General features: G+C 71.2%; 49 protein-coding genes and 1 pseudogene. 20 read left to right on the forward strand and 30 right to left on the reverse strand.

Annotated features, from left to right (window positions below):
• The first annotated feature begins 20 nt into the window (after positions 1 to 20).
• The 5 genes from E1292_RS17655 to E1292_RS17675 all read left to right on the forward strand — a co-directional run bounded on the left by E1292_RS17655 (position 21) and on the right by E1292_RS17675 (position 8098).
• Positions 21 to 4112 carry a non-ribosomal peptide synthetase gene (locus E1292_RS17655; RefSeq protein WP_132596302.1) on the forward strand — a complete coding sequence of 1364 codons (4092 nt, stop codon included), beginning with the start codon at positions 21 to 23 and terminating at the stop codon, positions 4110 to 4112.
• 2 nt (positions 4113 to 4114) lie between these two features.
• Positions 4115 to 4882 carry an AzlC family ABC transporter permease gene (locus E1292_RS17660; protein WP_165974600.1) on the forward strand — a complete coding sequence of 256 codons (768 nt, stop codon included), beginning with the start codon at positions 4115 to 4117 and terminating at the stop codon, positions 4880 to 4882.
• Positions 4879 to 5199: an AzlD domain-containing protein gene (locus tag E1292_RS17665; RefSeq protein WP_165974601.1), complete on the forward strand. Its 321-nt coding sequence runs from the start codon at positions 4879 to 4881 to the stop codon at positions 5197 to 5199. Before E1292_RS17660 ends, E1292_RS17665 begins: the two co-directional genes overlap by 4 nt.
• Before the next feature lie 225 nt (positions 5200 to 5424).
• A complete protein-coding gene (locus tag E1292_RS17670) occupies positions 5425 to 6933 on the forward strand; it encodes an AbgT family transporter (RefSeq protein ID WP_181958247.1) in 1509 nt (502 codons plus the stop codon).
• A 25-nt stretch (positions 6934 to 6958) separates the two neighbouring features.
• Positions 6959 to 8098 carry a M20 family metallopeptidase gene (locus tag E1292_RS17675; protein ID WP_342775669.1) on the forward strand — a complete coding sequence of 380 codons (1140 nt, stop codon included), beginning with the start codon at positions 6959 to 6961 and terminating at the stop codon, positions 8096 to 8098.
• Positions 8099 to 8127: 29 nt separating this feature from the next.
• On the opposite strand, the gene E1292_RS17680 is transcribed toward E1292_RS17675, so the two are convergent.
• The 17 genes from E1292_RS17680 to E1292_RS17760 form a co-directional block, all read right to left on the reverse strand.
• The gene (locus tag E1292_RS17680; protein ID WP_220446904.1) at positions 8128 to 8970 is read right to left on the reverse strand and encodes an FHA domain-containing protein; all 843 of its coding nucleotides are present in this window, start codon (positions 8968 to 8970) and stop codon (positions 8128 to 8130) included.
• A 41-nt stretch (positions 8971 to 9011) separates the two neighbouring features.
• Positions 9012 to 10994, reverse strand: coding sequence for a serine/threonine protein kinase (locus E1292_RS17685; protein ID WP_132596305.1), 1983 nt, complete (start codon positions 10992 to 10994; stop codon positions 9012 to 9014).
• Positions 10995 to 11057: 63 nt separating this feature from the next.
• Positions 11058 to 13076, reverse strand: coding sequence for a serine/threonine protein kinase (locus tag E1292_RS17690; protein ID WP_132596306.1), 2019 nt, complete (start codon positions 13074 to 13076; stop codon positions 11058 to 11060).
• 74 nt (positions 13077 to 13150) lie between these two features.
• Entirely contained in the window at positions 13151 to 14314 is a 1164-nt protein-coding gene (locus E1292_RS17695; protein WP_132596307.1) for an MFS transporter, read from the reverse strand.
• The gene (locus E1292_RS17700) at positions 14311 to 15360 is read right to left on the reverse strand and encodes a 4-oxalomesaconate tautomerase (RefSeq protein WP_246090176.1); all 1050 of its coding nucleotides are present in this window, start codon (positions 15358 to 15360) and stop codon (positions 14311 to 14313) included. The genes E1292_RS17695 and E1292_RS17700 overlap by 4 nt, the downstream gene beginning before the upstream one ends.
• Positions 15357 to 15998 carry a GntR family transcriptional regulator gene (locus tag E1292_RS17705; RefSeq protein WP_181958245.1) on the reverse strand — a complete coding sequence of 214 codons (642 nt, stop codon included), beginning with the start codon at positions 15996 to 15998 and terminating at the stop codon, positions 15357 to 15359. Before E1292_RS17705 ends, E1292_RS17700 begins: the two co-directional genes overlap by 4 nt.
• Positions 15999 to 16086: 88 nt before the next feature.
• Positions 16087 to 17184 (reverse strand): ABC transporter substrate-binding protein, encoded by a 1098-nt coding sequence (locus tag E1292_RS17710; RefSeq protein WP_132596310.1) that lies wholly within the window; start codon positions 17182 to 17184, stop codon positions 16087 to 16089.
• A 23-nt stretch (positions 17185 to 17207) separates the two neighbouring features.
• Positions 17208 to 18962, reverse strand: coding sequence for an ABC transporter permease (locus tag E1292_RS17715; RefSeq protein WP_132596311.1), 1755 nt, complete (start codon positions 18960 to 18962; stop codon positions 17208 to 17210).
• Positions 18962 to 20041 (reverse strand): ABC transporter ATP-binding protein, encoded by a 1080-nt coding sequence (locus E1292_RS17720; RefSeq protein WP_132596312.1) that lies wholly within the window; start codon positions 20039 to 20041, stop codon positions 18962 to 18964. Before E1292_RS17720 ends, E1292_RS17715 begins: the two co-directional genes overlap by 1 nt.
• Complete coding sequence (locus E1292_RS17725; RefSeq protein WP_132596313.1) at positions 20038 to 20676, reverse strand: RraA family protein; 639 nt, start codon at positions 20674 to 20676, stop codon at positions 20038 to 20040. Before E1292_RS17725 ends, E1292_RS17720 begins: the two co-directional genes overlap by 4 nt.
• The gene (locus E1292_RS17730) at positions 20673 to 21389 is read right to left on the reverse strand and encodes a PIG-L deacetylase family protein (protein ID WP_132596314.1); all 717 of its coding nucleotides are present in this window, start codon (positions 21387 to 21389) and stop codon (positions 20673 to 20675) included. The genes E1292_RS17725 and E1292_RS17730 overlap by 4 nt, the downstream gene beginning before the upstream one ends.
• A 39-nt stretch (positions 21390 to 21428) precedes the next feature.
• Positions 21429 to 22190: an NAD(P)-dependent oxidoreductase gene (locus E1292_RS17735; RefSeq protein ID WP_220446905.1), complete on the reverse strand. Its 762-nt coding sequence runs from the start codon at positions 22188 to 22190 to the stop codon at positions 21429 to 21431.
• A 173-nt stretch (positions 22191 to 22363) separates the two neighbouring features.
• Complete coding sequence (locus E1292_RS17740; RefSeq protein WP_132596315.1) at positions 22364 to 23374, reverse strand: ABC transporter substrate-binding protein; 1011 nt, start codon at positions 23372 to 23374, stop codon at positions 22364 to 22366.
• A 31-nt stretch (positions 23375 to 23405) separates the two neighbouring features.
• Positions 23406 to 24248, reverse strand: a complete 843-nt coding sequence (locus E1292_RS17745) for an ABC transporter permease (RefSeq protein ID WP_132596316.1) — start codon at positions 24246 to 24248, stop codon at positions 23406 to 23408.
• Positions 24245 to 25012, reverse strand: coding sequence for an ABC transporter ATP-binding protein (locus E1292_RS17750; protein ID WP_132596317.1), 768 nt, complete (start codon positions 25010 to 25012; stop codon positions 24245 to 24247). Before E1292_RS17750 ends, E1292_RS17745 begins: the two co-directional genes overlap by 4 nt.
• Positions 25009 to 25932, reverse strand: a complete 924-nt coding sequence (locus E1292_RS17755) for a DUF6282 family protein (protein WP_132596318.1) — start codon at positions 25930 to 25932, stop codon at positions 25009 to 25011. The genes E1292_RS17750 and E1292_RS17755 overlap by 4 nt, the downstream gene beginning before the upstream one ends.
• Positions 25933 to 26016: 84 nt before the next feature.
• Complete coding sequence (locus E1292_RS17760) at positions 26017 to 26520, reverse strand: GntR family transcriptional regulator (protein ID WP_132596319.1); 504 nt, start codon at positions 26518 to 26520, stop codon at positions 26017 to 26019.
• Positions 26521 to 26701: 181 nt separating this feature from the next.
• Between E1292_RS17760 and E1292_RS17765 the strand changes: the two genes are divergently transcribed.
• The 6 genes from E1292_RS17765 to E1292_RS17790 all read left to right on the forward strand — a co-directional run bounded on the left by E1292_RS17765 (position 26702) and on the right by E1292_RS17790 (position 33487).
• A complete protein-coding gene (locus E1292_RS17765; protein WP_132596320.1) occupies positions 26702 to 27487 on the forward strand; it encodes a sulfite exporter TauE/SafE family protein in 786 nt (261 codons plus the stop codon).
• 216 nt (positions 27488 to 27703) lie between these two features.
• Positions 27704 to 29794 carry a PQQ-dependent sugar dehydrogenase gene (locus E1292_RS17770; RefSeq protein WP_132596321.1) on the forward strand — a complete coding sequence of 697 codons (2091 nt, stop codon included), beginning with the start codon at positions 27704 to 27706 and terminating at the stop codon, positions 29792 to 29794.
• A gap of 9 nt (positions 29795 to 29803) precedes the next feature.
• Positions 29804 to 30700 (forward strand): sugar phosphate isomerase/epimerase family protein, encoded by an 897-nt coding sequence (locus E1292_RS17775; RefSeq protein ID WP_132596322.1) that lies wholly within the window; start codon positions 29804 to 29806, stop codon positions 30698 to 30700.
• A gap of 146 nt (positions 30701 to 30846) precedes the next feature.
• Positions 30847 to 32376, forward strand: coding sequence for an alpha/beta fold hydrolase (locus E1292_RS17780; protein WP_246090177.1), 1530 nt, complete (start codon positions 30847 to 30849; stop codon positions 32374 to 32376).
• A 194-nt stretch (positions 32377 to 32570) separates the two neighbouring features.
• The gene (locus E1292_RS54960) at positions 32571 to 32699 is read left to right on the forward strand and encodes a hypothetical protein (protein WP_281284044.1); all 129 of its coding nucleotides are present in this window, start codon (positions 32571 to 32573) and stop codon (positions 32697 to 32699) included.
• Positions 32700 to 32815: 116 nt separating this feature from the next.
• On the forward strand, positions 32816 to 33487 hold the full coding sequence (locus E1292_RS17790) for a C39 family peptidase (RefSeq protein ID WP_165974602.1): 672 nt from the start codon (positions 32816 to 32818) through the stop codon (positions 33485 to 33487).
• A 41-nt stretch (positions 33488 to 33528) separates the two neighbouring features.
• Here E1292_RS17790 and E1292_RS17795 read toward each other — a convergent pair whose 3' ends face one another.
• The 7 genes from E1292_RS17795 to E1292_RS17825 form a co-directional block, all read right to left on the reverse strand.
• Positions 33529 to 34386, reverse strand: coding sequence for an SPFH domain-containing protein (locus E1292_RS17795; protein ID WP_132596325.1), 858 nt, complete (start codon positions 34384 to 34386; stop codon positions 33529 to 33531).
• Between the two features lie 90 nt (positions 34387 to 34476).
• Positions 34477 to 35409 (reverse strand): succinylglutamate desuccinylase/aspartoacylase family protein, encoded by a 933-nt coding sequence (locus E1292_RS17800; RefSeq protein ID WP_132596326.1) that lies wholly within the window; start codon positions 35407 to 35409, stop codon positions 34477 to 34479.
• On the reverse strand, positions 35406 to 37112 hold the full coding sequence (locus E1292_RS17805) for an ABC transporter permease subunit (protein ID WP_132596327.1): 1707 nt from the start codon (positions 37110 to 37112) through the stop codon (positions 35406 to 35408). Before E1292_RS17805 ends, E1292_RS17800 begins: the two co-directional genes overlap by 4 nt.
• Before the next feature lie 13 nt (positions 37113 to 37125).
• On the reverse strand, positions 37126 to 38223 hold the full coding sequence (locus tag E1292_RS17810) for an ABC transporter substrate-binding protein (protein WP_132596328.1): 1098 nt from the start codon (positions 38221 to 38223) through the stop codon (positions 37126 to 37128).
• A gap of 15 nt (positions 38224 to 38238) precedes the next feature.
• A complete protein-coding gene (locus E1292_RS17815; protein WP_132596329.1) occupies positions 38239 to 39294 on the reverse strand; it encodes an ABC transporter ATP-binding protein in 1056 nt (351 codons plus the stop codon).
• Positions 39291 to 40598: an aspartate aminotransferase family protein gene (locus tag E1292_RS17820; protein WP_165974603.1), complete on the reverse strand. Its 1308-nt coding sequence runs from the start codon at positions 40596 to 40598 to the stop codon at positions 39291 to 39293. The genes E1292_RS17815 and E1292_RS17820 overlap by 4 nt, the downstream gene beginning before the upstream one ends.
• Complete coding sequence (locus E1292_RS17825; RefSeq protein ID WP_132596331.1) at positions 40595 to 41374, reverse strand: IclR family transcriptional regulator; 780 nt, start codon at positions 41372 to 41374, stop codon at positions 40595 to 40597. The genes E1292_RS17820 and E1292_RS17825 overlap by 4 nt, the downstream gene beginning before the upstream one ends.
• A 488-nt stretch (positions 41375 to 41862) precedes the next feature.
• Here E1292_RS17825 and E1292_RS17830 point away from each other — a divergent pair, with 488 nt between their 5' ends.
• Genes E1292_RS17830 through E1292_RS17845 form a run of 4 tightly spaced genes read left to right on the forward strand, consistent with a single transcriptional unit; the run spans position 41863 to position 45739 of the window.
• Positions 41863 to 44409, forward strand: a complete 2547-nt coding sequence (locus tag E1292_RS17830; RefSeq protein WP_132596332.1) for a sensor histidine kinase — start codon at positions 41863 to 41865, stop codon at positions 44407 to 44409.
• The gene (locus tag E1292_RS17835; protein ID WP_132596333.1) at positions 44390 to 44815 is read left to right on the forward strand and encodes a roadblock/LC7 domain-containing protein; all 426 of its coding nucleotides are present in this window, start codon (positions 44390 to 44392) and stop codon (positions 44813 to 44815) included. The genes E1292_RS17830 and E1292_RS17835 overlap by 20 nt, the downstream gene beginning before the upstream one ends.
• Positions 44812 to 45162 (forward strand): DUF742 domain-containing protein, encoded by a 351-nt coding sequence (locus E1292_RS17840; protein WP_220446906.1) that lies wholly within the window; start codon positions 44812 to 44814, stop codon positions 45160 to 45162. Before E1292_RS17835 ends, E1292_RS17840 begins: the two co-directional genes overlap by 4 nt.
• Positions 45143 to 45739, forward strand: a complete 597-nt coding sequence (locus E1292_RS17845) for a GTP-binding protein (protein WP_132596335.1) — start codon at positions 45143 to 45145, stop codon at positions 45737 to 45739. The genes E1292_RS17840 and E1292_RS17845 overlap by 20 nt, the downstream gene beginning before the upstream one ends.
• Before the next feature lie 17 nt (positions 45740 to 45756).
• Here E1292_RS17845 and E1292_RS17850 read toward each other — a convergent pair whose 3' ends face one another.
• Complete coding sequence (locus E1292_RS17850) at positions 45757 to 47085, reverse strand: alpha/beta hydrolase family protein (RefSeq protein ID WP_132596336.1); 1329 nt, start codon at positions 47083 to 47085, stop codon at positions 45757 to 45759.
• Positions 47086 to 47238: 153 nt separating this feature from the next.
• Between E1292_RS17850 and E1292_RS17855 the strand changes: the two genes are divergently transcribed.
• Positions 47239 to 47508: a GlsB/YeaQ/YmgE family stress response membrane protein gene (locus E1292_RS17855; RefSeq protein WP_132596337.1), complete on the forward strand. Its 270-nt coding sequence runs from the start codon at positions 47239 to 47241 to the stop codon at positions 47506 to 47508.
• A 246-nt stretch (positions 47509 to 47754) separates the two neighbouring features.
• Here E1292_RS17855 and wrbA read toward each other — a convergent pair whose 3' ends face one another.
• The 3 genes from wrbA to E1292_RS17870 all read right to left on the reverse strand — a co-directional run bounded on the left by wrbA (position 47755) and on the right by E1292_RS17870 (position 50460).
• Entirely contained in the window at positions 47755 to 48363 is a 609-nt protein-coding gene (gene wrbA, locus E1292_RS17860) for an NAD(P)H:quinone oxidoreductase (protein WP_132596338.1), read from the reverse strand.
• Positions 48364 to 48373: 10 nt separating this feature from the next.
• Positions 48374 to 49726, reverse strand: coding sequence for an MFS transporter (locus E1292_RS17865; RefSeq protein WP_132596339.1), 1353 nt, complete (start codon positions 49724 to 49726; stop codon positions 48374 to 48376).
• A 125-nt stretch (positions 49727 to 49851) separates the two neighbouring features.
• On the reverse strand, positions 49852 to 50460 hold the full coding sequence (locus tag E1292_RS17870; protein WP_132596340.1) for a TetR/AcrR family transcriptional regulator: 609 nt from the start codon (positions 50458 to 50460) through the stop codon (positions 49852 to 49854).
• Between the two features lie 116 nt (positions 50461 to 50576).
• Between E1292_RS17870 and E1292_RS17875 the strand changes: the two genes are divergently transcribed.
• Positions 50577 to 51416 carry an alpha/beta fold hydrolase gene (locus E1292_RS17875; protein WP_132596341.1) on the forward strand — a complete coding sequence of 280 codons (840 nt, stop codon included), beginning with the start codon at positions 50577 to 50579 and terminating at the stop codon, positions 51414 to 51416.
• Positions 51417 to 51536: 120 nt separating this feature from the next.
• Positions 51537 to 52808, forward strand: coding sequence for a sensor histidine kinase (locus E1292_RS17880; protein WP_132596342.1), 1272 nt, complete (start codon positions 51537 to 51539; stop codon positions 52806 to 52808).
• A 10-nt stretch (positions 52809 to 52818) separates the two neighbouring features.
• Here E1292_RS17880 and E1292_RS17885 read toward each other — a convergent pair whose 3' ends face one another.
• Complete coding sequence (locus E1292_RS17885; protein ID WP_165974604.1) at positions 52819 to 54495, reverse strand: glycosyltransferase family 2 protein; 1677 nt, start codon at positions 54493 to 54495, stop codon at positions 52819 to 52821.
• Positions 54496 to 54745: 250 nt separating this feature from the next.
• Between E1292_RS17885 and E1292_RS17890 the strand changes: the two genes are divergently transcribed.
• Both E1292_RS17890 and E1292_RS17895 read left to right on the forward strand, forming a co-directional pair.
• Positions 54746 to 55147 carry a hypothetical protein gene (locus E1292_RS17890; protein ID WP_132596343.1) on the forward strand — a complete coding sequence of 134 codons (402 nt, stop codon included), beginning with the start codon at positions 54746 to 54748 and terminating at the stop codon, positions 55145 to 55147.
• A 111-nt stretch (positions 55148 to 55258) separates the two neighbouring features.
• Positions 55259 to 55459, forward strand: a complete 201-nt coding sequence (locus E1292_RS17895; protein WP_132596344.1) for a DUF5708 family protein — start codon at positions 55259 to 55261, stop codon at positions 55457 to 55459.
• A gap of 20 nt (positions 55460 to 55479) precedes the next feature.
• Here the strand turns inward: E1292_RS17895 and E1292_RS56130 are convergent.
• Positions 55480 to 55582: pseudogene (locus E1292_RS56130) on the reverse strand (IS982 family transposase); the annotation flags it as partial.

The following is a 55582-nucleotide window of genomic DNA, read 5'->3' on the forward strand; positions in this document are numbered from 1 at the left end:
GTGGGGCGGCGGGTGGGGAGGTGGCGACCCTGGACATGACGGACGAGGCCGCGTACGCCCGGGACACGAGCCCGCCGCCCGTTCTCGGGGACGCCGGCGATCTGGCGTACGTCATCTACACGTCCGGGTCGACCGGCGAGCCGAAGGGCGTGCAGATCGAGCACCGCGCGGCCGTCAACCGGATCGCCTGGATGCAGCGGGCGTACCCGGTCGACGCCGCCGACGTGATCATGCAGAAGACTCCCACGTCGTTCGACGTCTCGGTGTGGGAGCTGTTCTGGGGCGTGCTCGCGGGCGCCGCCGTGTGCCTGCCGGCGCCCGGCGCGGAACGCGACCCCGAGGCGCTGGTCGCGGCCGTCCGGCGGCACGGCGTCACCACGATGCATTTCGTGCCGCCGATGCTCGGCGCGTTCCTCGACTTCGTGTCCGGTGCGCAGGAGGGCCCGGACCCGCTGCGCCAGGTGTTCGCCAGCGGCGAGGCGCTGGCGCCGCACCACGTGCGGCGCTTCCGCCAAGTGATCCCGTCGGCCCGGCTGGTGAACCTGTACGGCCCCACCGAGGCCACCGTGGACGTCACCCATTACGCGTGCCGGGGCGACGAGACCCGGGTGCCGATCGGCTGGCCGGTCGCCAACACCCGCGTCCACGTGCTCGACGCCGGGCTGCGCCCGCAGCCGGTCGGCGTGCCGGGCGAGCTGTGCATCGCCGGGGTCCAGCTGGCCAGGGGTTACCTGGGCAGGCCCGAGCTGACCTCCGAGCGGTTCACCGCCGCGCCGCACGCGGGCGAGGAGCGCGTCTACCGCACGGGGGACCGGGCGGTGCGGCTGTCCGACGGCTCCATCGAGTTCCTGGGCCGGATGGACCACCAGCTCAAGGTGCGCGGGCACCGCGTCGAGCCGGGCGAGATCGAGGAGCGGCTGCGGCGGCACCCGTCGGTGCGGGACGCCGTCGTCGTGGCCCGCGAGCCCGACGGCCTGCGCGGTTACGTGCTGTCGGCCGCGCCGATCCCGGAGGACGAGCTCAAGGAGCACCTGCGGCAGGCGCTGCCCGAGTACATGGTGCCCGCCCGGCTGGTCACTCTGGAGCGCTGGCCGCTCACGCCGAACGGCAAACTGGACCGCCGCGCGCTGCCCGAGCCCGCCGGGGGCACCGCGTACGAGGCGCCGCGCACGCCGAGGGAGGCCGGCCTGGCCCGCGTCTGGGCCGAGGTGCTGGGCATCGAGCGGGTCGGCGTGCACGACAACTTCTTCGCGCTCGGCGGCGACTCGATCCGCTTCGTCACCGTGCTGGCCAGGGCCCGCGCCCTCGGTCTCGACTTCACGTTCCGGCAGCTCTTCGAGAACCCGACCGTTGCCCGGCTGGCCGAGGTCGCCGCCGAGAACGCGGGCGACGAAGGCGGCGAGGGCGGCGAGGGCCGGGCGCTGCGGCCGTTCGAGCTGCTCAAGCCGGAGGACCGCGCCAAGATCCCGGGCGGGATCGTGGACGCGTACCCGATGACGCAGCTGCAGGCCGGGCTCGTCTTCCAGAGCGAGCTGTCGCACGGCACCGTCGAATACCACGACATCATCAGCTACACGATCCAGGGCGCGTTCGACGCCGAGCGGTTCGAGCAGGCGGTGCGGATCCTCGCCGCCCGCCACCCGATCTTCCGCACCAGCTACCAGCTCACCGGCTACACCGAGTACCTCCAGCTCGTGCACGAGGACGCGCCGAGCCCGCTGTCGATCGCCGACCTGCGCGGCATGGCCGAACCGGAGCAGGACGCGTGGTACCGCGACTGGGTGGAGCGGGAGAAGGCGCACCGCTTCGTGTGGGCCGAGCCCGGCCTGGTGCGGCTGCACGTGCACGTGCTGGCCGACGACCTGTTCAGGTACACGCTCAGCCAGCACAACTCGGCGCTCGACGGCTGGAGCATCACGCTGGTGCACACCACGCTGTTCGACCTGTACCACCGGCTCGTGGAGGGCCGGCCCCTGCCGGACGCCCCGGCCGGCAACCACGTGCGCGACTACGTGGCGCTGGAGCGGCGCTCGCTCGCGGACGCCGGGCACCGCGCGCACTGGGCGGATGTGCTGGCCGGCGGGGCCTTCACCGAGCTGCCGAGGACCAGGGACTCGGCCGCGCCGGACGTGTTCCCCGTGGTGTTCCACGAGGTGGAACTGCCGGCCGGGTTGTCGGACCGGATCGTGGCGCTGGCCTCGAAGTTGTCGGTGCCGGTAAAGAACGTCGCGCTGGCCGCGCACGTGAAGGTGCTCTCGCTGATCAGCGGCGAGCGCGACGTCATCACGGGGTACGAGCACAGCGGCCGCCCGGAGACGGAGGGCGCCACCGAGGCGATCGGGTTGTTCCTCAACACCGTGCCGTTCCGCGCCCGCATGGAGGCCGGCTCCTGGGCCGACCTCGTGCGCCAGGTCTACCGGTCGGAGGTGGAGCTGCTGCCGGCCCGGCGCTACCCGATGGCGCAGATGAAGCACGACCTGGAAACCCAGGACCCGCTGTTCGAGACGGCCTTCAACTTCACCCATTTCTACCTGCTCAGGCAGCTGGCGGAGCGTGACGGGTTCGCGCTGCTCGACGTTCGGGCCAACTCGGAGACCGAGTTCGTGCTGCGCGCCGAGTTCTCCCGGCACTTCGTCACCGACGAGGTACGCCTGAGCCTGCACTACCACGCCCATCTCTTCGAACCCTGGCAGGTGGCCAGGATGGGCGCGTACTACCGGGCGGCGTTCGAGGCGATGACCGCCGATCCCGACGCCCCGCACCATCTCGCCGACCTGCTGCCGGGCGAGGAGAGCGCGGCGCTGGCCGCGGCCGAGGAGTCGGAGGACCTGCCCCCGGAGGTGGCGGGACTCCTCCCCCGCCCCGCCCGCCTGCGGATCGCCGACGGGCACGGCCTGCGCGTGCCGTTCGCCACTCCCGGCAGGGCCGTGCTCGTCGCGGCCGGCGACGAGAGCGTCACGGTGGACACCGGGCTGCACGGCCGCCGCCTGAACGGCCGCGTGGAGCTCATAACCGAGCCGGAGCGCAGGTCCTTCCGCCGCTCCGGCGGCCGGAGCGCCGCCCGCTCGGGCGGCCGTCCGGCGGGCGCCGTGCAGCAGCGCGTCGCGAAGGCCTGGGCCACGGTGCTCGACGTGCCGGCGGAGTCCATCACGCTCGACAGCAACTTCTTCGAGCTGGGCGGCGGCTCGCTGTCGGCGATGCGGGTGGTCATGGAGATGGGCGGCCTGGTGACGCTCACCGACCTGATGCGCAACTCCACGCTCGGGCCGCTGTGCGCGGTGGCCGAGGCCAACCTCGAAGCGGAGGCCGGGCTCGACGCGGAGCCCCGCCCCCGGCGCCTGCTCAGGCCCCTGACGGACGACCCGGACCGGGCGGCGTGCGCGCTGGTCTGCTTCCCGTACGCCGGTGGCGACGCCGCCAACTTCGAGCCGCTGGCCGCCGCGCTCGCCGAGGAGCGCGACCCGGAGGAGGGCGGCATCGCCGTCTACGGCGTCGACCTGCCGGGCCACGACGCGGGGCGGCCCGGCGAGGCGTTCGTGTCCGTGCGGGAGGCGGCCCGGCTGGTGGCGGACGAGATCCGCGCCACCGTCGGCGTTCCCGTGCTGCTGTGGGGCCACTGCGTCGGCTCGGCGATCGCGGTCGAGACGGCACGCCTGATGGAGGCGGCCGGCGCCCCGCCGCGGCACGTCGTCGTGGCCGGCAAGCTGCTGCACGACGCCGGCACCACCCGCGAGTCCATCCGGCAGGCGGAGGCGATGGGCGACGACGAGGTCGTGGCCTGGCTGGCCGGCGTCACGGGGCTCGCCGGGCTCGACGCGCTCGACCCAGGCCAGGCCGCCTTCGTGGCGGGCGTGTTCCGGCACGACTCCCGCGCCGCCAACACGTACCTGCTCGAACAGGACGGTACGGCCCCGCTCGGCGTGCCCCTGACCGCCGTGTACGCCGCCGACGACCCGCTCACCCCCGGGTACGCCCGGCGCCACGCGGAGTGGGCGCGCTTCGCGAGCACGACCCGGCTGGCCGAGATCGGCCCGGCCGGCCACTACTTCTGCCGCACGGCACCGGACGCCGTGGCCGCCCTGGTGCGCACGCTATGGAAGGAAGAGCTCTGAGCATGTCCGCCACCGACCCACCACCCGGGGCGCCGCCGCCCACCCCGCGCCAGGTGTTCCTGGCGGGGGCCAGGAGCACGATGCCCTTCCTCGCCTCCGCCATCCCGATGGGCATCGCGGGAGGTGTGCTGGGGCTGTCGAGCGGGCTGTCGGAGTTCGCCACTCTGGGGCTGGCGATGGCGGTGAACTCCGGCACCGCGCAGTTCGTCGGGTTCGCCTTGATCGCCGACGGCGCGAGCTGGCCCGCGATCATCCTGACCACGCTCATCCTGGGCCTGCGGATGTTGTTGTACAGCACGATCCTCATCCCGTACGTCAAGGAGGTCCCGCAGCGCTGGCGGATCGTGCTCGGTTTCGGGCTGATCGACGAGGTGTTCTTCGTGGCGATCGACCGCCTGCGCAACGGCAGGCTCACCCACCACAAGCACCTGTTCTTCCTCGGGGCGTCGGGGCTCCTGTACGTCACCTGGATGACGTGCACGGTGATCGGCATGTCGCTCGGGTCGGCCGTGCCCGACGTGGAGAAGCTCGGTCTCGACTTCCCGGTGACCGCCATGTTCATCGCCATGCTCGCGATCGGGCTGACGAACTGGCGGGTCGCGGCGGCCATCGGCTCGGCCGGAGTGACGGTGATGCTGGCGCAGGGCCTGCCGTACAACCTCGGGGTGGTGCTGGCCGCGATCGTCGGCGCCGTGGTCGGCGCGGGATGCGAGCTGGCGACGCGGAGGAACCAGCCGAAGGCGAGCGAGCAGAAGGAGAACGTGGCATGAGCATGCTGTTGCTGATCATCGGCATGGGGTTGTGCAGCTTCCTGCCCCGCTACCTGCCGCTGGCGGTCCTGGCCGGCCGGGAGCTGCCCGCGGTGGTGGAGACCCTGCTGAAGTACACGCCGCCGGCGGTGCTGGCCGCGCTGGTGTTCCCGGCCGTTCTCACGCCGTCAGGAAAGGGCATCGAGCTGACGCTGGCCAATCCCTATGTGATCGGCGGCGTGGTCACCTTCGCGGCGGGCATGGTCTCGAAAAGGTTTCTGCTCTCCACGTCGATCGGGATCGCCGCTTTCTATATGAGCAGGTGGCTGATCGGTTGAAAGATGAACCGCCTTTACTGAACAATCGTTCACTTCCTTTTTTGGAACGTTGCACACCAGTGTGACATGGCACAATGCCATTGACATTCACCGCGACTAATTGTCTCTGATAGAGTCGCGAAGGCGATTCGGTACGGACGCTTACCGCTTGCGCATCCGATGCGTGTGCGGTTAATATCTGACTTCATGTCCACCCCCCTGACCGTGGAAAAAGACTCGCGCCTGATGAGCGCGACCTTGCGCGTTCTGAATGGCATTGAGCGCGCCGGAAACAAACTCCCCCATCCGTTCTGGCTGTTCATCTTCCTGAGCGCCTTCCTCATGGCGCTCAGCTGGTTGCTGGCGACCTTGAACGTCTCGGCGGTCAACCCCGCCGACAACAAGACGGTCGTCGCCCAGAACCTCCTGTCCGCCGAGGGCGTCGCGGTGATGCTCGGCGACGCCATCGACAACTTCGCCACCTTCCCCGCGCTGGGCACGGTGCTCGCCGTCATGCTCGGCGTCGCGGTGGCCGACAAGTCGGGGCTGCTGGCCGCGGTGCTCAGGCGAGGCATCTCCCGCGTGCCCGCGCGATGGGTGACCTTCGCGCTCGCCTTCACCGGCATGATCTCCCACGCTGCCGCCGACTCGGCGTACATCGTGCTGATCCCGCTGGGCGGCCTGGCCTTCTACGCGGTGGGCCGCAACCCGATCATCGGCGTGATCGTGGCGTACGTCTCGGTCGCGGCCGGCTTCGACGCCAGCCCCGTGGTCACCCCGACCGACGTCATCCTGGGCGGCATCACCACCGAGGCCGCGCACACCATCGACCCGAGCGTCACCGTCACGCCGCTCGCCAACTACTTCTTCTCGCTCGCCTCGTCGTTCGTGCTCGCCGCCATCATCACGCTGGTGACGGAGACCCTGCTCACCAAGCGGGCCAAGAGCATGCCGATCGACGACGACGCCGACGTCGGCGACCTGGGCGACCTCAAGCTGTCCGACGTGGAGCGGCGCGGCCTGCGCTGGTCCGGCATCTCGCTGCTGGTGATCGTCGCGCTGGTCGCGCTGGCCATCGTCCCGTCCGGCTCGCCGCTGCGCGACGAGAACGGCGACCTCGACTTCGGCCCGCTGCTCGGTGCGATCGCCCTGCTGATCGGCGTCGCCTTCTGCGTCGTCGGCATCGTCTACGGGCGCATCGTCGGCACCATCAAGACGAGCAGCGACGTGCCCGAGTTCATGGCGCACGGCATGAAGGAGATGGCCCCGGTCATCGTGCTGTTCTTCGCCATCTCGCAGTTCCTGGCCTACTTCAAGTGGACCAACATCGGCACGATCGTCGCGATCAAGGGCGCCGACCTGCTCAAGGCGGCCGGCATCACCGGGCCCGTGGTGTTCATCGGCATCCTGCTCATCGTCACGATCATCAACCTGCTGATCACCAGCGGCTCCGCCCAGTGGGCGCTGGTCGGCCCGGTGTTCGTGCCGATGCTGATGCTCCTCGACATCCCGGCGGAGACCACCCAGGCGCTCTACCGCATCGCCGACTCCTGCACCAACGCGCTGTCGCCGATGAGCCCCTACTTCGTGCTGGTGCTCGGGTTCGTCCAGCGCTACCGCAAGTCGGCCGGCATCGGCACCCTGATGGCCCTCGTGCTGCCCTTGTGCCTGGTCATGCTCGTCACCTGGACGCTGATGTTCCTGGCGTGGTGGGCCCTCGGCATCCCCCTCGGACCGGGCGTACCCGTCCGGTAATTCCCTCTAGATTAAGGATCCTTCAGTGACACCGGCTCCCATGTGGACCCACCAGGCCCTTCCCGCCATGCTCGCCGACCTGCGCAGGCTCGTCGAGCTGGAGAGCCCGAGCGACGACAAGACACTGCTCGACCGGGCACTCGACGAGATCGGCGACTGGGCCGCCGACCGCATCGGGAAGCCGGACCTGCTCCAACGTCACGACGGCGGCCGCCACGGCGACGTGCTGGAGCTGACCTACCACGGCACGGCCCCCGGCTTCGTCCTGCTGGTCGGCCACTACGACACCGTCTGGCCGGCCGGCACCCTCGCCGGCTGGCCATGGCGGGTCAGCGACGGCGTCATCAGCGCGCCCGGCGTCTTCGACATGAAGACCGGCCTGGTCCAGGCGGTGTGGGCGGTGCGCGGGCTGCGCGAGCTCGGCCTCCCGCACCCCTCGGTCCGGCTGCTGTTCAACGGCGACGAGGAGATCGGCAGCCCGGCCTCCCGCGAGCGGATCGAGGGAGCCAGCGAGGGCGCGCTGGCCACCCTGGTCTTCGAGGGCGCGATCGACGGGGCGGTGAAGACCTCCCGCAAGGGGGTGGGCATCTTCCAGGTCACCGCCACCGGCATCGAGGCACACGCCGGGCTCGACCCCACGGCCGGCGCCAGCGCCGTGCACGCGCTGGCCGCGCTGATCCTCGACATCGCCGCACTGGGCGCTCCCGAGCGCGGCACCACGGTCAACGTCGGCGTCGTCAACGGCGGCACCGGCACCAACGTCACCGCCGGGCGCGCCACGTGCGGCATCGACGTACGCGTCTCCCACCCCGACGAGATGGACCGCGTGGACGCCGCACTCGCCGCGCTGCGCTCGCCCGACCCGCGCGTGTCCATCGCGCTGACCGGCGGCTGGAACCGGCCTCCGATGACCCCCAACCCGGCCTCGGAAGACCTGTTCGCCAGGGCCTGCAAAGCCGCCATCGAGCAGGGCCTCGACCTGCGCGAGGCGGGGGTCGGCGGCGCCAGCGACGCCAACTTCGTCTCCGCGCTCGGCCGCCCCGTGCTCGACGGGCTCGGCCCCGTGGGGGCGGGCTCCCACTCCCGCGGCGAGCACGCCATCGTCGAGTACATCCCGGAGCGCACCGCCCTCACCATGGGTATCATCACCGGCTACGCCGGCTAGGCGGACCGGGCCATGGACACCCGCACCGGCTAGGCGGGCGGAGCCCCCGTCGTGTCCGGCCCGTCCAGCAGGACGAGGTCGGACGGGCCGATCGTGGAGGTGGCCAGCAGCTCCATGATCAGGTTGTGGTTGAGCGTGTTGCCCAGCGGTGGCGGGATCTCCTCCTCCAGGAGCCCCGGCACCTTCGGGCTGAGCCGCTTGCGCGTCTGGGTGACGATGTGGGCGGCGCGCTTGGCCGTCCAGCCCTGACCGGGGAGGATGCGGTTGAGCTCGTCGGCGACCTGAGCCCAGGTCAGCGGCTGCGGCCAGGGCTCGGGCCGCAGATAGCGCTGGCCGAGGCAGACCAGCACCAGGCGCTCGACCGTGCTCAGCCTCCACCCGGGCGGGTTGCGGGTGTCGGCGTCATGGCGGTTGTCCTGGCCGGGATCGGCCCTCCCCATCACGATCCGCACCTCGAGCAAGTGTTCCTGCTCGGGAGCGACGATGAACAGCGGCGTGTGCGCCACCGGCAACCTCGTCCGGTGGCCGGTGAGCACCAGCCGCGCGCCCGGCAGGCGGATGGGCAGCCTGCCGAGGTTGTACAACATCCAGGCGGAGTCCTCGCGGGTGATGTATCCGTGCCGCCGGCTGACGTGCGGATCGTTCGGGCCGACGCAGACGTGGACGTCCGGCTCGCAACGCCCGAACACCACATCGAACTCGGCATCCGGCGCGACGCGCATCCCTCCGTTGCTGCCCCGGACGAACAGCGTGCCCGGCTGCGCCGGGGGAAGCCCTTCGGCGAAGTTCCCGAGTTCCTTCGGCAGGATGTCCACTTTGCTCTGCGGCCTGCGCACCGTCCACGCCATGTCGTCGATCCTCTCTCCATGCACCGGATCACGCTAGCCGCCGCCCTGCGGGAGGGGTCCCCGGCTCAGCCGGTTCTGGACGGGTTGACCGTGTAGTGCACGATCACGCTCGGGCCTGACCGCACCTCGATGAGCTCGCGCACCAGCTTGCCCGCGAAGTCCACGACCCGGAGCTCGATCATGCTCGCGTTGTCCCGCTCCCAGCAGTACAGATGCGTCTCGTCGTACCAGCCGAGCACCGTGTCGCAGTCGGAGGAGAACGCGCGGACCTGTTTGCCGGTGGCGGACTCCCAGAGGCAGTGGTCGCCGTCGTGGCCGCTCGGGCAGTCGGTCACGAACGTGGCGCCGGAAGGAGAGAAGATCTGCGCGTCGTCGAACGGCGGCGCCCCGACGTCCCGCACGTCGCGTATGCGCTTGCCGGAGACGTCGAAGAAGCGTAACCCCTTGTCGTCGCCGTAGACGCTGACCACGCTCCGCTCGTCGTGGCCCCAGACGAACTCGTGGTCCTCGATCGCCTCGTCGGCCACGTCGATCACGCTGACCGCGCTCCTCGCGAGGTCGGTCTGGTCCACGGTGAGGACGGCGAAGCCCACGGTCAGCCATTCCTCCTCGCCCTTGCCGTTCTCGACCTCCTTGGTGACGTTGAGCAGGATCTTCGAGCTGTCCTTCGACCAGGCCTGGATGGAGCCGCTCATCGGCTTGCGCACGGTCTTGACCCGGAAACTGGAGCCGGCCTCCCGGTTGGTGATGAGGACCGAGCTGTAGTCGTCATCGGTGTAGAGCTTGGGCCGCTCCGCGAGATACCGGCCGTTGGGCGAGACCAGAGACTTCGCGTTGGCGGGATACTTCTCGAACGTGCCCTGCAGCGACTGCCTGGCGTAGTCGACGTAGGTGTCGGTCTTCTTGTCGTAGACCTCGTACGCCGTGAGCCTGATCGGGTCGGACGGGCTCTCGTAGAGCGTCATCCGGTCGCCGGGCGGCTCGGTCTCGACGGGTTCCGGCGTGCTCGTGTCCTGTGGCGGCGCCGAGGTCACGGCCGCGGGCCGGGCGGCGAGCGGGTCGGGCTCGTAGACGGCCTTGCCCACGGCCACCCCGGCCGCCCCCGACACCACGACGAGCGCGGTGACGGCGGCGGCCACGCCGGCGACGGGCCGGCGCGCGTGTTCCGGACGCTTCAAGGGCTGACCGTCTTCCCGCGGCGGTTCCCAGGTGACCTCCCTGAACGGGTCGCCTGCGCCCGGCGGCTTCCGCAGCAGCCGCATGATCACCTGCTGGGCCGTCGGACGCTCCGCCGGGTCCTTGGCCAGGCACCGCTCGACCACCTCGCGCAGGGGCCCGTCGAGCACGCCCAGGTCGGGCGGATCCCTGAGCACCCGGTCCGTCACCGCGTGGGGCCCGTCATGGCCGAACGGCGCCCGCCCGCAGGACGCGAAGACGATCGTGGCGGCCCAGGAGAACATGTCCGTGGCCGGCCCCACCGGCCGGCCCAGGACCTGCTCGGGGCTCATGTACGCGGGAGTGCCGATCTGCGTGCTGCTGGTCATCTGCACCGGGTCCAGCGTGCGCGCGATGCCGAAGTCGATCACGCGCGGCCCGTCGCCGGCCATGATCACGTTGCCCGGCTTGAAGTCACGGTGCACGACCTTGCCCTCGTGGATGGCGACCAGCGCGGCGGCGGTGCCGATGGCCAGCCGATCCAGCGCGGGGCCGGTGCGCGGGCCCTCGTCCCGCACGATCCGCTCCAGGGAGGGGCCTTCGACGTACTGGCTGACGATGTACGGCCGGTCGTGCGCGACGCCCGTGCTGAGCACGACCGCGGTGCAGAAGGGCGCTACCTGCTGGGCGACCTGCGCCTCGCGCAGGAAACGCTGGACGCTCTCCTCGTCGTCCGCCTGGTCGCTGCGCAACCATTTGATGGCCACATGCGCACCCATGGGTGTCCTGGCCAGGTAGACAACGCCCTGTCCGCCCTCACCCAGCCTGCCGAGAAGCTCCAGGCCACCCAGTTCGGGGGGATCGCCGGGCACAAGCGGTGCAAAGGATGGCATGGCGTCATTGTGTCTCGACGCTGCGTATCCCCGGCAACCTTACTCCTGAGTAAGTTGGCCCTGTCATGAGGAGGGGTTCGCCGCGTACCGGGGGGAGAGATCCAGGTCCTTAGGGACGTCCAGCAACCTGCGCACCAGCTTGCCGTCCAGGGTCACGACCTGGATCTCGTCGTTGGCGCCGTTGTCCTGCTCCCAGCAGAAGAGATGGTCCTCGTCGAACCAGCCGAGCACCTTGTCGCAGTCGGAGGAGAACGTACGGGCCCGCTTGCCGGTCGCGGTGTCCCAGAGGCAGTGGTCGCCGTCGGCCTCCCCGTTACGGCAGTCGGTCACGAAGGTCCTGCCCGAGGGCGAGAACTGGAGCTCGGCGCCGGCCTCCAGCGCCCCCACGCCGGGCACGTCGCGAGCGGGTCGGCCGGAGGCGTCGTAGAAGCGCAGCCCGTTGATCTTCTTGTGGAAGTAGATCACGCCCTCCCCCCGGGCGTCCCACCCGAACTCGTCGTCTCCGAGCGTGGCGTCGTGCACGTCGACCACGTTCACCTCGCTCCGGGCCAGGTCGGCCCGGTCCACGTCGACGATGGCGAAGCCCGTGGTGGCCCGGCCCTTCTCGCCCTTCGCGTCCTTGGCCGGCTTCGTCACGTTGAGCAGGATCTTCGAGCTGTCCCTCGACCAGGCTGTGATGGTGCTCTCCAGCGGATCGCGCACGGTCTTGACCCGGAAGCTGACCCCTGTCTCGCCGTTGGTGATGAGCACGGAGTCATAGCCGTCCGAGGTGTAGTCCGTCTGCCTGACCGCGTGATAGCGGCCGTCGGGTGAGACCAGCGAGTCGAGGATGCCGGCGTACTTCTCGAACGTGCCCCGCCGCACCTTCCTGGCGTAATAGACGTCCTCGTCGGTCTTCTCGTTGTTGACGCTGTACGACATCAGCCTGATCGGGTCGGCGGGCCGCTCGAAGAGCTCGGCCCCGCCGGGCAGATCGGTGTCGGCGGGCGTGGCCGTGGGGCCCGGCGCCGGGGTCGTCGCCTTCGACGGCGCGGGCGCCGACGCCGAGGGCGTGGCCGGCTGGGCCGCGCTGCCGGTCGGCGTCATCAGCCGGGCCGCCGCGATCCCGGCCGCCGTGAGGAGCAGGGCCGACACCACGGCCGCGCCGACGACGACGGTCTTGCGACGCAGCGCCCGCGCGGGCCGCTTGGGGACGGACGGCGGGGCGGCCGCCGGCGGGGTGGCGGGCGTCGCCGCCGGCCCGCCGCCCTCCTCGACGGGGTCGGCCTCGGGCCCCGACCTCCGCAGCAGCCGCATCATGACGTCCTTGGCCGTCGGCCGCCGCGCCGGGTCCTTGGCCAGGCACTGCTCGACCACCTCACGCAGCGGCCCTTCGAGCGCGCCCAGGTCGGGCTGCTCGTGGAGCACCCGCTGCATCACCGTGTGCGTGCCGTCGGCGCCGAACGGCGCCCGCCCGCAGGACGCGAAGACCATCGAGGCGGCCCAGGAGAACATGTCGGCCGCCGGCCCGACCGCGGTGCCCCGGATCTGCTCGGGGCTCATGTACGCGGGAGTGCCGATCTGCGTGCTGCTGGTCATCTGCACCGGGTCCAGCGTGCGCGCGATGCCGAAGTCGATCACGCGCGGCCCGTCGGAGGCCATGATGACGTTGCCCGGCTTGAAGTCGCGGTGCACGACCTGGCCCTCGTGGATGGCGGCCAGCGCCGTGGCCGTGCCGATGGCCAGCCGGTCGAGCGCGGGGCCCCTGCGGGGACCTTCCTGGCGCACGACCCGGTCCAGCGAGGGCCCTTCGACGTATTCGCTCATGATGTACGGCCGGCCGTGCTCGACGCCCGTGCTGAGCACGTCGGCGGTGCAGAACGACGCCACCCGCTGGGCGACCTGCGCCTCGCGCAGGAACCGATCGACGCTCTCCTCGTCGCCTGACTGGTCCGGGCGCAGCCATTTGACGGCCACGTACGCTTCCATCGGCGTCCTGGCCAGGTAGACGACACCTTGTCCGCCCTCGCCCAGCCTGCCGAGAAGGTCGAGGCCGCCCAGACGCTCCGGGTCGCCGGGGACCAGCGGCATGAAGGATGGCATGCGGTAATTGTGTCCCTACGCAGGGGATCAGCAGAACCTTACGTGGGACAATGTTCCCGAATCGCCTGACGATCTCAGTCGTCGGGCACCGCCGTGGCCGACCACGCCGCGACCCCCAGGGCCGCCCCGGTCAGCAGCAGCACGCCCGAGACGCCACTCACCGCGGCGGCTGCCCCGGACGCCGCCGGGATCAGGGTCTGGGCCAGGCGGTTGCCCGCGATCCGCAGGGACAGCACCGTCCCCTGGGTGCCGGACGGAGTCAGCCGGGTGACCCACACCATCGTCATCGGCTGGCCGAGACCCGAGGCGAAGCCGTACACGGCGGTGAGGCCGATGAGGACGCCGACGGGCATGGGAAGGGGCAGGCCGCACAGCGCGAGCGCCGACACCGCGCAGGCCGCCACGGTGAGCTTCCTGCGCCCGAGCATCCGCACCAGGGAACCCAGGTTGATGCGCGACGCCATCGTCATGAGCGAGCGGGCGGCGAGCATCGCGGTCACCCAGCCGGGCGCGATGCCCCTGCTGTGCGCGAGGGCGGGCAGGTACGCCAGCGTCACGTCGATCGACGCCAGGATCAGCCCGCTGACCAGCAGCGCCCGGTACATGCCCGGGATGGCGAGCAGCCGCCGCGCCGGCCAGCGGCTCCCGGAGGTGGGCTCCGGCGTGGCGCGGTGATGGCTGCCGAACCCGAACGAGGCGGCCAGGGTCACCAGGCTCGCCAGCCCGCACGCGGCGGCGATCGGCTCCAGCGGCGGCGAGAGGGTGCCGGGCGCGGGCGGCATCAGCAGGAGCAGCGGGCCCACGCCCTGCCCCAGGGACGTGATGAACGTGTAGACCCCGAAGACGGTGTCCATGCCGCGCCGCCGCGCCTGGCCGGTCACCGCCGACTGCTCGGCGACCATCGAGAAGATGATGCCGATGCCGAGCAGGGCGGTGGCGGCGATCAGCAGCGCGAGGTGCTCGGAGGCGACGAGGGCGATCGCCGAGGCGCCGGTCAGTGCGGCCCCGCCGATCACCATGCTCGGCCGCTCCCCCACCCGGTCGACGAGGCGGCCCGTGGCCACCGCCAGGATCAGCGGGGGGAGCGCGAACATCACCGCGAGCACGGCCAGCCACACCGACCCGTACCCCAGCTCGATCACCGCGTACGACAGCGACGGCCGCAGCCCGTAGCTGATGACCTGGACGAGGATCGCGTGGACCACGAGCAGGGGCCAGAAGGCCCGGCCCGCGGTCACCGCGGGTAGGCGATGCCGTCGATGAGCCTGCGCGCGGTGCGCACCACTCCGGTCCTGGTCACGTCGTGCCCGTCGAGCTCGACCTCGACGTCAAGGTAGCCCGTCGGGTGTTCCACCCGCACCCGCGGGCCGGCGGAGAGCTCGGCGACGCCGTCGACCGCGCTGCCCGGCAGCCGCAGCGCCGCCGCGACGCTGGCCGCGCCCAGCACGCCGATCGAGGTGTGGCACCGGTGCGGGATGAAGGTCCTGGTGCCGCACGCGCCGCCGGCCCGCGGCGGGGAGACCATGGTGAGTTTGGGCACCGTGGTGTCGCTGACGTCACCCAGCCCCATGCGGCGGCCCGCCTCCAGGCGCAGCGCCTCCAGGCGGCGGCGGAGCGACGCGTCGTTCTCCAGTTCCTCGGGGCTCTCCACGCCGGTGACGCCCAGCTGGGCCGCGGGCATCACCACGACCGGCATGCCGTTGTCCACGCAGGTGACGCTGACGCCGTCGATGACCTCGCTGACCTGTCCTGTGGGCAGCAGCGAGCCGCAGGTCGAGCCGGCCGTGCCCTGGAAGTCGAGGACGACGGGCGCGGCCGTGCCGGGCACCCCGGCGATCTCGACGTCGCCGTCGTAGGTGACCTCGCCGCCGGGCGTGCGCACGGTCGCGGCCACGGCGCCCCCCGTGTTCGCCATGGCGATGTGTACGGACGTGGTGTCCTGCCCCGCCGCGACCAGGCCGCGCTCGATGGCGAACGGCCCCACGCCCGCGAGGATGTTGCCGCAGTTCTGCTGGTCCGACACCAGCGCCTGGTCGACGAAGACCTGGAGGAACAGGTAGTCGACCGAGCCGTCGTCCCCGGGGGACACCACGGCCACCTTGCTGGTGAGCGGATGGGCGCCGCCCAGGCCGTCGATCTGCCGGTGGTCCGGCGAGCCCATGATCCGCAGCAGCAGCTCGTCGCGCTCCTCACGGTCGCCAGGCAGGTCGTCCGCGAGGAAGTACAGCCCTTTCGACGTGCCCCCGCGCATGATCATGCAGGGGATGCCGGAACGTCCGGTCACCATGGGTCTCCGTTCTCCGTGGCGGGCCGGGTCTTCTCCAGGGCCTCGATGACGCTGCGCAGGTGAGCGCGCATGGCGGCCTCCGCCCGGCTCTCGTCGCGGGCACAGATGGCCTCGATGATCTCCAGGTGCTGCGGCAGCGACACGGCCGCGCGGCCCGACTGGAGCGCGAGCCGCACCTGGTAGCGCGTCAGGTTGCCGCGGATGCGTTCGATGATCTCGCCGGCCGCCGACTGGTCGCTGATCGTCCTGATGAACGCGTGCAGCTCCTTGTTGCAGTTGGAGTATTCGATGAGGTCGCCGGACGCCTCGTACTGCCGCATCCGCTCCCCGATGGAGCGCAGCTGGGCGGCCTGGCCGTCGGTGACCCTGACGGCCGCCTTGGCCGCGCAGAGCCCCTCGACGACCATGCGGATCTCGGTGAACTCGATGGCCTCCGCGAGAGTGATCGCCCGGACCCGCGCGCCCCGGTTCGGGATCCGCTCCACCAGGCCCTCGCTCACCAGGTCGGCGAGCGCGTTGCGCACGTGCGACCTGGAGGCGCCGAGCTGGGCGCAGAGATCCGCCTCGATGAGCCGCTGATTCGGCGCCAGGTCCCCCGCGAAGATGGCTTCACGAATCCGGTCCACTACTTTCATTGGTCGGACGTCCCCGATCCTGACTCATGTGATCATTTCGCTCGGCGGGACGGCCCGCCGGGACTGCCGGAGGATGGCCACCGGCTCGTCAGCCGGTGTAGCCGAAGATCTGCCGCCACCGCTTCGCGTCCTCCTCGACGTGCTCCAGCGCGGTCTCGGCGTCGATCCGGTAGAGCCAGCCGGAGTCGGCGGCGGGGAAGGTCGTGTCGCCGACCTTCGGGGTGCCGACATCAGCGCGCACCGGATAGTCGCCCTGCTGCACGGCGATCTTCTGGGCGTCCTTGGACAGCAGCCAGGAGGCGAAGACCTTGGCGGCGTTCGGTGACGGCGCCTGCGCGCCCACGCCCACGTAGAACGGGTAGCCGGCCGCGCCCTCCTCCGGGACGGCGATCGTGAGCGGCGCCCCGTCGGCGATGGCCCCGACCCCCGTCGCCACCGGCATCGTCGCCACGGACACCTCGCCGCGCGTCAGCGCGTCGGTCTGCCCCGCGGACGAGTCGAAGATCCGCGGCTTGTTGGCGGCGTACTTCTTCAGGTAGCCGTCGCCGATCTTGTCGAACTGGAACCGGGTGAGCGCGGCGGTGCTGCCGCCGGCTCCGACCTGGACGATCCCGAGCTTGCCCCGCCACTTCGGGTCCAGCAGGTCCGCCCAGTTCTTCGGCTCCTGGCCCTTGGGGACGACGGCGTTGTTGAACGCGAACGAGTAGACCCGGTCGAAGGAGGAGAAGTAGAGCCCGTCGTCCTTGATCGCGTCGCCCGCCGCGGTCTTCACCCCGTCCTGCAGCGGGGTCTTCTGGAACGTTCCCGCCTTGGCGAGGGCGACGATGATGTCCTCCCCCGAGATGCGGATCACGTCGGCGCCGAGCTTCTTGGCGCCGACCTCCGAGAGCACGCGCTCGGAGAGCTTGTTCGGGGCCAGCCGGATGGTCTCGACCTCGATCCCGGTCGCCTCCGTGAAGGCGTCGGTGACGGCTTTCTCCGAGTGCTCGCTGCCGCCGGTGTAGAAGACCAGGGAGCCTTCTTCCTTGGCGGCCGAGAACAGCTGCTCGTCGGCGATCAGCTCGCCGCCGACCTCCAGCTTCGCGGCCTCGCTGGCGCCGCCGCCGGACCCGCCGCATCCGGCCAGCGCCAGGACCGCGGCGACGGCTGTCGCGAGAGCTTGACGACCCGTACGGCCAGCTTTCATGACGTCTCCCTACGATGTTTGAGCTATCTCTGCTCGCTGGCGCCGAAGCGCCTGGACAAGATGGAGAGGGCGAGGATCACCAGGCAGTAGAGCAGGCTCGTGGCGGCCGCCCGCTGCAGGATCCCGTTGTCGAAGTCGTCGAAGATCACGATCGACAACAACCGCGTGTCCGAGGTGAAGAGGAACAGCGGCACCGTCAGCTCGCGCATCGACAACATCAGCAGCAGCAGGAAGGTCGAGGTGAGACCGACCCGCAGCAGCGGCGCCGTGATCGAGGCGATCGCCCGGGTGCGGGAGGCACCGTGCATCACGGCCGAGTCCTCCAGGTCGCGGTCGACCTGGCCGATCGACGAGGCGACCCCGCGGAACCCCTGCGGCATCTGCGCCGCGACGAACGCGATCACCATGACGGCGAGCGTCCCGTACACCGGGATCGGCATGATCAGCCAGGTCCACAGCAGGCCCAGGCCGAGCACGATCGCCGGGATCGCCAGCGGCAGCATGGACACGTACTCCAGCGGCTGGCGGCCCGGCAGCTTGGTGCGCTGCACGACGTACGCCACCGCGAACGCCAGCAGGGTGCCGAGCAGCGCCGCCGCGACCGACACCACGACGCTGTTGACCGTGGCCCGCTGGGCGATGCTGGAGTCCAGCACGTCCGCGAAGGCCTCGACGGTGAACGCGTCCGGCTTGCCGAACGACCCGAGCACCGTGCCGATGTACGGCGAGTCGTGCAGGGCGACGAACGCCAGCGCGAGCACCGGGAGCACGGTGGACAGGACGAAATAGCCGAGACCGGCCAGCAGCGCGGGCAGCCGCCAGCCGCCGAGGTCGATCTGGCGCGGCTTCATGCCCTTGCCGGAGACGGTGGTGAAGGTGCGCCTGGCCAGCATCCGCCGTTGCAGCGCGGTGACCACCAGCACGACCGCCACCAGGGCGATCGCCACCGCGGCCGCCTCGTTGCCGCGCGACGGCGTCGAGTTCATCAGCCGGTAGATGTACGTGGGCAGCGTCTCCACGCCGGCGGCCCCGCCGATGATCTGCGACACAGGGAAGTTCTCGATGGTGAGCACGAAGATCAGCACGGCCGCGCCGAGGAACGCCGGGGTGACCAGCGGCAGGGTGACCCGGCGCAGCACCTGGCCGAACGGCGCGCCGTGCACGTTGGCGGCCTCCTCCAGGTCGGGGTTCATCAGGCTCAGCGCCCCGTGGATGAGCAGGAACGCGTACGGCGCGTAGTAGAGCGCGAGCACCACGATCAGGCCGGCGATGTTGTTGACGTCGACGAACGGGGGCAGCCCCAGATCGCGCAGCGTGATGTTGGCCAGCCCGGCGTTCTCGCTGCCCAGCACCGACCACGCCAGCGCGCCCACGTAGGACGGCAGCAACATCGGCAGCAGGCCCACCAGGTAGAGGAACCCGCGCCAGTACACGTTGGTGCGAGCGGTGACGAAGGCCAGGAAACCGCCGATGAGCAGGGCCAGCGCGGAGGCGCCGATGCCCACGGCGAGCGAGTTGAGCGCGGCCTTGAGCGAGCCGGCGCTCGTCACGTCGACGAAGTTGTCGAGGGTCAGCCCGCTCAGGTCGAAGTTGCCGGGCCGTGGAGTGTCCGACGCGAACGCCGACAACACGACCAGGGCCACGGGCGCGAGGATCAGCAGGGCGAGCACCGCGAACAACACGGCCGGCAGCGTGATCTCCCGCAGCAGGCGGCGGGCGCGTCCCCGCAGCCCTGCCGGCCGGTTCCGTACGGGCTTCCCCACGGTCTGTGACGTCATCACGCGGCCACTTCCGCGGGCAGCACCCGCATCGCGCGGGCCGGCAGCGACACGGTGACCGCGTCGTTCATGCCGAACAGCGGCCCGGCGGACTTCATCTGGACGGCGTCCAGCTCCAGCCCGTCGCCGACCCGGACGCGGTAGGCGACGGTGGAGCCCTGGAACGCGAAGCTGACGATCGTCCCCGGCAGCGCGTTGACGTCCCCGGCCCCGCCCGCGGCGAGCAGGACGTCCTCGGCCCGGACGCAGAGCCGCAGGGTCTCGGCCGCCTCGTACGGCTCGACCTTCAGCTTCTGCCCGGTGGCCGTCAGCTGGACGCACGTGGCGTCCTCCGGGGTGACGGGGATGACGTTGTCGACCCCGAGGAACTCGGCGATGGAGGCGCTCTTCGGGTTGGCGTAGATCTCGTGCGGCTCGCCGATCTGCACGATCCGCCCCGACTGCATGAGGGCGATCCGGTCAGCCAGGGCCAGCGCCTCGTCCTGGTCGTGCGTGACGTACAGCGAGGTCAGTCTGAGCCGCAGCTGCAGCTCGCGCAGCTCCATCCGGAGCCGGTGGCGCAGCCGGGCGTCGAGGTTGGACAGCGGCTCGTCGAGCAGCAGCACCGACGGCTGCATGGCGAGGCTGCGGGCCAGGGCGACCCGCTGCATCTGGCCGCCGGACAGCAGGCTGGCCCCCCGCTCGGCGAGGTGGTCGAGGCCGACGAGTTCGAGCGTCTCGTGGACGGCCTCGCCGATCTCCGCCTTCTTCCTGCCCTTCATCTTGAGGGGGAAGGCCACGTTCTCGAAGACGGTCATGTGCGGCCAGATGGCGTACGACTGGAACACCATGCCGACGTTGCGCTTGTTGGGCGCGCGGTTGATGCCCCTGCCGCTGTCGAAGACCGTCTGGTCGCCGATGGTGATGACGGCCGACGCCGGCGTCTCCAGGCCCGCGATGCAGCGCATGGTGCTGGTCTTCCCGCAGCCCGACTGGCCGAGGAGGACCAGGGACTCCCCCTCGTTCACCGTCAGGTCGAGGTCGGACACGGCGACCGCGTCGCCGTACTTCAGGGTGAGCCCGTGGACGTCGACCTTCATGGCGAGTCCCTCTCGTCGGCCGCGCGGAAGCCGTGCAGGTCATAGGAGAGGCCGCCCGCGAGGTACTGCTCGCGCGCCCTGGCCTCCTTCGCCTCGCGGGCTCGGCCGGCCGCCACCACGTCGTCGATCCGCTCGGCGGCGACGACGGCCACGCCGTCCCCGTCCATGAGCACGGCGTCTCCGGGGCGGATCAGCGTGCCGCCGACGACGGCGGGCCGGTCGATCGCGCCGCGGTGCGCCTTGGCCGCGCCGCGCACCCGGATCCACCGGGCCCAGATCGGCAGGCCGAGCTCGCGCAGCGTGTCCGCGTCGCGCACCGAGGCGTTGATCAGCAGGCCCGCCGCGCCCTGGGCCTTGAACTGGGTGGCGAGCAGGTCGCCGACCACCGCCACGGGCACCGGGTTGTCCAGCGTCAGCACGACGACGTCGCCGGGACGGGTGCGGGCGGCGGCCTCGTGCACGGCGCGGTTGTCGGCCGGGCCGCACACCGCGATCCGCGCGGGGCCCGCGACGGCGGTGCCGGGGATCAGCTGGATGAAGTCCTCGTCGACCAGGCCCTGGCGGCCGGAAGCCTCGTACACGGTCGCCACGCCGAGGCGGGCAAGCTCGTCGAAGGCGCTTCTTCGCCCGCTCACAGCGCCCCCACCACGTTCGGGACGATCCGCTGGAACGCCTCGGCGTGCCGGATCGCCTTGTCGCCGGTGACCTTGCGGGCGTGGTTGGCCCGGTGCCCGGCGCGCTCGGTGTAGTACTGCTTCAGGTACGCCTGCGCGCTCATCGCGTCCATGGCCTTGACCTTCGCCTCGAACACCTCGGTGATGTCCACGAACACCGTGGGGACGAACCCGCACAGGTCCGGCTGGTGGGGCTCGAACACCAGGAACTCCGACGGCGGCGCGGTGCGGAACCCGGCCTCGACGACCGCGCCGGAGGTGAGCAGCCGGGCCTGCGAGACCACCTGGTAGGCCACGGGGTGGTCGGGGTTGAACGGGTCCTTCTCCGGGTGGGTGAGGACGACGTGGGGGGCGTAGTCGCGCATCAGCTCGGCGAGCCTGTCGATGGCCTGGCCGCCCGCGCGCAGCGGGTAGTCGCCCAGGTCGAAGCACTCGTAGCTCGCGCCCACCGCCTGCGCCGCCTCGGTGGCCTCGGCGTGCCGTACGCGCTTGACGTTCTCGACGGTCTGGCCGGGCTCCTTCCACAACTCGCCGGACTCGCCGCGCTCCCCGTACGAGAGCGTCACCACCCGGGCTTCGCCGCCGGCCAGGGTGTGCTTGGCGATGGCGCCCGCGGCGCGCCAGACGAAGTCCGCGCTGTGCGCTCCGACGACCAGCATTCTTCGTACGGCCATGTCTTGGGTTGCCCTTTCGTCGTGGTGGAGGGGGACCGGTCAGTCCAGCAGCGAGGCGAGCCAGGTGCGGGAGGCTTCCATGACCCAGGAGGGCCGGCCGAGCTCCGCGAGATAGCCGGCGGCGTCCTCGACCTCGTGCACCCGCCGGGCGGCGTGCACCTTGCTGCCCTCGATCAGCCGGTCGATCAGCTGGTCGACGTCGCCGGAGAGCTCGGCCACGATCTGCGCCCGCAGCCATTCCTGCTCGCCCGCGGCGACGGCGGCCGTCTCGCACTCGAGCATCAGCGCGGCCATGCCCTTCATGAAGACGCTGCGCAGCAGCTTCCTGGCGGCGGCCGCGCCCGCTCCGCCGGGAATGCTCTCCACGGGCACGGCGGCGGGCCGCACGAGGTCGGCGAACGTGTCGGCGCCGGTGCCGCTGGCCATCAGCGGGGTGCGCGCGCCCTGCCGGGGCACGGGCGCCAGCACCGCGACGTCGGCGAACCGGACGTCCTGGGCCGCGGCCAGCTCCGCCAGCGTGCGCTTCAGAGCGGGAGAACCGGTGTTGAGGTCGGCGTAGATAGCATGTTTCGGACAACCAGGAAGAGCCTGCCGGGCGACCGATTCCGCGGCCCGGGCGCCCACGAGGCTGATGACGAGGTCGGCGCCGGCCACGGCCTCCGCCACGGAGGACACCTGCTCCACGTCGTCGCCGGCCTGCGCGTACGGGTCGAAGCCTCGCACGCCGAGGCCGGCGGCACGCAGGTCACGTGCGTAGATCCGCCCGGCCTCGCCCAGTCCCAACATCGCGATCTTTGTCACGCCGGCTCCCGACCATCCTGTCGATGAAACAGTAGCCAGAATTGTTGACAATCTGATTGCCAATGTCAACCCTATTTCGGTCGAATGACCGGCAGATTTCCGGACCACCGTCGCGGGCATGCCGCCGAGCCGGGGCCCGGCTCACGGGCCCCGGCATCGCGGGACGGCGGCCGTCAGGACCCGGCGATCCTGAGGTCCTCCGGGACGATCTCCTCGTACGACGGGAAGTGGTCGATCAGGCCGGTCTCGCGGTGGAACGCGACGGCGGTGTCGTAGGAGGCCCGGGCGAAACCGATCACCTCCGGGATCTCCTCCTTGACGATCGCGGAGAGCGCCGCGAGCGCCTCGGGATCGGTGCCCTTGAGATACTCGGCCAGCAGCGGCTCGACCTGCGCGGGCTGCTCATGGATCAGGCGCTGCGCCCGGCCGACGGCCCGCTGGAAGGCCGCGACCTCCTTTCCCTTCTCCTCCAAGGCCGCCTGCGTCGTGAACACGACACCATGGGCCACGTCCGACAGCTGCGGCACGTCACCGCGGGCCGGCGAGATGTAGTTCCTGCCGATCCCCGCCGCCTCCGCCTGCTGGGCGATGGGCTGGAAGAAGGCCAGCGCGTCCACCCGGCCCGCCTTCAGCGCGCCGAGGGCGGCCGAGGTGACGCCGCCCAGGTTGACGAGCTCCGCGTCGGTGTCCGTGCGCAGGCCGACGCGGGCGAACAGGTACGTGACCAGCGCCTCGGTGCCGCTGCCAGGCCCGGTGATGCCGATCTTCTTGCCGCGCAGGGCGCGGATCCGGTCGTCCAGCGGCTCCGACCCCGCCGGCCAGCCGGGCTTCTCGCTCACCACGATGTCGACGTAGTACTTGTCGACCAGGTTGGCCGCCAGGCGGGTGCTCTTGTCGACGCCCGACAGGTTGAGCGCGTCGGTCATCACCCCGGCGCCCAGATCGATGCTGCCCGACTTGAGGGCGGCGGCGACCTTCGCCCCCGTGCCAAGCCGCGGGCGCTCGCCGAGGGTGACGCCCTCCTCCTGGAAATAGCCGTTCTTCTCCGCGACGAACAGCGGGAAGAACGCGACCGAGTTGCTGATCTGGCCGACGTTCAGCACGTTCGCCGGGGCGGTGGAGCCGCGCTCGGCGCAGCCGGTAACCGCCACCACCAGGGCGACCAGCGCCGCCACCGCCGTCACCGACCGGCGCGGTGTCCTGTCGTCCGAGTGGTCATGTGCGGGCCTCCAACGGCTTCCATCTGCCGACCCACCGGTCGAACAGCCCCACGACGAGGTTGAGCAGCGCGGCGATCACGCTCAGCACCACGAGGGTGGCGAACACCCCGGCCGTGTCGAAGTTCGCCGCCGCGTCATTGATCAGGTAGCCCAGCCCCCGGTTGGAGGCCACCAGTTCCCCGATCACGGCGCCGATCAGCGCGTACGGCACCGCGACCTTCAGCCCGGTGAGCATGCCGGTCATCGACGACGGCAGGATCACCTTCATCGCGATGTCGCGCTTGGTGCCGCCCATCAGGCGCACGGCGTCGATCAGCCCGCGATCGACCTCGCGGACGCCCGCCGCCGTGTTCAGGAACACCAGGAAGAACACCGTGGCCGCGGCCAGCAGCACCTTCATGTTCGTGCCGATGCCGAACCAGACGATGAACAGCGGGGCGAGCGCGACCTTCGGGATCGAGTACAGCGCCATGATGAAGGGGTCGAGCACGCGGTACACCCGGGGCGCGGAGGCGAGCAGGAACCCCGCGAGCGCGCCCGCGGCCGAGCCCAGCACGAAGCCGAGCACGATCTCCTCCAAGGTCACCCAGGTGTTCGCCCACAGGACGCCGTCCCGGTGCCATTCGAGCAGCCGGGCCCAGATCGCGCTCGGCCTGCTGGTGAAGGTGATGTCGAACCACCGCTCGGCGGACCACTCCCAGACCGACAGCAGCACCGCGACCAGCGCCAGGCGGGTGAGCGCCACGGTGACCGTGCCGCCGCGCCGGTCCCACCAGGTGCGCTCGATCGGCACGGTCTCGGCCGCCGGCGCCGCGGTGTCCGGGGGTGCGCTGCTCATGACCGGGCCCCCTCTGCCAGTGCGGCCGTCATCTCCTTGTGCAGGGCGACGAACCCGGGATCGACGCGCATCTCGTCGGCGGCGCGCGGCCGGGGAATGTCGGTCTTCCGGTCGAGCACCACGCGGCCGAGCCGTCCGAGCACCACGACCCGGTCGCCCAGCAGCAGGGCCTCCTCGATGTCGTGCGTCACGAAGACCACCGTCTGCCCGCTGCCCTCCCACAACCGCAGCAGCTCCGCCTGCAGGTCGGTGCGCAGTTGCGCGTCGAGCGCGCCGAACGGCTCGTCGAGCAGCAGCGTCTCCGGGTCTCCGACCAGCATCCTGGCCAGGCTGACCCGGCGCCGCATGCCGCCGGACAGCTCGCGCGGGTAATGCCGTTCGAAACCCTGGAGCCCGACCCGTTCGACGAGCTCGGCGGCGCGTTCGCGGCGGCGCGGCGCGGGCACCCCCTTGATCTCCATGGGCATCTCGATGTTGCGCCGCACGTCCCGCCACGGCATGAGCGTGTCGCTCTGGGTGAGGTAGCCGATCTCGGGACGCGGCCGCAGGATCGGCTCGCCCCGGTAGGTGACCGTCCCCGAGGAGGGCGGGATGAGACCGGCGAGGAGGTTGAGCATCGTCGACTTGCCGCACCCGCTGCGTCCCAGGACGGTGACGAAGCCCGCCTCCTCGATCCCGAGCGTTAAGTCGCGCAGCGCCACGATGCCCACGTCGTCCTTGACGAACTGCTTGGACAGCGACTCCAGCCGCAGGATCGCGCTCATGTGCCGGCCCCGGCCAGCCATCGGGAGTTGCGCACCGCCATGGTGCGTACGTCCTCCTCGGTGAAGCCCTCCGCGAGCAGCCGGTCGGCGAGCAGCGCCAAGCCGTCCTCCACCGGAGGGTTGAACGGCTGGCCGAGGTCGCTGGAGAGCACGGAATGGCGGGGCCCGGCCGCGGCGATGCCGGCCAGCCACGCCTCCCAGGTGACCTTGCCGGTGTATGGGGTGGTGAAGCAGCGTTCGAGCAGCGCGCCCCTGCCGGCCAGCCGTCGCTGCACGTCAAGGGCCACCCGCTGCGACGTGAACTCCGGGTGCGTGATGACGATGCGGCGTACGCCCTCCGCGACGGCCGCGTCCACCACCGCCTCGATCTCCGCCGCGCTGAGATGGCCGGTGGCCAGGGTCATGTCGTGCCTGGCGATCACCCGTAACACCTGCCGGGCGCGGTCGAGCACGGCGCCGTCCGCGGCCACGACGTCGACCGGGTCGGCCGCCATGCCCTCGGCTCGAAGCTCCTCCTGCAGCCGCGCCCACATCGGTGGCCTGGCACCCGCGGGGTCGGCGGCGGTGCACGCGCGCTGGTTGGCGCTGTCCACGGTGGGTAACCAGACGACCTGGGCGCCGCCGCGCGCGGCCACCTCGACCGCGATCGGATTCAGGCCGCCGACCGATCCGTTCATGGTGATCGCCCCGACCGCGCCGAATCCGGGGACGGCGGCGCGCACCACCGCGGCGCGCTCGGTCGTGGGGACGTAGTGAGATTTCAGGACGTAACCGGCGAGGCCCACCTCGGCGAACCGTGGAGCGAGGGCCAGGTCGTCGATGCGCCGCGGCATCACGTCGGGCGCTACATGGATGTGGATGTCGTACGCGCCGGCGACGATCTCGCGGGCGCGGCGGGAAGGTGTCGGGTGCTCGGCCACAACCGCCTCTTACTGTCGACCCGATGCTGCCGTGATTGTTAACAATCTGTGCGACAAACGTCAAGAGGCGGGCGGGCGTGGCACCTACCGCAGCAGCACCCCCGACGGCTGCGGGTTCGTCGCCTTCAGGGCCTCGATCACGCTGGTGAGGTGGCGGCGAACCGCCTGTTCGGCCGCCTGGGCGTCGCCGGCGCAGATCGCCTCGATGATCGCCAGATGCTCCGGCAAGGAGACGGCGGGGCGGCCGGGCTGGAGCGCCAGCCGGAACTGGTGGCGCACGCCCTGCGCGCGCAGCCGCTCCAGGACCCGCTCCGCGGCGCCCTGGCCGCTGAGGTCGCGGATCCGCTGGTGCAGCAGCTGGTTGGCCTCGGAGTAGCCGAGCACGTCGCCCATGGCCACGGCAGCCTCCATCCGGGCGCCGATCCCGCGCAGCTCCGCCGCGTCGGCGGCGGTCGCCCGCTCTGCCGCCTTGGCCGCGCACAGGCCCTCGACCACCATCCGCACCTCGGAGATCTCGATCGCCTCCTCCAGGGAGACGGTCCGGACCCGCGCGCCACGGTTCTGCACGCGCTCCACGAGCCCCACCATCGCCCATCCGCTGAGATGTCAGCGATATTGTCACCAATCGTGCCCAAAAGGGTAACGGCTGACCGGGCAAGGGAAGTATGGCCTTTCCGGTGGACGGGAGCCGCGGCCACCTTTCGCCCGGTGTCGAAACGATCGCGGCCTAGCGTGCTCTCGTGAGATCCCCGCGCCACCGCGACGCCCCATGACACCTGGAGAGATGCTGGCCGTCTTCACGGCCGGCACGGCCGCCGGGGCCGTCAACACCGTCGTCGGGTCCGGCACTCTGATCACCTTTCCCGTGCTGCTCGCCACCGGCCTGCCACCGGTCACCGCCACGGTCTCCAACGCGCTCGGCATGATCCCTGGCTCCATCAGCGGCGCCGTCGGCTACCGTCGCGAGCTGCGCGGCCAGCGCCCGCGCGTCCTCAGGCTGAGCACCGGGGCCGTGCTCGGCGGGCTGGCCGGCGCCACGCTGCTGCTGGTGCTGCCGGCCGCGGCGTTCGAGCTCATCGTGCCCGCCCTGGTGGGCCTCGCGCTCGTCCTGATCGTGCTCCAGCCCCGCATCAGCGAGCACGTACGGCGCCGCCGCCGGAGCACGGCCGGCACGGACGGGGGCGTCCCGCTCCTCACCGGCCTGACGCTCGCCAGCGTCTACGGCGGCTACTTCTCCGCCGCCCAGGGCATCGTCTACATGGCCCTGATGGGGGTGCTCCTCGACGAGACCCAGCAGCGGCTCAACGCCGTCAAGAACGTGCTCGTCGCCCTGGTCAACGCCGCCGCCGCGATCCTGTTCACGTTCGTCGCGGACGTCGACTGGACGGCCGCCGGGCTGGTCGCGGCCGGGTCCACCCTCGGCGGCCAGATCGGGGCCGCCGTGGGCCGCCGCTTCAGCCCGGCCACGCTGCGCCTGCTCATCGTGGCGGTCGGCGGCTTCGCCATCGTCCACCTGATGGCCGGTCCCGCCCTCGGCACTTCGCCGCTGCGCTGAGTCGCCGGCGAGGCCGGCACGGGGCATCGCCAGGCCCTCCGAGAGCAGCGCGGCGGCCGCCCGCAGAGCACGTCGTTCCGCTGGAAGCACTTAGTGCGATCGGAGGCGAAAGTGCTCCAGCCAACGAAATATGGGCCTCCTTGGTCGGCGGAAGCCGGGTTACATTCACGGTGCTTTGCCCTCTCTTATCCCCCCGAGCAGACCGAAGGGAGAGGCATGGGAACGAGAACCGTGATCGCGGCCATCACTGCTGCGGCGATCCTCATGCCGGCCGCCGCCGCGAACGCCGCCGGCGGCGCGGCCCCGCCGCCCGACGACCAGTTCCAGAAGGTGACGCTGAACGACCATCCGGGCGAGCCCATGGACCTGGCGGTGTTACCGGACTCGCGGGTGCTGCACACCACCAGGAAGGGCGAGGTCTGGCTGCACGACCCTGAGACCGGCCTCAACACCCTGGCCGCGCGGCTCGACGTCTACCAGCACGACGAGGAGGGGCTGCAGAGCATCGCCCTCAGCCCCGGCTTCGGCCAGGGGTCGAAGAAGGACGACTGGGTCTACCTCTACTACTCCCCGCCGCTCGACACCCCCGTCGACGACCCGGCCACCCCGGACGTCAACGAGGGCGACGCCCCGCTCACCGGCACGCCGGACGACTTCGCGCCCTTCAAGGGGCTGATCCGGCTGTCCCGCTTCCGCCTCACCGGCGACACGATCGACCTCCGCACCGAGCAGCGCGTCCTCGACGTGCCGGTGGACCGCGGCATCTGCTGCCATGTCGGCGGCGACATCGTGTTCGACGCCCAGGGCAACCTCTATCTGTCGACCGGCGACGACACCAACCCGTTCTCCTCCGACGGCTTCACCCCGATCGACGAGCGGCCCGACCGCAACCCCGCCTTCGACGCCCAGCGCAGCGCCGGCAACACCAACGACCTGCGGGGCAAGATCCTGCGCGTCAAGGTCCGCGCGGACGGCTCCTACACGATCCCGCGCGGCAACCTCTTCAGGCCCGGCACGCCGGGCACCCGGCCGGAGATCTACGCGATGGGCCTGCGCAACCCCTTCAGGATCGAGCTCAACCGCTCGACCGGTGAGCTCTATGTGGGCGACTACTCCCCCGACGAGCAGGAGGCCGACCCCCAGCGCGGCCCGGCGGGCACGGGCAAGTGGACGGCGATCCGCAGGGCCGGCAACTACGGCTGGCCGTACTGCGCGACGGCGCGGCTCCCGTACGTCGACTACGACTTCGCGACCGGCGCGTCCGGCGCGGCGTTCGACTGCGCCGCGCCCGTGAACGAGTCGCCGCACAACACCGGCAGGCGCGAACTGCCGCCGGTCGTGCAGCCGCAGGTGTGGTACTCGTACGGCCCCTCGGCGGAGTTCCCGCAGCTGGGCACCGGCGGCATCGGCCCGATGGCCGGCCCGGCCTACGACTACGATCCGCGTGACACGCGCGGCCGCACGGCGGTGGGCTGGCCGAAGTACTACGACGGCGTCCCGCTGTTCTACGAGTGGACCCGCGACTACGTGAAGGCCTTCCACCGTGACGGGCGCATCGAGGACGTGCTGCCGTCGCTGGTGTTCGACAATCCGATGGACATGGAGTTCGGCCCCGACGGCGCCCTCTACGTGCTGGAGTACGGCGACGGCTACTTCCAGGAGAACGAGGACGCCCAGCTGGCGCGCTACGACTACATCGGCAACACCGGCAACCACACGCCCGTCCCCGCGGCCACGGCGTCGGTGACGGCGGGCCACGCGCCGCTCGCCGTCGCCTTCACCGCCGACGGCACCACCGACGCCGACGGCGACCGGCTCAGCTACGCGTGGGACTTCGACGCCGACGGGCGGGTCGACTCCCGCCGCCCCGAGGGGTCTTTCACGTACGAGGAGAACGGCCTGTACCAGGCCACGCTCCGGGTCACCGACCGTCACGGCAGGTCGGCGGCGACGTCGGTGCGGATCGTGGTGGGCAACGCCACGCCGGTCGTGGAGCTGGTCAGGCCCGTGGACGGTGACCCGTTCAGGTTCGGCGACGTGGTCGAGTTCGAGGTGCGGGTCACCGACGACCAGGAAGTCGACTGCGCCGACGTGACCGTGGACTACATCCTCGGCCACGACGACCACGGCCACCCGCAGACGACGGCCCGGGGCTGCACCGGCTCCATCCAGACCACCGAGCCGAGCGGGCACGACCCGGAGACCGACGAGCTGACCGGCGTCTTCGTCGCCACCTACACCGACCCGGGCGGCGACCTGCCGCCGCTGACGGGCACCGACCGGGTCGTGCTCCAGCCCACGCGATAGGAGATCCCCATGTGTTACGGCTACGGCCCCAGCAGGCGCTCGCTGCTCGCGGCGGGACTCGGGCTCGGGACGGCGGCCATCGCCGGCGCCGCCGCGCCCGCCGCCGCCACGCCGCCCCACCACCACCGCAGGCGCCGCATCCCGCCGGGCCAGATCAGCATGCAGCTCTGGACGGTACGCGACGACCTCGCCCAGGACTACGACGCCACCCTCACCTACCTGGCCGAGATCGGTTACCCCAAGGTCGAGCTGGCGCTCGGCTACTTCGGCCGTACGGCCAAGCAGCTGCGGGAGTTCCTCGACGGGCTCGGCATCCGCTCCACCTCCAGCCACGACGACATCAGCGCCGACGACGCCGGGCTCGAGACCAAGATCGATAACGCGCTGACCCTCGGCCAGTCGTTCATGGTCGTGCCCTACCTGAACTCCGACAGCGAGGACCAGTGGAAGGCCTGGGCCGAGCGGATGAACGTGGAGGCGGCCGCCGCGCGCGAGGCCGGGCTGCGCTACGGCTACCACAACCACGCCCACGAGTTCACCACCGACCTCGGGGGCGGCAGAACGCCCTGGGACGTGCTCACCTCCGAGCTCGATCCGCGCCTGGTCCACCTGGAGATCGACCTCTACTGGGCGGTCACCGGCGGCGTCGGGCGCGGCGTGCGCGATCCGGTGCGTTTCACGCTCGACGTGATCCGCCGGGCGCCTCAGCGGGTCCTGCAGTTCCACGTCAAGGACCGGCATCTCGACGGCGACATGGCCGACCTCGGCACCGGGACCATCGACTTCCGGCGGATCTTCGACCGGCACCGGGTGATCGAGTACATCGTGGAGAACGACACCCCCGACGTGACGCCCCGGCGTACGTCGGAGGTCGGGTACCGCTACCTGCGGAAGGTGCGGTTCTAGGGACGCCCGGCCCCCACCCGGCCCGGGTGGGGGCCCGCGCGGAAACGCAGCGGAAACGGCCGCTGGTGCACAACTGAGAGGCCCGGAAACCCCGGCACACCGCGGGTCGTCTCGCGGTGCGTTCCTTCCGAGAAGGACTTCGAGTTGTGAATCGTACGACAGCGGCCGGCATGACCGGCATCACCTTGGGAGCCCTGCTGACGAGCTCCGTCGCCCTTGCCTCGCCGACCGCGGCGGCGAGCGCCTGGACCAAGCCCTCTGCCATCAATTGGGCGGCGTGCCCTGAAATTTCGGACGACGAGCTGGGCAGAAAGCTGTCTGAGGAGCAGCTCGCGAAGGCCAGGCAACTGCTTGACCGCATGGAGTGCGGGACCATCAGCGTTCCCCGCAACTACGACGTCCCGCGCGGTGAGCAGATCACCGTTGCCCTGACCAGGCTGAGGGCCACCGACCACAAGCGCCGGCTCGGCACCATGATGCTCAACCCCGGAGGGCCGGGCGGCAGCGGCTATCTGATGCCCGTCGAGCTCGTCGCCACGGGCGTCGAGCTGGACAACCGCTACGACCTGATCGGGTTCGACCCCCGGGGCGTGGGCCGGAGCACCAAGGCCGACTGCTCCGGCGGCGGCCAGGGTGGACGGCCGCAGCCGGGCCCGGTCACAGAGGAGCAGGCCAGGAAGATCTACGATCAGACGGTCAAGAAGAACAAGGCGTGCGCCGAGTCGAACCCCGAGCTCATCGGGCAGCTCACCACCGAGAACGCGGCCCATGACGTCGACAGGATCCGCGCAGCGCTGGGCGAGAAGAAGATCAGCTTCTACGGCGTCTCCTGGGGCGGATGGCTCGGGACCGTCCTGCGCAGCATCCACGGCGGCAAGATCGACCGGATGTGGCTCGACAGCCCGGCACCGCCCTACTCGAGGACGGACGTCGCCACGGAGTTGCGTGCCAAGGCCACCGACCGCAACTTCCAGCGCATGGCCGCCTGGATCGCCGAGCGGAACGACGAGTACGGACTCGGAACGACCCGCCGGCAGGTGGTGTCGGCGGTGGAGAAGATGCGGAAGTCGTATGACGAAGAGCCTCTGGCCTTCACCGATATCGACCTCACCGTGGACGGTGCTCTGATCTCCCAGGCCGCGAGCAGCCCGAGCTTCAACTGGTCCGAGATGGCCCAGGTGCTGAGCGAACTGCAGGACGCCGAAGGGCCGAGCGCCCCGCCGACGGTCAGGAAGGTGTTCGGCAGCCCGCCGTCCGGCGCGCCCTCCGGCACCGACAAGACGGCGAACCTCGCCTACCACTGCAACGAGGATCTGGGCTCGCGCTCGTTCGAGGCGGCCTGGAACGCCTACCAGAAGCGCCTGAAGCGCTACCCGGTGACCGGCAGGACCACCCCCGTCACACCGGCGTGCGCGGGATGGCCGCTGCCGGTCAACAAGACGCCGCTGAAGCGCCACGGCGGCTCTTTGGTGCTGTCGGGTCACCGGTACGAGAACCTGTCGCCGTGGGAGGGGGTGCTCGCCACGCACGAGACCATCGGCGGCACCCTGGTGAGCATGGACGACGACGTGCACGGCTCCGCCATCCGGGTGCCCGGGTGCGCCGCGAAGGTGATCGCCTACTTCGAGACCGGGCGGCGCACCACCTCGTGCCCCACGGGCCCGGAACCTGCCTGACCGGGGATGCCTCCCGAGCCGCTGAGCTGCACAAACATCACAATTAAGGCAAAGATCGAGATATATCCGTCATAACAGCGCATAATGCATTAATGACGTCCCACCGATCCGCACCTCGGCGACGCCTTCCCGGGAGCCCGTTCAACGTCCCTGAAGTCGCCCCACCCCCGCTTGAATGCTTCGTCCTGCAAGACATGGTGAGCCATGACACGTACGGCCTCGGGTCGGTCATCGGGGTCGAGGAAGGCGTCGCCGTCCTCGTCGACTTCGGCGCCCAGACCCGCCGCATCACCGCGCCGTACCCCAAGCTCTTCAAGCTCTGAGGCCCGCCCAGGCGGATCCTGTCGCCTGACCTGTTTATCGAGTCATAGTCACGGATGACCGTAGGACTCGGTATTTTGGTCGCTCCGGTAATCCCTCTTGCACGGAGAGACACAACGTGGCCGCTGCCAAGCTCGCCCTCGGTACCGTTCTGACCGCCGCGCTCCTGTCCACGGGCGCCTCCCCCGCGGCCGCGCAGACCGCGGGCGAGCCACCGGTCAGCGCCCGGCTCTCGGGGCTGTCGCTGTTCGAGGGCTCGGTGAAGATCAAGGGGCAGGCGCAGAAGACGGGCTACTATTGCGCGCCGGCGTCCAGCTCGATCGTCCTCCAGGTGTTCGGCGTCAAGCGCAGCCAGGACCAGCTCGCCAAGGAGATGAAGACCGACCCGGAGGCGGGCGCCACCAAACGGCGGAACACCCTCGACGTGCTCAACAAGCACCTCAAGCCGAAGGGCTACATGTTCCGCCTGACCTACGGGAAGGACAGGCCCGGCACGCTGATGCTCCGCGTCTCGCAGGCGGTGGGCGTGCTCAAGAGGCCCACGATCCTCGCGGTCCGGGGCAACAAGCTCCCGTGGAGCAAGGCGGACAAGAACTACGGCCACGCGATCGTGGCCTACGGCTACGACAAGGCCAAGGGCACGATCACCGTCTGGGACCCGAACGCCGCCAAGGGCGCGCTCGGGTCCCACGTCATCTCGGCCAAGGCACTGGCCGCCATCGTCAACGACGTGCCCGACAGCAAGATGGGCGGGGTCTACACCCTCTCCAAGCCCCTCCTCCCCCTCTAGCAGGCCCCGCGGACGAGGAGGGCACGGACCGGGGCGGCCGCTCAGTTCACCTTCCGCCCCTGGTTCGGCGTGACGTTGATCTGGCCGCTGTCGGAGACGATGATCTGGATGCGCCCGTCCTTGACGGCCTGCCACATGACCGCGCCCTGCGCGCCGAGCACGTCCTTCAGCGCCTTGATGGCCTCCAGCTCGGTGCGCGCCTTCTCGTTCTTCGCCTTCTGCGCCGTGTTCTCCTCCTGCGCCTGCTGGACGGCGGCCATCGCCTCGCGCACCTTCAGCGGAGGCTGCGGCTGCTGCAGCGTGACCGAGAACTTCTCGAAGAAGGCGGTGCCGCCCTGCTCGCGCAGGAACTGCCCCATGTATTCGGCGACCTTCGCCTCCCACTGCTGCTTGGCCTGCGGGTCGCGGTACGTCAGCTCGCGCCAGGCGAACTCCTTGCTGGCCGCGTCCAGGGCCCGGTCGAGCGGCTGGCCGATGTAGACGCTGAGCAGTTTGTCCCAGCCCTCGTCGGTGTCGGCCTCGTACTTCAGCCCGATCTGCTCGTGGAACTGCCGCAACGTCTTGCAGTCGCTGGTGAGCGAGAACGTGACGACGCCGGACACCCGCATCTCCAGCGGGTCCTTGGTCCACATCGTCAGCGGCCCGGACTCGGCCCCCGGCTTGGTCTTCTCCCCTTCCGGATCATTGGGGTCGGCGGCGAACTCGAACGTGCGCTGGCCGGCCGGATAGACGTAACCCTGGTCACCCGGGCCGGACACGTCGCGCACGCCCGGGTCGACGCAGTTCTGGAACGTGGTGTCGGAGAAGACGCCCGCGTCGTAGACGATGCCTTTCTGGTCGGGCTCGGGGGTCGTGATCGAGCAGCCGGCGACCAGGAAGGCGGCGGCTAACGATGTCATGACGGTCGTGTGCCTCATACGCGATGACGGTAGTACGCATCACGGCGACGCTGTGTGACGCTTCGGCATCCCTCCACGCATCGCGGTCGCTCAGCCCGGGTCGGCCGGCTTGGCGGTGGCCCCGTCGGCGACCATGAAGCCGTAGTCGCCGGGGGCGACGTTGGTGAGGTGCTCGCGGCCGAGGACCAGGATGCTCGGCTCGTACGGCGCAGTGATCACTTCGAGCTCCTCGGACGTGTACGGGCTGACGACCTTGGCCAGCACCGTGCCCTTGGGGACGCGCTCGCCCAGGCGTGCGGCGCCGAAGTCCGACAGCACGGTGCCGCCGACGGCCGGCCTGAGCGTGGTCAGCGTGTCCACGATCACCTGGTCCTCCGGCGGCGCCACCGGGTCGCCCGGCAGCATGCCGATGGCGCGCAGGACGTTCAGCGTGCCGTCGACGCCCCGCTTCAGGTAGTGCTCGATGCGCTGGCCGCCGCCGCCGAGCTCGCTGACCATGCAGCGCACGCCCTTCTCCAGCGCCCAGCCGGTGGCCGACCCGCCGTAGGGGTGGCCGCGGTAGAGCACGGACGTGCCGTACGCCCGCGACATCTCGGCGCCGGCGTCGTGGAGGTAGGCGTACTCCACGGTGGCGAAGTTGCCACCCGAGTGGAAGTCGATGAAGTAGTCGGCGCCCTCCAGGATCCCGGAGAGCACGGCGGCCAGCTGTTCGGTGACGCTGCCGCCCCGGTCGCCGGGGAAGATGCGGTTGAGGTTGACGCCGTCGAGCGGCGTGTTGCGGGTCAGCGCCTGGTGCGCGTACGGGTTGGCCACGGGGACCGCGACGACGGTGCCGCTCAGCTGGGCGGGGTCGACGGCGTCCAGGAGGCGGCGGACCGTCTCCGATCCCATCGGCTCGTCGCCGTGGATGCCGCCGAACATCACCATGCGAGGGCCGTCGGAGGCGCCTCGCAGGGTGTGCACGGTCAGCTCCAGGCGGTGGCCGCCGGCCAGCGTGGTCACCGGGATCTGTTCGACGGTCATGCGGAGGATCCTTCCTTCACTTTCGCTACGGGTTCTTCTGGGGAGGTGGTCAGGGAGGAGAACACGCCGGAGCGGGCCAGCAGCACCGCGACGGTCGCGGCGATGGCCAGGGCGGCGACGATGAGCAGGGTGGAGAGCGCGGCCAGCGTCGGGTCCTGAAATTTCTGCATGTAGACGAACATCCAGACCGGCAACGTGTTCTGGTCGGGCGAGAGCAGGAAGACCGTCATGTCCACCTCGTCGAAGCTCACCACGAACGCGAACAGCGCGGCCGCGATCAGCGCCGGCCTGATCTGCGGCAGCGTGGCCAGCCGGAAGGCCCGCAGCGGCGCGGCTCCCAGGTCCTTGGCGGCCGCGTCGAGGGTGGCGTCGGCCCGCATCAGCGCCGCCGTCACCACGATGACGACGAACGGCAGCACGATCACGGTGTGCGTCACCACGAGGCCGGCCACCCCGCCGAACAGGTTCAGCCGGTGCAGGTAGATGAACCCGGCGAAGCCGAAGGCCACCTTGGGCACGACGGTGGGCGAGAGCACGAACGACTGCAGCGGCCCGCGCCCCGGCATGCGGTGCCGTACCAGCGACACCGCGACGGCCGTGCCGATGACCATGGCCAGGATGGTGGCCGCGATCGCCACCTCCAGGCTCAGCAGGGTCGCCGCGCCCAGGCCTTCCTGCTCGAAGAGGTTGGCGTACCACTTGGCCGACAACCCCGGCGGCGGCCAGGTGCCGTACGAGACGGACGAGAACGAGTTGATCACGATGATGACCAGCGGCAGCAGCACGTAGACGTAGACGATCGCGAGCCACACGCTCCAGCCGCGCGCTCCGGAGGAGGCCGCGCCCGCCGCCGTCACCCCGCCCTGCTCGGCCCGCCCCGTGCGCCGCTGCAGCCAGCCGAACACGCCCAGCGCGACGACGGCCAGCGCGAGCAGCGCGTACGACGAGACCGCCGCGAGCGGCCAGTCGACGTTGTTGACGTTGTCGTAGATCTCGGTGGCCAGCACGTTCACCCGCCCGCCGCCGAGCAGGCTGGGCGTGGCGAACGAGCTGATCGACAGCGCGAACACCAGCTGTGCCCCGCCGATCAGGCCGGGCGTGGTCAGCGGCAGCGTGACCTTGACGAAGCGCCGGAACGCGCCCGCGCCGAGGTCGCCTGCCGCCTCTCCGAACGCCGGGTCGAGCTGCCCGAGCGACTGGGTGATCGGGAAGACCATGAACGGCAGCAGGATGTGCACCAGCGCGATCACCACGGATGAGCGCTCGTAGAGCAGCTCCACCGGGCCGAGCCCGACCGGTTCGAGCAGGCTGTTGAGCACCCCGCTGTCGCCCAGGATCAGCTCCCAGCCGTAGGTGCGGGACACGACGCTGGTCAGCAGCGGGGCGAAGATGATGAACAGCCCCACGTAACGCCACCGCGACTGCCGCACCCGGTGCAGGGCGTAGGCCGTGGGATAGCCGACCACCGCGGCGGCGACCGTGGTGATCAGGCCGAGCACCACGGTCTCCCCGACGATCTGCCAGTGGTAGCCGCCCGTCAGGAACGTCTGCCAGGTGGCCGTGGTGTGCGCGATGTCGGTGCCGTCGGGCAGGTACTGGTGGAAGCTGTATTCGAGCAGGGTGAGCATGGCCCCTGCGAACACACCGGCCAGCAGGACGACGCTGGGCGCCGCCAGCAGGTAGGCCGTGCGATGTCTGCGCATGTCGCCGGGCCCCTCAGATGCGCGAGGCGACGTCGGTTTCCCAGCGTTTCTGCCACTCGGCGTTGTTGCGCCCCACGATGCCGTAGTCGATCTGCTGGAACCCGTCACTGGTCGCCTTGCTGAAGGCGGGCAGGCCGGCCAGGCTCCCGGGCAGCTCGGCCTTGGAGTTGGCGGGCACCTCGACGCTGGTCTCCGCCCAGCGGGCGCACCACTTGGGGGAGAGCATCTCGTTGATGATGTCGTGGATGGCTTCGAGCTGGCTCTGCGACTGGCCCGCGACGGCCTGGAGGTTGACCGGCAGCGGGATCGCGCCTTCCTTGGGCACGACGTACGCCAGCGGGGCGCCGCTGTTGATCCACTGCTGTCCGGTGCCGGCGAAGTAGGCGGTCAGCGGCGCGGTGCCGTTGCTGAGCACGTTGAGATACTGGGGGTTCGACTCGACCAGCAGCCGGATCTGCTCGGCCTCGCGTTTCCACAACTCCCAGCCGGGCTCCATGTTGTCCAGGCCGCCGCCGTTCAGCTTGGCGGCCATGTAGACGGCGTACCAGGGGAACGAGAAGAACGCGACCTTCCCCTGATGGGCGTGGTTCCACAGGTCGGCCCACGAGCCGGGGGCCTGCGTGATCTCCTGCTTGTTGTAGAGCAGGCCGAGCTGGTCGATGCCGATGCCGATCCCGATGCCGTCGTCGTAGCGGAACCGCTCGTCGATGTCGGCGGCGTTGCTCATCGCCGCGTAGTCGAGCTTGGTGAACATCTCGTCGTCGGCGCCCTGGACGGAGGTCTGGGCGTTGAAGAAGCCGAAGTTGACCAGCGGCCGGTCGGGGGCGGCCTTCTTCTGGGCCAGCATCTTGGTGTAGCCGACGGAGTTCGACTGCTCGTAGATCTTGAGCTCGACGTTCTTGTGGGAGGCCATGTACTCCTTGGCGAACTCCTTGGGCATCTTGCCGAGGTCGCCGCCGAGGAAGGCGAACATGGTCAGGGTGAGCTTGCCGCCCTTCGACGCGGACGGCGCGGCGGACTGGGGGGACACGCTGCCGCAGGCCGTGGCGAGCGCCAGACCCGCGGTACCGGCCGCGATGTCAAGGAACCGGCGTCGCGAGATATCCGTCATTTCGATCTAACTCCCTCAGTGGTTGAGGACGACACCGGCGTCCACGTCCCAGCCGGTCTCGACCTCGTCGCCGACCGTCAGGGTGGATCCGGCTTCTTCGCGCCGTTCGGAGATCACCAGCACCCCGGAGGCCAGACGTACGTGGTAACGCGTGCTCGCCCCCTGGAAGATCACGTCCTCCAGGCGGCCGTGATAGCGGTTGGCGCAGGTCAAACCCCTGCCGACGGCGACGTGCTCGGGCCGCACGGACACCGCGCGACCGGGCCCGGTCACCTTGACGCCGATGCCCTCCGACTCCAGCAGGCCGCCCTCGTACGTGCCCTCGAACAGGTTCGTGTCGCCGAGGAAGGTGGCGGTGAACGTGGTGGCCGGCGACCGGTAGAGCTCGGCCGGCGGGCCGATCTGCTCGATGCGGCCCTCGTTCATCACCGCCATCCGGTCCGACATCGTCAGCGCCTCCACCTGGTCGTGGGTGACGTAGACGAACGTCGTGCCCGAGTCGTGCTGGATCCTTTTGAGCGCCTGCTGCATCTGCACCCGCAGCCGCAGGTCGAGCGCGCCCAGCGGCTCGTCGAGCAGCAGCACGGCCGGCTCGTTGGCCAGCGCGCGGGCGATGGCCACCCGCTGCTGCTGGCCGCCCGACAGCTGGGCCGGGTACCGCTTGCCGTACCCGGCCAGGTCCACCAGGTCCAGCATCGAGCCGACGATCTCGGCCACCTGCCTGGCCGGCCTGCGCCGCAGCCTCGGCCCGAACGCGATGTTGTCGGCCACGGTCAGGTGCGGGAACAGGGCGAGGCGCTGGAAGACCATGTTCGTGGGGCGCCGGTGCGCGGGACGGCCCCGCATCGGCTCGCCCCGGATCAGCACCTCGCCCGAGGTGGGCTCCTCCAGCCCGGCCAGGATGCGCAGCGTCGTGCTCTTGCCGCAGCCCGAGGGGCCCAGCATGGAGAAGAACTCCCCTTTGGCCACGGTGAAGTCGACCTGCTCGACGCCTCTGGCGCCGTTGTCGTAGACCTTGCGGATGCCGCGGAGCTCGGCATCGGGCCCACTGCTGGACCCGGCGCCGGTCATGTCGTCCTCCTCCTCATCTCCGCGAACGCCTCCTCGGCCGCCTTCAGCAGGACCGCGACGTCGGCCTCGGTGTGCGCGGTGGACAGCGCCGCGTGCAGCAGCGGCTTGGCCGGGAGCAGGATGCGGTGCTCGCGCGCGACGCGGTGCAGGATCGCGTAGCGGGCCGCGTCGCTGACCATGGCGGTGCGGTAGCCGGTGACCGGCTCCGACAGGAAGTACGGCTGGAAATGGCCGCCCGCGCCCGCGACCACGGCCGGGATGCCGTACGCGCGTGACAACTCGGCGAAGCCGTCCCGCACCAGGCCGCCGAGCCGGTCGAGGCGGGCCTGGGCCGAGCCGTCGGCCAGCAGCGGCAGGGTCGCCGCGGCCGCGGCGACCGCCGAGCCGTGCCCGTTATAGGTGCCGACCCAGCCGACCGGCCCGCCGCTCGACGGGTCGGTGGCGGCCAGCAGGTCCGCGCGCCCCTCGACCGCCGCCAGCGGGTAACCGTTGGAGATGGCCTTGCCGTACGTGGTCAGGTCGGGGGTGATGCCGTACACCTGGCGGGCGCCTCCGGGCGCCAGGCGGAAGCCGGTGAGCAACTCGTCGAAGATGAGCACGATGCCCAACTCGGCGGTGAGGTCGCGGAGCAGCCGCAGATATTCGCCGGTCGCCGGGATGTAGCCGATGTCGATGAGCACGGGTTCCACGACCACGGCGGCCAGGTCGGAGGCGTGCTCGCGCAGCAGCCGCTCGGTGGCGGCCGCGTCGTTGAACGGCAGCACCACGGTGCCCTGCGCCGACCGCGACAGGCCGGCGGAGCTGGGGGGCGCGGCCGGCCGGTCGGCGGGCCCGACCTGGTCGGGGGCGGGCCAATTCGACACCCAGAGCGGGTCGAACCAGCCGTGGTAGGCGCCCTCGGCCTTGGCCACCCGCTCCCTGCCCGTGTGGTGGCGGGCGATCCTGAGCGCGTGCATCAGCGCCTCGGTGCCGGTGTTGGCGAACCTGACCCGGCCGAAATCCGGGATCATCCCGGAGAGCAGTTCCACCGCGGTCACCGCGGCCTCGGTCTCCACTCCGGTGGTCAGCCCGCGGCTCACCGCGTCGGCGACGGCCGCGTCCACGTCGGGGCAGGCGTGGCCGAGCATCACCGAGGCGTTGCCCATGGTGCAGTCGAGGTAACGGTCGCCCTCGACGTCCCACAGGTACGCGCCTTCCGCACGGTGGAAATAGACGGGGTGCGGCGCCTGGAAACGGGTGTTGGAATGCACCCCGCCGGGGACGTGCCGGCTCGCGCGCTCGTAGAGGGACTGCGACGTGCTCAATCGTTTCTCCTGATCTCCAGGGAGAGCCGTTTGACCTCGGCCAGCAGCGCGGGCACGCAGGCGTTGGCGTTCTCGCGCGTGAAGCGCGCCGCGGGCCCGGCGATCGAGATGCCGCCCACCGCGTGCCCCGACCGGTCGAGAATCGCGGCGGCGCGACAGCGCAGGCCGACCGCGTAGCTCTCCTCATCGACGGCGAATCCCTCCAAGCGGGCGGTGGCGAGTTCGGCCTCCGTCTCGCGCAGCGCCTGCTCGGCCTGGTCGCCGACGGCGGTGCGGAGGACCTCCAGCCGCCGCTCCGCGGGCAACATCGCCAGCACGGCCTTGCCCATGGCCGAGGTGTGCGGGTTGAGCACGTCACCGACGCGCGCCACGGCCCGCAGTGAGCGCGCGGGCTCCTTCCGCGCCACCAGCACGATCTCGTCGCCCACCAGCAGCCCCGCGCTCGCGCTCTCGCCGGTCTGCTCGGCCAGGGTCTCCACGGAGGCCTTCAGCCGGTCGGCGGCGTGCATCTGGTCGAGCGTCCGCACGGACAGGTGCAGCAGCCTCGGCCCCGCGGCGTAGCCGGACCTGTCCAGCTGCACCAGGAATCCGCGCTCGACGAGCAGCGCGACCAGCCTCGACGCGGTCGACGGCGGGACGCCCGCCGCCGCGGCGATCTCGCCCAGTTGCAAGGGGGCGCGGTCGTGGGTGACCGCGACGTCCAGGACGTCGAGCAACCGGGCGAGGTAGCTGGTGCGGGACTCGCTTCCACTCAGTGGAACTGTCTTTGCGTTCATTGGGAGGCCAACTTAGGAACGTCCCTATCCAGACGTCAAGAGCAGGCCAAAAACTGTTGTCTGACCGTTTTGCCCCGTTTCTACCGCATCGTCCCCTGATTCCGGCCAGAACGTAAGCCCTTGCAAGGTCACACCGTCGCGGAGGCGGCGAGCGCCCGGACAGGGCGGCGTGGATCGGCCGAACCGTGGCGGAGGGGGCGAACATGGTGACCGGAAAGCCTTGTGGATAAGGCCTATCGGTAAGGGAAGGCGGGCCCGGCATCACCGTCCGTGACCCTTACCGAGGGTTACATTCACGAATCGTGTGCTGACAAAGAGTCAAACCACCATTCGGGACGAATGTTCACATCTGTTGCTTGAAGTACATCTGCCCCATCGGCATAGTGGACGGACCACAGGCGTACCAGTCGTGACGGGCATTCTCGGGGGCCGGTACCAGGTTGCGACTGCCAGCGGCGCATCATCACGCGCGGAATTGGACAAGATGCATGAGCTCGCCCCCACCTCTCCGCACCAAGCTGCTCAGGATCCTCCTGCTCCCGCTCGTGTCCATGGTCGCCCTGTGGGGGTTCATCGCCTACTCCAGCGTGGAGGAGATCGTCGAGGTCTCCCAGACGCAGGACCGCTGGGAAGCCATCGGATCGCCGCTGTTACAGCTGATCGTCGAGCTGCAGCGGGAACGCCAGCTGTCGGCTGAGGCGCCGAAGAGCACGGCGACGTACGCACCACTGGCCGAGCAGCGGCACGTCACCGACGAGAAGGTCGAACGCCTGCGCGAGGTCATCGGCGCCGTCGGCGTCGAGTCCGCGGGCGCCGAGACCCCGGCCCAGGTGCAGGCGCTCGTGCAGGCACTCGACGGGCTCCAGTCGCTGCGGGCGTCCGCCGACGGCGGCGTGCTCGCCCCGCCGCTGACGATCATCCAGGCGTACGACAACCTGATCAGCGTCGCCAACGGGCAGTTCAACGACCGCGACGCGCTGAGCAGCGTCTCCTCCTACCGCGCCGTGCGCGGCATGGCCGCCTACAACGCCACGGCCGAATACCTGGGCCGCGAGCACGCGGTGCTCACCAGCACGATCGTGCAGCGCAAGATGACGGCCACCGACCGCGCCGCGTTCGTCGCCGCGATGACCAGCCGCCGGCTCGTCTTCGCCAACGCCGAACGCGACGCCGGCCCCGAGCTGCGGGCCGACTACGACAAGCTGGTCGCCAGCGCCCCGTACAAGCGGCTGATCGAGGTCGAGGACGAGCTGTTCACCTGGGACACCAACGGGGCGCCGCCGGTGGAGCCGGCCCAGTGGAAGAGCGACGCCGACACCGTGCTCAACACGATCAACCGCGACACGCAGGAGGAGCTGGCCCGCGCCGCGGTCGAGGCCGAGGGGCAGAAGACCGGCGCCTACTGGCGGATCGGGCTGGTCCTCCTGGTGGGCCTGGCGGCCATGATCGCCTCGCTGGCGCTGTCGTACCGGTTCGGCCAGTCGCTGATCGACGAGCTCAGGCGGCTGCAGGCGTCGGCGGTCGAGCTGGCCGAGCAGCGGCTGCCCCGGCTGGTCGCGCGGCTGCGCCGCGGCGAGGACGTCGACCCGGCCACCGAGGCGCCCGTCCTCGCCCCCGCCGACACGGCCGAGGTCGACCGCGTGGTCGACGCGTTCTCCGCCGTACGCCGCACCGCGGTCGAGGCCGCGGTGGGCCAGGCGACCCTGCGCAAGGGCGTCAGCCAGGTCTTCCTCAACCTGGCCTGGCGCAACCAGGCGCTGCTGCACCGCCAGCTCTCGCTGCTCGACACCATGGAGCGCCGCGTCGAGGAGCCGGAGGTCCTGGAGGACCTGTTCACGCTCGACCACCTCACCACCCGCATGCGGCGGCACGCCGAGAACCTGATCATCCTGTCCGACTCCGCCCCCGCCCGCCGCTGGCGCGACCCGGTGCCGCTGTTCGACGTCCTGCGCGCGGCGGTGCTGGAGGTCGAGGACTACACCCGCGTCTCCGTCGCCCCCATGCCGGACGCCCCGCTGCTCGTCGGCGCGGCCGTCACCGACGTGATCCATCTGGTCGCCGAGCTGGTGGAGAACGCCACCGTCTTCTCCCCGCCCGACACGACCGTGCAGATCCGCAGCATGACCGCGGCCAACGGCTTCGCGCTGGAGGTGGAGGACCGGGGACTGGGGCTGAACCAGGCCGTGATCCAGGAGTACAACGCCCGGCTGGCCGAGCCGCCCGAGTTCGACCTGGCCGACAGCGACAGGCTCGGCCTCTTCGTGGTGGCCAGGCTCGCGGCCCGGCACGGGATCAAGGTCTCGCTGCGCCCCTCGCCGTACGACGGGACCACCGCGATCGTACTGCTGCCCACCGTCCTGCTCGCCGAGACCGGCAACCCCTCCGTCACCGCCGGTGACCGCGCGGGCAGGCCCGCGCGAGCACTCGGCACGGCGCCGTCCGGCACCCTTACGGACCCCCTTTCCGGCGCCCTCTCCGGCGTCGTGTCCGCCGCCCCCGAACGGCCCGACGCGGTGAACGGCGGGAACGTCCCCGGTGAGCACGCCGATCCGGCCGATCCCTCCCCCGAGCCCGCGCGGGCCACCTGGTTCGAGGCCGTGCCCGCGCCGAGACGCGGCGGTCCGGCCCGGCCGGCGAACGAGCCGCTCACCGGCCCCCTCTCCGGGCCGATCTCCGGGCCGATCTCCGGGCCGATCTCCGGGCCGATCTCCGGGCCGGTGCCACGCCAGGCTCCCCCCACCGCCGCCCAGCCGCCCGGACCTCCCGTCGACTGGAGCGTCACGGTGCCGGCTCAGGACGCGGACGAAGACCTCGACGGGCTGCCGATGCGGATACCGCAGGCAAGCATGGCTCCCCAGCTGCGTTCCACCGGAGGCCCCGCGCGGCGCCCGGTAACGGCGCGCTCGCCTGAGGAACTCGCACAACTCATGTCTTCCATGCAACAGGGCTGGCGGCAAGGACGCCGCCAGGTCGAGCACGGAGCCGACATGTGGAACCGAAAGGACGACCATCCCGATGCCCGACCCCAGAAGTGAACTGAGCTGGCTCCTCGACGACCTCACCCAGCGCGTCCCCGGCATCCGGCACGCCATCGTGCTGTCCTCCGACGGGCTGGCCATGGGAGGTTCCCGGGAGCTGACCCGGGAGGACGCCGAGCACCTGTCCGCCATCTCCGCCGGCAGCCACAGCCTCGCCATGGGCGCGGGACGGCACTTCGGCCTGGGCGGCGTCCGGCAGACCATCATCGAGATGGAGGGTGGTTTCCTGTTCGTCACCGCCGCCGGTCAGGGCGCGCGGCTGGCCGTGCTCGCCGCGGGCGACGCCGAGCTGGGCATGGTCACGTACGAGATGGCGCTCATGGTCAAGAGGGTCGGCGAGCACCTCTCCGCGCAGCCGAGAGGAGCGGCACCGGCACCCGTCTGGAACGGCACAAGGCCGTGACAGGGCAGGATCCCGGGCCGCTGATCCGGCTGTACGGCCTGACCGGGGGAAGAGCGCGCCCGCAGGGCGACTCGTTCGACCTGGTGGCCATCGTCACGACGGTCGGCGGCCCGCACACCCTCGCGGACCTGATCCCTGAGTACCGCGCCGTGCTGTCGGTGTGCCGCAGGCCCACGCCGGTGGCGGACGTCGCGGCGCACCTCCGGCTGCCGCTCAACGTCACCCGGGTGATCCTGGGTGACCTCCGGCGAGAGGGTTTCGTCACCATCGAGCGCCCGCGCCCGGTCGCGCAGACGATCGACGAACACATCTACAGGGAAGTGCTGGATGGACTACGCAGCCTATGAGCCGGGGGCGACCGCGGTCACCTCGGCGCTGGCCATCAAGATCCTCATCGCGGGCGGGTTCGGTGTCGGCAAGACGACCATGGTGGGCACGATCAGCGAGATCCGGCCGCTGCACACCGAGGAACTGCTGAGCGAGCGCGGCGTCGGGGTGGACGACGTCTCGGGCGTGGAGGCCAAGAGCACCACCACCGTGGCGCTGGACTTCGGCCGTATCACCATTCGCGAGGGGCTCTGGTTGTACCTGTTCGGCACCCCCGGGCAGGACCGCTTCTGGTTCATGTGGGACGAGCTCGCGCTCGGCGCGCTCGGCGCGGTCGTGCTCGCAGACACGCGCCGCCTGCAGGACTCGTTCCCCGCGGTGGACTACTTCGAGCAGCGTGGCATCCCGTTCGTCGTCGGCGTGAACTGCTTCGACGGCGCCCGCCGCCACGACCCGGCCAAGGTGCGGCGGGCGCTCGGGCTGACCGCGCTCATCCCGATCGTGCTCTGCGACGTGCGCGACCGCGCGTCGGTCAGGGACGTGCTCACCACGCTGGTGACGTACGCGGTGGAAGGCGCCGGACACGGGATGCCGTAGACGACGGCGGGCAGGCGCTAGGGGCAGGCGGGGAACAACGCGCGGGTGCCCGCCGGCCAGGCGGCCGGGTCGCTGAACCTGCACCCGTATCCGGGATCCGCGACCACGGCGGGACGGCTCACGTCGTCCCCCGCGGGCCGCGGGCCGCCGCGTTCCCACCGGACGAGGTCGTCCCAGGCGGCTCCCACCTCGGCGTCGCTGAACTCGCAGTGCCCCGCCGCCCGGATCGCCCGCTGCACCAGCAGCTCGCCGCGGCCGTGCCGGTCGACGTCGGCCCGGTAGTGCTGCTCCATGGAGAACGGCACGAAGTTGTCGCCCAGGTTGTGCAACGACAACACGGGCACGTCGATCCTGCCGGACACCGCGGGCACGGCGGTCAGCCGGTGCGTCCGGCGCAGGACCGGAGCCGCGGGCGGCACCCGCTGGACGCTCGCGTCGACGTTCACCGGGGAGGCGGGCCGGTAGCGGGTGCCGAGGTTCGTCGCCACCCTGCCCGGCTCCCGCGCCAGCGTGCCTCCCCCGTCCGGCCCGGCCAGCCCGAACAGGAAGTCCTTCCAGTGCGCGAACGCGGCCCGCGCGCCCGGCCGCTCCCCTCCGGTGAGGTTGACGACGATGGCACGCAGCTGCTCGCCGAGCTCGTTCGCCGGCTCCTGACCCGCCAGCCCCAGCCGGTCCCGTATCCGCGGCACGGCGGAGGCCGCGTAATCCTCGGGGAACGGGTAGGCGGGCACGTCCGCCAGGTCCTGCGCGACCAGGTGAAAGTCGAGGAAGAAGTCGAACAGCTCGTGATCGCCCAGCACCCCGCACATCGGCAGGGCCGCGTCGTAGACGCCCGGGTACTGCTCGATCGAGCGGACCGCGACGTGCCCGCCCATCGACACCCCCGCCAGGTAGACCCGTTCCGGCTTGCCGACCACGCGCTGGAAGTGGCGGGCCAGGTCGCGGGTGCTGAGCACGCCGGCCCGCACGTCGTAGTCGTTGGCGTAGTAGGAGGAGGCGGCCCAAGCGTACCCCTGGTCGAGCAGGCGCTGTCGCAGCCCGTACGCGGGCGGGTCGACGGTCAGCACCCTGGTCTCTCCGCGGAACCCGTGGGCCCACATGAGCAGGCCGCCGTTCCACCGTGGCGGCACCTCGATGTCGTAGGCCGCGTGACCCTGCACGCCCTGCAGCACCCGGCTCGGCCGCCCGTGCACCATCGCGGGCTCCAGCGGCGGGTTGTGGATGATGTAGCCGGGCAGCGGCCGGTCGCCCCGCGGGCGGTCACCGGCCGTCGCGGCGGCGCCGGTGGAGACGAGCAGCACGGCGGATAACGCCATGGCGGACAGGGTCAGGCTCCGACGGCGCATCTGCCGACACCTCCGGGATGGCTGGTGCCTCGTTCATACTCCCGGAGCTCCCGGAGCGGAAGGGCCCTGTGTCCGGCCGGCGGCTGGAGGAACCGCCGTCACCGCGCGATCGTTGAGCAGACAGGCGAACCCACCGAGTCTCGGGAGTTCAGCGTGGAGATCACCGGCATCATTTCCGGCCTCATCATCGGCATCGTGATCGGCGCACTCGGGCGGCTGGTCATTCCGGGGCGGCAGCGCATCCCCATCTGGCTGACCATCGTGATCGGCGTGGTCGCCGCGCTGGTGGGCACGGCCATCGCGGCGGCTCTGGGGGTCGCCGACACCGGCGGCGTCGACTGGATCGAGCTGGGCATCCAGGTCGCCCTGGCCGCTCTCGGCGTCTCGCTGTCGATCGGCATGTACGGCAAGCGGCGCGAGTGACGCAGGGGGCGGCGGGACGGCACTCCCATAGCCCGCCGCCCGTCACCGGTCACCCGGCACCCGTCGCTCGTCACCGATCACCCGTCGGTCATCACCCGCGAACGTCAGCCGTCACCCGTCGCTCATCACCCGCGAACGTCCCCCCGTCGCCCGGTGCTCCATCGGCCGTCGCCGCGGCACCCGGGCGCTCGTCCGGCGCGCGCCGGCGGGGGCGCCGGATCACCCCGCGATCCCGCCGCCAGGAGGTCAAGGACGGCCCGCTTTGAGCTTCGCCGCGGTCTCGACCGCGCGCCGCGCCTGGTAGCGGCCGCTTTCCAGGGCGAGCTCGCCGGGCGCGCCGTCACCGCCGACGTGGGTCGTGCCGTACGGCGTGCCGACCTGGAACTGGATGGAGTGGGTGTATCCGGGCGGGACGATGATGCCGCCCCAGTGGTAGAAGATCGTGTACAGCGACAGCAGGGTGCTTTCGTGGCCGCCGTGCCGGGTGCCGGCCGAGCCGAAGGCGCCGTAGACCTTGTCGGCCAGCAGCCCCTTCTGCCAGGCCGGGCCGGTCGTGTCGATGAACTGCTTGAGCTGGCTGGCCATGGCTCCGTACCTGGTCGGCGTGCCGAGCAGCACCACGTCGGCCCAGAGCAGGTCGTCCACGCCGGCCTCGGCGACGTCGCGGGTGCTCTCGACGTGCTCGGCCCACTGCGGGTTGCTCGCGACGGCCTGGGGCGGGGCCAGCTCGGTCACCTTGCGCAGGCGTACGTCGGAGCCGGCCTTCTCCGCTCCCTCGGCGAGAGCGGTGGCGAGCTTGTGCACGTTGCCGGTCGCGCTGTAGTAGATCACGGCGGTCTTGACGGGTTCGGACATGGTTCCTCCTTCACTGTGTCGTGCGGATCAGCGGCCGGCGGGCCGGCCAGGTCAGGGCCAGCACGCTGGCGCCGGCCAGCGCCGTGGCGAGCGCGACGGCCAGGCGCATGCCCTGTAGGTCGTAGCCGGAGAAGGCCCAGACGCCGGTGGCCAGTGCCGGGCCGAGAGCCGCGCCCAGCTGGCGGGCCAGGCTCGTCGTGGCGGCGGTGGTGCCGAGCAGTCGCCGGGGCGTGCCGGCCATGGCCATGGCCTGGTCGGGGCCGGCGAACAGACCGGCGCCCGCGCCCGCGACGGCCAGCCGCCAGGCCAGGTCGGCGGGGCCCCAGTCGGAGCCGAGCGGGATGATGAGCGCGAGCCCGGCGGTCACGACGATCGTCCCGAGCCAGGCCACCCGCGCGGGCTTCCAGCGGTCGGCGAGCGCGCCGCCGACCGGCCCGGTGAGCAGCATCGCCACGGGGAAGGCCAGCATCGTCAGCCCGATCTGGGCCGGCGGGACCGCCGCGACCCGTTGCAGGTGGAACGGGATCAGGAACTGCACGGCCATCACGGCCGCCATCTCGGCGAGCAGCGCCAGGTGCGGGGCGGCCACCCCGGGTGACCGCAGCAGATCCACGACCGGGCGGCTGCCCGGCAGCCGGAGCCACGCCAGCACGAACGGCACCGCGACCGCCGCCAGCGCGACCCAGCCGGCGCCCGATCCGCCGGCGAGCGAGAGGGCGAGCAGCAGCGCCACGGAGGCGGCGCCGAGCAGCCCGGCCTCGACGGCCCAGACCCGGTCGGGCAGGCGTGGCCGGCCACCCGGGGGCAGCTGCGTCATCCCTGTCGCGATGACGAGGACGCTCGCGGGCACGTTGAGGTAGAAGATCCACGGCCAGCCCAGCGTCTCGATCAGCAGGCCGCCGAGCACCGGGCCGCTCATCCCGCCCAGCGAGCCCAGGAGCAGCACCAGGGACATCGCCCTGCCGCGGGCCTGCTCGCGTACCGCGATCGTGGCCAGGAGGGAGATCAGCGCGAGCAGCACGGCGCCGAACGCGCCCTGCGCGGCCCGTGCGGCGACCAGCCACGCGATGCCCGGAGCCAGCCCGACCAGGGCACTCGCGGCGCCGAAGCCGGAGACGGACAGCACCAGGGCGGTACGCGTCCCGACGCCGTCCAGCCAGCGGCCGCTCGGCACGGTCAGGGCGATGAGGGGCAGCGTGTACGCCAGCACCACCCACTGGGCGAGGCTGGGGCCGATCCCCATCCGCTCCTGGATGGTGGGGAGGGCGACGTTGACGACCGTGGCGTCGAGCTGGGTCATGAACACGGCGATCCCGCTCGCGGCCACGAGCCACCACCGGTCCCGCGGTGTCTCCCCGTTCATCCGCCCGATCCCCCGAACTTCTCATGGTGTGCAGTTCGCAAACTACACATTATGCGAAGTTTTGTGCAAGAGGGACCGGAGGAGACGGCCGAGAACGAGGGATCCCCGGCCGCCGGCCAGGCGGCTCAGCGTACGAACGTCGACTCGTAGAGCACGAGCAGATGCTCCAGGACCCGCTCTTCCGGCCAGCCACGATCGACCATGAGGCGGTCGAACAGGTCGGTCGAGATCAGGCTCCAGAGCATGTCGGCCGCCGTGTCGGCGGTCCAGGGAGACGCCAGCCGGCCCTCGTCGGCGAGCCGGGCGGCGATGCGGCGGCAGTTGTCCAGCTGGGCGGTCGCGACCGTCCTCTTGTGCCGCGCGGCGTCGGGGTCCTGGGGGTCGACGCGGTCCAGCGCGTGGTTCATCGCGGTGAGCCGCGGGTGATAGCGGACCAGATGGCGCACCCACGCCCGCAGCGCCTCGGTCGAGTCGGCGGCCTCCCAGACCCCGGCCAGCGACTCGGCCAGCCCTTCCTGGCCGGCCACATATCCGAACAGCGCGGTGACCATGTCGGTGCGCGAACGGAAGTGCAGGTAGACCGCGCGCCGGGAGACGCCGGCGCGCTGGGCGACCTCAGCCATGGTCAGGGCGTCGAAACCGTCGCTCTCCAGGATCTCCCTGGTGGCCGCGAGCAGGGCGTCGCGGGTGCGCCGGCTGCGCGCGTTGTGCGGGTCGTCGATCGCCGGTGACATGGCCGCCCCTCGTGGTAACTGCGCATCATGTGCACTTTACTCCGCTCCCGCAGCGCGGCTCCGGACGGCGGAAAAGCCGTTGCCCCCGCCGGAGCGGCGCTGACAGGATCCGGGCCATGCCTTCCCTGTCCGCGCATGACGGCGCCGTGCTCGCCTACCACGTCCACGGTGACGGCTCCCCGCTGATCTGCTTGCCGGGCGGCCCGATGTTGCCCTCGGCCCGCCTCGGCGAGCTCGGCGGCCTGTCCGCGCGCAAGCGCCTGATCATGCTGGATCTGCGGGGCACCGGCGGGTCCGCGACGCCCGCCGACTCCTCCGCCTACCGCTGCGACCGCCTCGTCGACGACGTCGAGGCCCTCCGCCTGCACCTCGGGCTCGACCGGATCGACCTGCTCGGCCACTGCGCCGGCGCGAACCTCGTGGTGCGGTACGCGGCCCGGCACCCCGCGCACACCGGCAGGCTCGCGCTGATCACGCCGAGCACGCGGGCGGTGGGCATCGAGATCACCGGGGAGTGGCGGCGGGAGACCGCGCGGCTCCGGGCGGGCGAGCCCTGGTTCGCGCGGGCGTACGCGGGCCTGGAGGCGGCCACGGCGGGCACGGCCACGGCGGACGACTGGGAGGCCGTCACGCCGTTCACCCACGGCCGGTGGGACGCGGCGGCCCAGGCTCACCACGCGGCCGACGAGGCGCAGCGCAACGAGGAGGCGGCGGCCGCGTTCGGCGGCGAAGGGGCCTTCGAGCCCGCCGCCACCCGCGCGGCGCTCGCCGCCTTCGGCGGCCCGGTCCTGCTGCTCGCCGGGGAGGTGGACGTGGCCGCCCCACTCCCCGCCATGACCGAGTACGCCGGCCTGTTCAATCACGCCACGCTCACCGTCCAGCCCGGCGCGGGCCACTTCCCGTGGCTCGACGACGCCGACCGCTTCGTGAGCACCGTCGCAGCGTTCATCGACTGACAACGCCCGGCATGCCCTGACTTAGCCCCCAACAAGGCGATAAGCACGGGTGTAGCCTGCTGTGGTCCCAGGCAGTGATCTCTCGCGGCCCGGGCCTGCCGTCTGGTTGAGGAGATGCGGATGCCGACCCGCGATGCCGGGAACCGCAGGAGACCTGCCGATCGATGGGACGTGTTCGCCCGTGGCCGGACCACCCTGAACGCGCTCGAACGCCTCATCGGCGGGCTCGGCACGGGGGTCCTGGCGCTGGTCTCGGTCATGATGCTGGTCGCCACAGCGCTCACGTCCGTGATCGGCGTGGGAGTGTGGCTGGCGCCCGCCGCGCTGCACGGGCTGCGCGCGGTCGCGAACCGGGAGCGCTCCCGGCTGTCCGACTGGGGTCATGCGCTCATCAGCCCTGAGCCGTTGCCCGAGGGGCTGCGCGCCGCGCTGGCCGACCGGACCGTGCGCAGGGAACTCGCCTGGGTGGTCACCCACGCCTCGCTCGGGTTGTTCCTCGGCACGCTCGGCCTCACCCTGCCCATCAAAGCCATGCAGGACGCGACGTTCTGGGCGTGGTGGTGGCTGCTGCCGCCGGGAGAGGCCTCCGACGGCGGCCTGGGGCTCTGGACCGTGGACGACGTCCCCAGTGCCCTGTCCATCGTCCTGGTGGCTCCGGTGTGGATCGCGCTCACCATGATCTTCACACCGGCCATGGCGTGGCTGCAGGCCTGGCCGGGACGCCGGCTCCTGGCCCCCGATCCCGACGCCGACCTCGGCGTACGCGTGGCGCAGCTGACCGCGACCCGTGCCGCCGCGCTGGACGCGCACGCCACCGAGCTGCGGCGGATCGAGCGGTCGCTGCACGACGGCACGCAGAACCGGCTCGTCGCCGTCAACGTGCTGGTCGGCGCGGCCCGCCGTGCCGTGGAGCGCAACCCGGCCGCCGCCGAGGACATCCTCGACCAGGCCCAGGGCGCCGCCGAGCAGGCGCTCACCGAGCTGCGCGGGGTCGTGCGCAGCATCCTGCCGCCGGTGCTGGCCGAACGGTCGCTGGCCGACGCTCTCGACGGCCTGGCCACGACCTTCCCGCTGCCGTGCACGGTCGATGCCGACATCCCCGTCAGGTGCGCCATGTCCGTCGAGGCCACGGCCTATTTCGTGGTGGCCGAGGCACTCACCAACATCGCCAAGCACAGCAGAGCCCGGAGGGCGCACATCCGGGTGCGCCGCCACGATGACCTGCTGCACGTCGAGGTCGTCGACGACGGGAAGGGCGGGGCCGACGAGAACACCGGATCGGGGATCGGCGGCATCCGGCGCCGGACGGAGGCGCACGACGGGACGTTCGCGTTCGACAGCCCTCCGGGCGGACCCACCACCCTCAGGGTCAGCCTCCCCTGCGGGGCCTGAGCCGGCCCGCTCAGCCGCGCAGCCGCTTGCCCAGGGCGCGTTTCACGGTGCTGGACAGGGTGGTGCGCATTCCGCGCTGGGCCTTCTGGGCCGCGTAGAGCTCGCGGCGCAGCGTGCCGACCTCGCGGCGCAGCTCCACGGTGCTCTTGCGCCAGCGCGCGGCCTCGTCCCGCCACTTGGTGACCTGCGCGCGCAGCCGCTCTGACTCCTTGGCCAGCCGAGCCGCCTCGACCTTGGCCTGGATCGTGGCTTTGTACGCGCTGCGCCGCCCGGGCAGCTCGGCGGGCTCGCGGGTGAAGGCGTGCTTGTCGCCGTCGACCCGCTGGACGCCCGCGACGGCCTCCACGGCGTCGTCGAGCGGCTCGCCCGCCCGGGCGACGAGCCGGGCGCGGGCGAACGAGGACACGCGCTCCAGCCTGGCCGACACCGCGTCGCCGGCCGACTCGTCGAGCACCACCTCGATCAGGCCGAGCCCTTCGACGCGGGCCAGGTCGAGCAGCACGGCCACGCTGTCCTCGCCGGGCGCCCAGCCCGCCGGCAGGCGCAGCACGAACGGGACGCGCGGGTCGACCTCTTCCGCGGTCGCCAGGCGCACCCGGCTCTCGTGCTCGTAGTGGCCGTGGACCAGCACCAGGTCGAGGTTGGGGTCGTTGAGCGGGGCGCGGCGGTCGCGGTCGAGCGTGTCCCACGGGCCGACCACGACGACGGACAGATCCACCACGGTCGACGCGAGCAGCGCGTCCACGCTGGCGCGGACGGCTTCGTACCCGGCCGTGCCGTCGATGACGGCGGTCACGTAGGGCACCTTCCACTGCCGCGTCGGGTGCGTGCGCAACCACTGGTAGGCCGGGATGCGGTCGGCGACGAACGCGTGGCTGACCCGGTCGATGCTCTTCTGCTGGCGCATCCGCATGGTCGGCCCGAGGTGGTAGGCGCGGGCCCGCGGCTCGGGGATGAACACCGCTCCTGCCTGGTGGAGGCGGAAGCCCATCTCGGTGTCCTGGCCGACGATCAGGTCGTCGTCCATGGGCCCGGCCGCCTGGACGAGGCGGGCGTTGACGGAGGTGGCGCCGCCGACGTGCAGGCTGAACGGGCGCGGCGAGTTGGTGGTGAGACCGTCGGTGCGCTCCACCAGGCCGACGAGCCAGGCGTGCGGCGCGGCCGGCTCGAACGCCGCCTCCAGGTCGTCGGGCAGCAGTTCGGGCAGCGGGGCCTCGGTGAACCTGATGTAGCTGGTCACCGAGAGGTAGGGGGCGGTGTGGTGCCAGCGCATGTGGGCCTCGATCGCGCCCGGGGTCAGCACCACGTCGGAGTCGAGCCAGAAGATCACGTCGCCGGTGGCCTCGGCGAGCCCCGCGTTGCGGGCGCAGGCCCGGCCGGGCTTGTCGCAGACGACAAGGCGGGCCGCCGTGCCCCCGGGCAGGCGCAGCGGGGGCGAGGTGCCGTTGTCGACGACGATGATCTCCGTCAGCGCGGCCGGGTACGTCTGCCGCGCCAGGCCCTGTAACACCAGGTCGAGCTTGTCCTGAGCACCGTAGGCCGGGATGATCACGCTGACCCGCAGCTCGGGGGTGAACTGCTCCGGCGGCCGCAGAACGCGGTAGTCGTTGCCGCGCACGCGCCGCACACCACCGTCCGGCACCAGATCTTCAGGGAGGTGCGGGAGGCCGGGACGAATGTCGGACATGCGCGTGGTGCTCCTCTGACAGTCGGCTCGGGGGTGGCGGACGGCGCTTTACATTACGCCACCTTCCTGGGGAAACCCATCGGTCAGAACGCTTTTGGGCCGCATCGTCCCAGGTCGTCCCTACCAGCAAGCTCACAGGAACCCCGCTCCCGCGCCAGTGATCCACCTCACAGACCGCCGAATGCGGAACCTCCGGCCGCCTCCACGGCTACCCACCGGGCAGCAGCAGTCGAACCACCGAGGAGTCACCATGGACAGGAAGACGAGCGCCGCGATCATCGGAGCGACCACCATGATCGCGGTGCTGGGGCTCGGCGCCGGGAGTTCCGCGAGCGCGTCCGGCGCCGCAGCGAGCGCGCCCAAGCCTCCCAAGGGCGCCAGGGCGGTCGTCCACGTGAGCCCCAACCCCACCACCGAGCGCGGCCAGGAGGTGACCATCACGGGGCACTGCGGCGGCGGCAAGAAGCTCAAGGCGGTGCTCTCCGGGTTCAACGGCAAGCCGGCCCTGGAGAACATCCGCATCATCGAGGACGACCCGCGCGGGTTCAAGGCCAAGGCCACCCTCGTCCGCACGATCGGCAACGGCGTCGGCCCCGTCTTCGTGGACTGCGGGGGCGAGGTCGGCGTGACCCTCCTGGTCACCCACGTCTGAGCCGGGTCAGCCGAAGGATGTAGGCCGGTTTCATCAACCGGCAGGAAGCCCGCGCACCGCTTCTTTCACTAGCGTCGCCTGCGAAACCCCGTACGACCGGAAGAGGTTGTCATGGCTCCCGCACACAAGACGCTCCTCACCGGCCTGGCGGTGTTCGTCGCCGGGGCGGCGTTGTGGTTGTTCGGCCTCGACGTCGAGATCGTGGTGATCACGCCGTCGAAGGCCGGCGTGGTCATGATGGTGCTCGGCGCGCTGGAGGCGCTGTACGGGGTCTACAAGATCGTGCGCGGCGATCCGGCGGAGCGCCGCTAGATCGCTGATGTGAATTTGGGTTAGTGGTCGTAGGCGGTCAGGGACCGTTTCACGGGTGCGTCGGTGTTCCAGTTGTGCCAGATTGCGGCGTTGAGGGCGAGGATGCGTTGGCTGATGCGTGCC

The sequence above is a fragment of the Nonomuraea deserti genome (genome assembly GCF_004348685.1).
GTDB lineage: Bacteria > Actinomycetota > Actinomycetes > Streptosporangiales > Streptosporangiaceae > Nonomuraea > Nonomuraea deserti.

Coding starts and splice junctions, on each gene's coding strand:
- E1292_RS17885 (WP_165974604.1), bottom strand. CDS start 54,495: ATGTCCGACATTCGTCCCGGCCTCCCGCACCTCCCTGAAGATCTGGTG.
- E1292_RS17865 (WP_132596339.1), bottom strand. CDS start 49,726: ATGAACGGGGAGACACCGCGGGACCGGTGGTGGCTCGTGGCCGCGAGC.
- E1292_RS17895 (WP_132596344.1), top strand. CDS start 55,259: ATGGCTCCCGCACACAAGACGCTCCTCACCGGCCTGGCGGTGTTCGTC.
- E1292_RS54960 (WP_281284044.1), top strand. CDS start 32,571: ATGGTGAGCCATGACACGTACGGCCTCGGGTCGGTCATCGGGGTCGAG.
- E1292_RS17750 (WP_132596317.1), bottom strand. CDS start 25,012: ATGAGCGCGATCCTGCGGCTGGAGTCGCTGTCCAAGCAGTTCGTCAAG.
- E1292_RS17835 (WP_132596333.1), top strand. CDS start 44,390: ATGCCCGACCCCAGAAGTGAACTGAGCTGGCTCCTCGACGACCTCACC.
- E1292_RS17815 (WP_132596329.1), bottom strand. CDS start 39,294: ATGACCGGCGCCGGGTCCAGCAGTGGGCCCGATGCCGAGCTCCGCGGC.
- E1292_RS17705 (WP_181958245.1), bottom strand. CDS start 15,998: ATGAAAGTAGTGGACCGGATTCGTGAAGCCATCTTCGCGGGGGACCTG.
- E1292_RS17770 (WP_132596321.1), top strand. CDS start 27,704: ATGGGAACGAGAACCGTGATCGCGGCCATCACTGCTGCGGCGATCCTC.
- E1292_RS17795 (WP_132596325.1), bottom strand. CDS start 34,386: ATGACATCGTTAGCCGCCGCCTTCCTGGTCGCCGGCTGCTCGATCACG.
- E1292_RS17890 (WP_132596343.1), top strand. CDS start 54,746: ATGGACAGGAAGACGAGCGCCGCGATCATCGGAGCGACCACCATGATC.
- E1292_RS17875 (WP_132596341.1), top strand. CDS start 50,577: ATGCCTTCCCTGTCCGCGCATGACGGCGCCGTGCTCGCCTACCACGTC.
- E1292_RS17830 (WP_132596332.1), top strand. CDS start 41,863: ATGAGCTCGCCCCCACCTCTCCGCACCAAGCTGCTCAGGATCCTCCTG.
- E1292_RS17765 (WP_132596320.1), top strand. CDS start 26,702: ATGACACCTGGAGAGATGCTGGCCGTCTTCACGGCCGGCACGGCCGCC.
- E1292_RS17850 (WP_132596336.1), bottom strand. CDS start 47,085: ATGCGCCGTCGGAGCCTGACCCTGTCCGCCATGGCGTTATCCGCCGTG.
- E1292_RS17805 (WP_132596327.1), bottom strand. CDS start 37,112: ATGCGCAGACATCGCACGGCCTACCTGCTGGCGGCGCCCAGCGTCGTC.
- E1292_RS17730 (WP_132596314.1), bottom strand. CDS start 21,389: ATGGCCGTACGAAGAATGCTGGTCGTCGGAGCGCACAGCGCGGACTTC.
- E1292_RS17670 (WP_181958247.1), top strand. CDS start 5,425: ATGAGCGCGACCTTGCGCGTTCTGAATGGCATTGAGCGCGCCGGAAAC.
- E1292_RS17810 (WP_132596328.1), bottom strand. CDS start 38,223: ATGACGGATATCTCGCGACGCCGGTTCCTTGACATCGCGGCCGGTACC.
- E1292_RS17880 (WP_132596342.1), top strand. CDS start 51,537: ATGCCGACCCGCGATGCCGGGAACCGCAGGAGACCTGCCGATCGATGG.
- E1292_RS17720 (WP_132596312.1), bottom strand. CDS start 20,041: ATGAAGGTCGACGTCCACGGGCTCACCCTGAAGTACGGCGACGCGGTC.
- E1292_RS17825 (WP_132596331.1), bottom strand. CDS start 41,374: ATGAACGCAAAGACAGTTCCACTGAGTGGAAGCGAGTCCCGCACCAGC.
- E1292_RS17690 (WP_132596306.1), bottom strand. CDS start 13,076: ATGCCATCCTTCATGCCGCTGGTCCCCGGCGACCCGGAGCGTCTGGGC.
- E1292_RS17665 (WP_165974601.1), top strand. CDS start 4,879: ATGAGCATGCTGTTGCTGATCATCGGCATGGGGTTGTGCAGCTTCCTG.
- E1292_RS17715 (WP_132596311.1), bottom strand. CDS start 18,962: ATGACGTCACAGACCGTGGGGAAGCCCGTACGGAACCGGCCGGCAGGG.
- E1292_RS17845 (WP_132596335.1), top strand. CDS start 45,143: ATGGACTACGCAGCCTATGAGCCGGGGGCGACCGCGGTCACCTCGGCG.
- E1292_RS17800 (WP_132596326.1), bottom strand. CDS start 35,409: ATGACCGTCGAACAGATCCCGGTGACCACGCTGGCCGGCGGCCACCGC.
- E1292_RS17685 (WP_132596305.1), bottom strand. CDS start 10,994: ATGCCATCCTTTGCACCGCTTGTGCCCGGCGATCCCCCCGAACTGGGT.
- E1292_RS17760 (WP_132596319.1), bottom strand. CDS start 26,520: ATGGTGGGGCTCGTGGAGCGCGTGCAGAACCGTGGCGCGCGGGTCCGG.
- E1292_RS17775 (WP_132596322.1), top strand. CDS start 29,804: ATGTGTTACGGCTACGGCCCCAGCAGGCGCTCGCTGCTCGCGGCGGGA.
- E1292_RS17710 (WP_132596310.1), bottom strand. CDS start 17,184: ATGAAAGCTGGCCGTACGGGTCGTCAAGCTCTCGCGACAGCCGTCGCC.
- E1292_RS17745 (WP_132596316.1), bottom strand. CDS start 24,248: ATGAGCAGCGCACCCCCGGACACCGCGGCGCCGGCGGCCGAGACCGTG.
- wrbA (WP_132596338.1), bottom strand. CDS start 48,363: ATGTCCGAACCCGTCAAGACCGCCGTGATCTACTACAGCGCGACCGGC.
- E1292_RS17660 (WP_165974600.1), top strand. CDS start 4,115: ATGTCCGCCACCGACCCACCACCCGGGGCGCCGCCGCCCACCCCGCGC.
- E1292_RS17870 (WP_132596340.1), bottom strand. CDS start 50,460: ATGTCACCGGCGATCGACGACCCGCACAACGCGCGCAGCCGGCGCACC.